Below are 57671 nucleotides of genomic sequence, written 5' to 3' on the forward strand. Positions count from 1 at the left end.
CCCGAACTCCGCCAACGTACCGACCACCAGCTCGGCACACACCGGCTCGGGGTCCCCGCAGCCTGCCCGCACGACGTCGACGGAGGACGACCACACGCAGACCCTGACGGGGTCGGGGTCGGGGTCCGGGTCGGACACCGGGGCCCAGTCCGAGGCGGGGTCGGGGTCCGGGTCGGACACCGGGGCCCAGTCCGAGGCGGGGTCGGGGTCGGGGTCGGGTGCCAACTCCGGGACTGCGTCCGGGTCCGGAGCCTCGTCCGCAGCCGGCGCCGGCGCCGCCTCCGGGGCCAACTCCGGGAGCGCGGCCGGGTCCGATGCCGGCTCCGGCTCCGGCTCCGGCTCCGGCTCCGGCTCCGGGGCCAGCTCGATCCCCGCGCCGGCGGCCAACTCCGGATCCGACGCGGAAACCGTCGTGAACCCGGTCGCGGGCGCCCCGCTGCCGACCGGCATCGCCCCTGCCTCCGCCCCCGCCCCCGGCGCTTCCCCTGCCGCCGCCTCGCAGCAGTCCCCCTCGGCAACATCCGCGCCGCAGCCGTCACAGCGCGGTGCTGCCCCGGCGGAGTCGGGCGCCGACGCCGGTACGTCCGGTTTCGACGTACGTCGGCTCACCTCCGACGGCGATCCGGTCACCGAGCTGACCGTCGAGGTGGAGTTCACCGGCACCGGCATCGACGCCGTGCCCGAGGCCGAGCGACAGGCTGCCTGGGACCGGATGGCCGTCGGCGCGGAGGGCATCTTCAACACCCCGGGCCACCGGCTCGCCAACGGCGACCGCGTCAATGTCACCGTCGTGCCCGTGCCTCCCGGCGGACGCGCGTCCCTGAAGGCGGATTCGGAGCTGGACCTCGTCCAGCGGATCGGCGACCGGCTGGGCCTGCGCGACAGACTCCCCGAGTCCACCGACAACCGGGACCAGGAGAACGCACCCCTACCGGACTCCGTCCGTACGGTCGGCACATCGCCCGGCGGCATCGACGACGTAGGCGATACCGGTGACATCGACGCGCCGTCGCGCATCGCCACGGAGTCCCGTCCGACCACCACCTCCGGGGCGACCGCGGATACGGCTTCCCAGGGTTCCCGGTCCTCCCAGGGCGCCGACCCGCCGGCCCCAGTCCGGGTCACGGCGACGTCGCAGGCGTCGTCCGAGGTGTCAGCGGGCGGCTCTCCGACCGTGCCGGCGCCGGAGACGGACGATGCCGACGCAGACGCAGACGCAGACGCAGACGCAGACGCCGTACAGACGTCCGCCGTGGACAAGGGGAAGGGCCGGGCGGTTCCGGCCGAGCCTGCGGACGACCAGGCTTCGGCGGAGTCACCGGCGCGGTCGCCGGACGCCTACCGGCGGCAGTTGGCGGGGTACGACGCCGACCAGGTGCTGGCCGACTACGGTTCGGCGTTGACCGCGCTGGGGCGGGCGCAGGCGGACTTCGAGGCGGTCGAGTCGGCACGGGCCTCGGGTGAGGGTACTTCGCACGGCCGTGAGTGGGCCGAGGCGCAGGGGCGGATGCACGACGCGGAGTCCCGGGTCACCGACGTGATCAACCATATGACGGTGCTGGAGGTCGACGCGCCGTCGTCGGAGGTCGACGAGGCGGACCTGATCCGGCGGCCACGACTGCGTGGCGGGGTCCTCGGCTTCGGCCGGTCCCGGCCCCCACAGGACCTGCTGGCCAGCCCTGGCGGGCCCTCCCTCGTCTATCCGCCCCGGCGGAACGTCGTGCACAAGGCATTCCGCTGGATGAAGCCCAACAGGGCGGAGACCGACCGGTTGGCCCGGGTCGCCGTCGCGATCAACACGGGTGGGCCGGTGCCCGGAATCCGTATGAACGAGGCCGGCACCACGTTCAAGGCCGACTGGGACCCGGTGACCTTCGGCAATCTGGACACCTTGACCCGGATGACGCTAAGGAACGAGATCCGGGACCCCATCAACGAGGCGCACCCCGAGATGCAGATGCTCGACAGCGCCGCCTGGTGGAAGGCTGTGGGACAGCTCGACCACCGTACAGCCGGTTTCTGGCGCGGCCAGGAGGCTCGGACGCGGGCGCTGGAAGCCGAGATCACACGGCAGTTGGACAACCGGACGCCCTCGCTGACCCCGACCGAACTCGCCGCGGTGGACACCGCCCTGCAGGCCGCGCCGGACGCCCTCACCGGCGCCACCACTCTGCTGAACACACACCCGGGTCTGATCCTCGGGGAGACGCACGGCGCGTCCACCAGCTGGCCCTTCCTGATCAACAACATGGCCGCGCTGCAGGCCCAGGGCGTGGGAACGATCTACGTGGAGGCGCTGCGCGGCGACAGCTTCCAGCCCTCGCTGAACGCCTATTTCCAGGCCCCGGTCAACACGCCCATGCCCGTCGAACTGCGCCGGATGGCCACGCTGTACGACTCCTCGCACAATTCGCAGGCCGGTCTCGGGCTGCTGGCGACCCTGGAGGCCGCCCGTGCGAACGGAGTGCGGGTCGTCGCCATGGACGGCCTTCCCGCCGCCTCCACGATGACATCGGGCTGGGGAAGCTACGAGCGGGCGGTGAAGTTCAACGCCTACGCGGCCCTCACGGTGCAGCGCGACCGGGTCGGCCGCAATGACGGCTACATCGCGGTGATCGGCAAGGCGCACTCCGACTGGCATCTTCCGCCCACGACCCCCCACCCGGCGGACGGCCCTGTCCTCCCGGCCCACTATCCGGGCCTCTCCCAGCTGCTGCACCTTCCGTCGGTCCAGCTGGACGCCCAGTCGACAGCCCTGGACCGTATCCTGCCGACCGCCGTACTCCCGCCCGGCGTCTACGACCCGACCATCGACGACGACACCCTTCCGACGTCGACGCCGACACCGATGTCTACGTCCGGCTCTGCGTCTACATCTGCCTCCGTCACTGCCTCTGCCTCTGCCTCTGCCTCTGCGGGTTGGGATGCGGCGCGTGCCGAGGCCGTCCCGGTGGAGCGCTCGCACACCTGGGTCGACCCGGTGTCCAGGGCCAGGGCGGCCGATGGTTCGCCCACGCAGTACGTCGTACGGTCCGGGTTCGACGTACGCCGCTTCACGCACGACGGCGACCCGGTCACGGACCTGACGGTCGAGGTGGAGTTCACCAACGCCGACGCCGTACCCGAGGCGGACCGACAGGCGGTCTGGGACCGGATGGCAGCCGGCGTCGAACGGGTCTTCAACGCCCCCGGACACCGCCTCCCCAACGGCGACCGCGTCCATGTCACCGTCGTACCGGTGTCCCCGGGCGGGCAGGCGCATCTGAAGGTGGAGCTGGCCGCGCCGACCGACGGTCGCGCCATGTCCCACCACGTGTGGCGCACGGACGGCTCGGACCAGGACTTCGTCCATGAGATCGGCCACCAGCTGGGGCTGCGCGACGAGTACCGCGACGCCAGCTCGCCCCAACGCCCGCGGGTCGAGGGCAGCCTGATGGGCGACTACGGGCTTCCGGTACCGGCCTCCGTCCGTACCGAGGCCGCCTCGACCGACTCCGAGCAGCACTACACCCACGGCGGCCTGCGCCCACGCCACCTGGCCCTCATCAACGCCCTGATCGGCGACGCCTCCCCCGCGCCCCGCGCCGAGTCCGCTGCCGGCCCCGCTCACGGGGCCGAGCCCCTGGCGCCCGCGAGGACGTCGATGTCGATGTCGATGTCGACGAGCGTCCCGGAACACACGTTGTGGGACCAACTCCTCGATGCCACCGCCGACCAACAGCCCGCGCTGCTCAACGCGATCGGCGACAGCCGCGGCGGCGCCGCACCGTCCGACGACGAGGTGGCCCTCCGCGGGCGGGTACGGGACGGGCTCAGGAACCTGCCCGGGGTGACCGTGGCCGTCGAGGACGCGGCGAACTTCGGCCATCAGGCGGCCGCCACGATGATGATCGAGTCGCTCGCCGAGCTGGGCTACGAGGGCCGGATCACCGTGATCGCGCCGGACAACGTACGGCAGCGGCTTGTGAGCCTGCTCTCCCCCACGGCGAGTGCCCGTGTCGACTGGGTGCCGGACACCTTCACCACGACCGGCACCTACGACGCCGGCAGCCGTGACCGCAACGGCCATCTGGTCCTGGTCGCGGCCAATGACGCGCTGGTCGACGACGCCGAACTCGCCGCCAGCTTCCTTGACTTCACCGGCTCGGACCAGGCGGTCGTGCTTCGGCCGTACGCGTGGACCGGCGGCCACCGTTACCTCTACACCCGTGCCGACGCCGACGCGGACGCCACGGTCACGGACCTCGAAGAAGGCGAAGGCGGCATCTCGCCGAGCGCCCTGTACCGCTTCGAGGTCGCACCGGTGACGGGTGCGGCACTCGACGAACTGATCGGGGCCGCGCACCTCCCCCCGCAGCGGGAGGCGGGTCTGACGGCCGTGGCGCACGCGGTCGACGGCGAGACGATGGAACTGATGCCGGCGTACGGCCTGCACAACCTGCATCCCTCGCAACGGGCTTCCACACTGGCCGCTCTGGCGGAGGGCGTGCACGCGGCGGAGCTCGGCAGACCGGCCGTCGTACTGGCGCTGGGCAACGCGACGGTCGACTTCGCGCCCCGCCATCAGGCCCCCTGGCTCACGCAGGTGCGGCTGGACGATCCCACGCTCCCCGAGCTGATCGCGGCGGCCGGTCCCGGCGAGGTGATCGTCGTCGAGGCGGGGAATCTCTCCCAGGACCTGTTCCGGCAGGTGTACGGGATGGGCACGCTGCCCGCCGTCGTGGAGGGCGCCAACACCACCAACACGCTTCAGGTGCAGGGGCGTCCGTACTTCTCGGTGCGCACCAACAACACCCCGTACGACCTGCTCGGCCACCGTGCGGAGACCGCGCCCCCGCACATCGGCGAGGCCGTGGAAACGCTGGAGGGCGTCACCGCGGCGCTCACCGCCGAGAGCGACTGGGGGGCGCGGCTGGGCGACACTCCCGCCTGGCTGGCGGCGGGCCGGGCGGAGACCGCGTTCCAGGTGCTGCGGGGGCTGCACTCGGAGGCGGACGACAGTGGCGAGGTGAAGCTGTGGCTGGGGATCGACGAAATGGAGCGCCTCCAGGAGGCCTTCGGCCTGGAGGTCGACACCATCGTCGCGGATGCCCTGGGGCCGGACCGCCCCGACCAGGGAACGATCGACGCGCTGCTCGCTCCCCCGTTGCTGGGTGAGCAGCAGTTCGAAAAGATTCTCAGACTTCAGGACGAGTGGCTCGCCCTCAGCCCGGACGACCGGGACGCGTTGCTGGCGGCGGCGGAGGATCTGCACCGGCGGCGTCTGGAAGCTCTGCGGGAACAGTCGGCGCAGTACTCGGTGGCTCCCACGCCCGAGCACGTCACGGCCATCGCGTCGGCGATCACCGAGGCAGCTCAGGCCGACACCCAACTAGGCTCATATTTCGCCCAGTTGACCCAGCAGGCGCGCCATCCGGCCAACGACCAGGTCCTCCAGGCGCTGGGCCGGGTCTTCCCGGCGACGGAGAGGGCGTCCTCCGTACCGCCCGTACCGCCCGTACCGCCCGCCGTCAGTACGTCGTCCGTGAACGCGGCCCCGGCGCCCCCCGGCGTCGCCCCGGCCTCGGTCAGCGCTGCCGTACAGGCGCGGGAGGGCCGTCTCTCCGGGTCGCGCGACGCCGGCCGGAACGCCCGGCAGGCCCCCGTCGCCACCGCCGCACCCCCTGTTCCTCCTGATGTCGGCGCCGACCCCCTCGCTCCGGCGGGCGGGGCCGAGTCGGCTCTGCGGCTGCGGGTGCGGGACGGTCTCGCGGACCTGCCCGGGGTGACCGTGGTCGTGGACATCGCGGCGAACTTCGGTCATCAGGCGGCGGCCACGATGATGATCGACTCTCTCACCGAGCTGGGGTACGAGGGCCGGGTCACGGTCATCGCGCCGGACAACGTGCGGGAGCGGCTGGATGTGCTGCTCTCCGCGCCGATGCGCGCCCGCATCGACTGGGTGACGGACACCTTCGACCCGACCCGCCCCTACGACGCCAACACTCGCCCGCGCGACGGCCACCTGGTCCTCGTCGCCGCCAACGACGCACTCGTGGACGACGCCGAACTCGCCGCCAACTTCCTGCACTTCACCGGCGGCGACCAAGCAGTCGTCCTTCGGCCCTACGCCTGGAACGGCGGCCACCGCTACCTCTACACCCGCACCGGCCCGGACGCCGACACCCAAGTCACCGATCTGCAAGGCACGGACGGCATACCGGACAGCGCCCTCTACCGGTTCCCGGTACCGCACGTGACCGGGGCCGCCCTCGACGAGATGATCGACGCACAGGCTTCCACTCCCGCCCGGGCGGCGGGTCTGCGGGCCGTCGCCCACGCGGTCGACGTCGAGCGCGTGAACCTGATGCCGGCGTACGGCATGCACAACCTGCACCCGTCGGAGCGCGCATCGGCCCTGGGCGCCCTGGCGGAGGGCATACACGGCGCCCGACTCGACCGGGGTGCGGTCCTGCTGGCGCTGGGCAACGCGACGGTCGACATCGCGCCCCGCCATCAGGCGCCTTGGCTCACCCAGTTGACGCTCGACGATCCCGATCTGCCCGGCCGTATCGCGGCGGCCGGGCCCGGTGAGGTGATCGTCGTCGAGGCCGGGAACCTCACCCAGGACCTGTTCCGGCAGGTGTACCAGATGGGCACGCTGCCCGCCGTCGTGGAGGGCGCCAACACCAGCAACATGCTCCAGGTGCAGGGACGTGCGTACTTCTCGGTGCGCACCAACAACACCCCGTACGACCCCCTGGACGGCACTTCCGACGACGCGGCGGCCGTGGACGCGCTGCAGCAGGTAACCGGGGCGATCGTCGCCAGGAGCGAGTGGGGGGAGGAGTTCGAGAACCTTCCCGCGGGGCTGATGGCGGGCCGGGCGGAGACCGCTCGCAGTGTGCTGGGGGCGCTGCCCTCGGAGACCACCGACGGCGAGGTGACGCTGTATCTGGGATACAACGAACTGGTCCGCCTCAGGGCCGTTTTCGGTGACGAGACACGTGCAATCGTCGTCGGGGTCCTGGGCGAAGATCACGGCGCCATGGCCACGATCGACACCATGCTCGCTCCGGCCCCGACGGGCATGCCCGACTACAAGTGGTCGATGCAGTTGCAGGAGCAGTGGGCCGAGCTCACCCCCGCCGACCGGGACGGCCTGCTCGCGGTGGTGACGGGGATCCATGAGCGCCAACTGGCGGACCTGAGGGCTGAGTCGGCCGCACTGTCCGTGGCCCCTCCCCCGCAGCAGGTGGCCGTCATCGCGCAGGCCATCACCGACGCAGCGCGGCCCGAGTCTCAACTCGGCCGGTATTTCCGCAGGTTGACCGATCAGGCGCTCCGTCCGGACAACGACCAGGTCCTCCAGGCACTGGGCAGGGTCTTCGCGACAGACACCGCCCACGGCGCCGATCCGCTCGCGCCGACGGCCGGCCCGGAGCACGCCGAGACCCCGGTCCCGGTGCCGCCGACACCTCCGGGCTGGGATGCGGCGCGTGCCGCCGCCTCCCCCGAGAAGCGCTCGCACACCTGGGTCGACCCGGTTTCCAGGCCCAGGGGCGCGGACGGCAGGCTCACGCAGTACGTCGTACGGTCCGGATTCGACGTACGCCGTTTCACGCACGACGGCGAGCCCGTCACCGACCTCACCGTCCACGTGCAGTTCACCAACGCCGACTCCGTACCCGAAGCGGACCGCCAGGCCGTCTGGGACCGGATGGCTGCGGGTGTGGAGCGCGTCTTCAACGCCCCCGGTCACCGACTCCCCAACGGCGACCGCGTCCACGTCACCGTCACCCCCGTGCCCCCCGGCGGACACGCCCACCTCAAGGTGCGACTGGCCACCTCGGACTCCGGCGCCCGAACGTCCCACCACACCTGGCGACTTGACGGAACAAGCCAGGACCTCGTCCACGAGCTCGGCCACCAACTGGGCCTGCGCGACGAGTCCCCGGACGCCACCGCCCCCCAACGCCCGCGTGTCGAGGGGAGTTTGATGGGCGACTACGCACTCCCCGTACCGAAGTCCGTCAGCACCGAAGCCGTCTCGGCCGACGCCGGGCAGCACTACGCCCACGGTGGCCTGCGCCCCCGTCACCTGGCCCTGATCAACGCGCTGATCGGCGACCCCGACCCCGGACCTGTCGCGGCTTCGGGTCCGCGTCCCGGTCCCGTCCTGGGCGCGGACCCCCTCGCTCCCGCGCCGCCCTCGCCCTTCGTGCGCGACTACGGGAGCCGGCACGACGGCAACGTGGGTCTCGTACAGGTCGAGCCGCTGCCCGCGCGCGTGGTGGACGGCGTTCACCAACAGGTCCTGCGCGCCCTGGGGTTCGGTGCCCCGGTGGCCGAGGGCCACCCTGTGCTCGCCCAGTTGCGGGACCGGCTCGGTGCCGAGCAGCTGGTACTCGCGTTGCCCTATCTGCGCAGCAGCATGGGCCATCGGGTGACTGTCACCGTCGACGGCCGTGAACGGACTGTGGACGTACGACTTGGGTTGCGCGACCCGGCGCCGTCGCCCCGCTACGGCGTCCACGACGTCACCGACCCCGATGTGCGCGTGGAACGCCGTGGGTTCGGCGCGCAGGAGTCCGGCGACTCGGAGTCGTCGGGCAACTTCCGTACGGTGCCCGTCCCCTGGTCGGTGTCCGTGCCGGTCGCCGCGGCCGGGGCGCTGCGGGCCTGGGAGATCAGCCCCTCCCTCTCCCTGACGCACAACCAGCTGTCGCTGTCCACCACGGTCACTCAGCTCGTGCAGACCACCACCGCCCAGCGCAGCAACGAGCTTTCGCAGGCGTACGAGTTCACCTCGGACTGGGAGGTACGGATCGACTCGCCCCGGATGGCGCCCCCGGTCACCTGGAGTCCGCCGCGGGCCCACGGGCCCGTCACCGTCTGGTTCCCGCAGCATCTGGCCGTGACCGACACGTCCGGCACCCCGCTGCCGCCGGCGGCCGGGCTGGACGATCTGCCCGTGTGGGGGGTCGACAGCGTCGCGGATCCGCAGCAGCTGCTGGAGTCCGTACTGAGCGCCTTCCACGACGAACTGGCCGCCCTGAGCCCCTCCTCCGCCCAGGAGTTGGAGGCGTTCCTGGCCGAGCCGGTGCTGCGCGGGACGCTGCCCATGCAGCGGTCGGGCGGCATCTTCTCGCCGCTGCTCCTGGACTCGCGGGGCCGGGCGATCGGCATGTTCAAGGTCACCACGGAGATCACCACGGGAACGCCCACGCACCGGAGTCTGGACACCAAGATCAACCTGGAGAGCCATCTCGTCCAGTCGGTGAAGGTCGACGGCCAGGCCAGGATCACCAACGCCGTCGGGGTCGACATCGGGGTCGGCCCGGCGTTCACCGGAGACCACGCGAAGAAGCACCCGGACGCGTCGAAAAAGGTCGCGGGCAGCCTCGTCGGCAAGGGCGGTGTGCGCTGGCAGACCAGCGACACCCTCGGCAACGGCGGCACCGCCACTGTCCAGCACGGACTGCGCACCAACCGGAGCCATCTCCTCACCCCCGCCACCGTGCGGCACACGGTCACCCTCGTCCGGCCCGGCGGCGGTGCGACCCCGCGCGTCTTCGGGCCCTGGGACGACGGCATGCGACTGCGGCTGCTCACCCGTGAATCCGCCGAAGGACACCGGCCGACCCCCGAGGAGCGGCGCGCGCTCCCCGCCGAACTGGAGAACCTCGAAAGCATCGGCATCACCGCCGCCCCGCTGACCGTCGAGGGCCCCCAGGACCTCTTCGGGCATGCCGAGATCTGGCTGCGCGCCAACGGATTCCTGCCGCCGGAGACAAACGCCCGCAACCTTGTGCTGCCCGACGAGTCTCTGGTGCAGGCCCAGTTGAACAATCTGCGGCGCTTCGAGCAGGCTCGCTCCGACCTGGGGCTGCGGGCCGCGACCGACGCCATGGTCGACGGCGGCCACCCCCTGTGGCTGGAACGGCCCACCACCACGGGCACCCACCGCATCAAGCTGAACCTCACCGCCGTCCGCGACCCGGGCACCAACCCCCTGCCGAGCGTCCACACCCGTACCCTCCCCGACATCCAGCACGTCTCGCTGGCCTCTTTCGGCATGGCCGGTACGGAGCAGCAGGCGTCCGGCTACGGCTGGTCGTTGGGGGTCGGCGGCGGACCGTCCGGTCCCGTGGGTCCGTACACCGAGGGCCCGCGCGGCCTCACGGTGCCGTACACCAAGGGCTCGGGCACCCTCGGCGGGGCCGCCGACTACTCGTACAGCAGGCAGACCGGCCACACGGCGACGGTCGGCGCGGGTCTGGCACACGACCAGTTGTTCATCGGTTCCGGGCAGGGCAGCGAGGTCTTCGAGATACCGGCGCGGTTCGCGCTCGACCTGTACGACGGTCCGGGCGCCGAGCCCGCCGTGCGGTTCGCCGAGCAAACCGTCCCGACAACGTCCGCACCGCCCGGTCTCCCGGCGCCTGGGACGGCCCTCGGTGATCTGGAACTGCACCTTCTGGAGGAGGGCAGGCCGTCCGGACCGCCACCCCGGACGGTGAGCGGCACCATCACCCTCGCGGTGCCCCACCACCGCACGCTGGAACCGGCGTCCGAGGCCGCCTCCCCGGCCCCCGCGCCCACCGTGTCCCGACCCGTGGACGCCGATCACTCGCGGCTCGCCATGACCGCTCCCGACGGCAGCCCGCTACCGGGAATCGTCAAGCTGCCGGACGACGCGATCGTGGACGTGTTCCGCGGTTCGGGAGTGCTCCAGGAGACGCTGCGGCAGATCATCGAGGGCACCCATCCGGGGCACCCTGAAGCCGGGCGGCTGGGGTCCATGGCCACCGCCGTCGGTGCGGCGAGCCCTCAACTGCTCGCACGGGCGGCCCGTTCGGTGGCTGTCGGCCTGGCCGGGCAGAGCGCAGGCGATCCGACCACCGTCGCCGCCGAGGTGCGGCAGGCCTCGCTGTCCCCGGGCAATCTCGTCGCCCGCGCGCACCAGATATTCAAGGGCGGGTACGTCGTCGAGGGCATCACCCTGCCCGGGCTCGGCGCCGACCAGGAGTACGCGCTGGAGATCCGCGGTGTGCTGCACACCGCGCGGCATCTGCACAGCGCCAAGCAGTACCTGGAGACCGGCGTCGCCGCCATCGACTCCGCCGCCCAGCAGAAGTCGGTCAGCGGCACCCACCAGACCGGCCTCGCCGTCACCGGGACGAGGACCCCGGCAACGGCGCCCGCCGCTCCTGCCGCTTCCGCGCCCTCCGGGACCGGGACAGCCTCGACACCGGCCCCGCCCACAGTCTTCGGTCCCTCGGGGAAGTACGCGTACACCAGCCGTACGGAGGACTCGGGCACGGTGTCCTCCGGCACCTCCGTCAACCGGACGGCCACCGAGAGCGGCATGGAACACCGGGTCGGCGCCGACGCGACGATCCTGATCACCGTCCGGCGCGGCACCCGCAACGTGGTCGGCAACACCTTCGGTTACGGCAGTGAGTCCGACGTCACCCTCGCTGTTGACCTGCCGGAGGCCGTGCAGTTCCTGATGACGGACGGCCAACTCAGCCGCCACGAGAAGTGGTTCACCGGCATCGAGGGACTCACTCCCCCGCCGCCCGCCCCGGCCGAACTGCCTCTCCCTCAGCGCTTCACCCGCACCGGGGAACCGGGTATGGCCGCCGTGCTGTCCGTCACCCAGTTCGACGAGGTGGGGCCGGTGCCCGCCGCCGAGCCGGACGGGGCCGGCTCCGATACCGGCGGTCCGACCACCGGTGCCACCGGTGCCACCGGTGCGGGCCCGGCCGATGAGGCACCCGAGGCCGCCGAGGAAGCGCCCCTCGCCGCCACCGCACAGCCCACCCTCGCCGAACGCCGGGACCGACTGCGGGCCGAACTGACCGCGCTGGTCGAGGCCGAGGCGCCGGGCGTCACCCAGCCCGGTCACTCCTCCTATCTGCCCGGCGTGGCCTCCCGGATCGCCGACTACACGTCCACCGCCGGTCTGCGCGCTCTCCCCGGACGTGGTCCGCGTGGCGTCCAGCGCTTTCACTTCCGTCACCTCGCGCTCGGCGGCGCCCGTCTGGTCGAGGTCACCCTGGCTGCCCGGCCACGCGCCGACGCGAACGAACTGCGCGCGGTGCGCGGCCGAAACGCCGGACCGGGTACGGGACTTGAGCAGTACCACGGGCACACCCCGGCCGGTGTCAGCACCGGCACGACCAGCACCACGCAGCACGGCCTCACCCTCAACCCCACCACGCGATACCCGCGTCCGGGGCAGGACACCCGCACCGACCGGAGCGGCCCCGGGCTGAGCGTCGGCAGCACGAAGAGCCAGGGCACGAAGGCCGCGACAACAGCCGAGGACCGGTTCTGGCTGCGCACGGACAGCGCCGCCGACTTCGACCTCGACTACGAGTTCAGGGCATCCGTACGTTCCGAACTCGTCGCGGACTGGCCGCCCAACCTGGTCGGCGGCGCCCTCCAGGGCGGTGTTCTCGCCTGGTACGACACGGACGAGGCCGCCGCGACCGAGAGCTGGATCAGCCGCGCCCTGAGCGCCCGCCCGTACCGTACGGCGACCGTGCCGGCCTCCGTCACCCTGCGCTTCACCGGCGGCGAGGCGGCCCCTGCCGAGGTGGTGGCGGCGCCACTGACGCCGACGGTCGGCACGACGGCCCCGGAACCACGGGGCGCCCGGTTCGTGCCGATGGGTCCCGCGCCGGTGTTCGAGTTCAACGCCTGGTCGGAGCTGACCACCGCGCTGGACGCCGTCGCCCCGGGTCAGGACCGTGGCTGGCGGTCGCCGTCCACGTCGACGTCCGCCGAGAGCACCGCGGTCCGGATCGGCGAGCTCATCCAGGCCGGCGACATCGCCCTGGACCACCCGCGCACCGCCACGGGCCTCACCGACACCTTGCCCGGCACCTTCCCCTTCGAGTCGGCCCCCGGCAGCCCGCCCAGCCTGTCCGTCACGCTGCACAACCCGCGCCGGGTCACCCTGAGCGCGGACGTCGCCCTCGACCGGGTCCGGATCGCGTCCAACACCGGCGGCTCGTCCCAGAGCGGCGGCACCACCGGCGGTCTCAACTTCCAGGGTGTCTACAGCACCGACGACCCCGACCGGGTCCTCGGCGGCTTCAGCATGCCCGTACTCGCCCGGCAGCCGCAGGTGGTGGGCAGCAGCGGGGGCACCACCGGCGGGGTCCGCGAATGGCTCAAGACGGGCAGCACGAGCGCCCCCGCCGACGGTACGCACGGCACCCGGACGTACGAGGCGCTGGTCGACACGTATCTCACCGTGCGGGGCCCGGCGGGCGTCCGGCATGTCTCCGGCACCGCCACCGTGCGCATCGGGGAGCGGGACGCCCTGGGACACGGGATCACTCCCCCGCGTACCCAGCCGCAGGTGTACGACCTGCCCGCGATGGTACGGGCGGCGGCGGACGCCGAGGCCGCCGCGACGCCGGACCCGGACACGCAGGGCGGTGCGAGGGCCGTCGCGGCGCCCGACCTGCGGGACTGGACGCGGCATCAGCTGCGTACCCTGCCCGGAATCGTGGCCTCGCAGATCGACGCCGCCGACCCGGCGGCCCAACTGTGGCTCGCCATCGGCGACATCGGCACCGCCGCCGGGCAACAGCAGCTCGGCCGGGCCCTGTTCGCCGTGTCCCGCGCCGCCGCGAGCGTCCACAAGCCCGTGGAACTCGTCCTGCGCGCCGACGACAGCACCCTCACCTTCTGGCACTTCGACTCCGACGGCGTCCTCTCGGGACTCGGCGAGGCCGGTACAACCGCTTGGAGACAGTTCGAGGACGGGGCCACTGCGCTGACCCGCGCGGCGGCGGCCGAACAGGAGGCGCGCCAGGAGGAGTCCCGCCTTCAGGGGGCCAACTCCGAGCACCAGGGCGAGCTGAGGCGGGCCGCGGAGGAGGTGGTCCACGCGGGCGAGGCGCTGACAGCCGCGCGTTCCATTGCCGAGACCGCCGAACAGGCCGTCACGGCGGCCCGGGCGGCACGGGAGCAGGCCGAGCGGAACAGTGCCCGACTGCAGCACGAGGTGGAGGAACAAGGCCGGCTCGTCGGGGATCAGTCGAAGCTCGTCGCCGCACTCGGCACAAAGATCAGCGCTGCGGAACTCCTGGTGCAGAAGGCGAACTCGCTCGTCACCAGCAGCGACAGCAACCGGACCGCAGACGACGGCAACGAGCGCCCGGACGAGACCCAGGCCCCCGAGGCACACCCGAAGCTCGACAGGTTGCAGGCGGACTGGGACGCGCAGCAGGCCGCCCTGACCCGCATTGAGGGCGAGTTGCGGACAGCGCAGAAGACCGCCGAAGAGTTGGCGACGCGCGTTCTGCCCGGTTTGCGAGCCGCCGAGAAGAGTGCCGAGCTTGCCGCCGGGCCGCTCCGCGCCGCCCTCACCGAGGCGACCGATCATCTCCGTAGCGCCGAGCTGGCACGCGCCACAGCCCTCCAGCACGCGGATCATCTCGCGGGCCTGATCCAGGCTGCCATGGATCACCAGAGGACCCAGGCCAAAATCCAGGCGGCCCAGGAGAACGCTCTCCCCGCCTTCGCGACCCAGGTCGCCGCCCGCGCGGCACCGCCCGTCGACGTACCGACGGGCTCCCTGGCCTCAACTCCGTCCCGGTGGCCGGACCTCACCGCCCACGCCGTTCCGGCCCCGGGTCTTCCCCCGGCCGAGGCGGCTCCGCACGAGGCGGAACACGCGGCCCCCGGGGTTACACCCACGACTCCACGCCTTACCCGGCCGGCACCACCGGCCGCTGCGACCCGTGACGCGTCCGGCACCGACGACGTCGCGCCGACCGACGACGGCTCGGGCCGGGCACCGTCGGACGGTTCGTTCGGCGCCGCGCTGCTGGCCGCCGTGCCCGTGCACGTACTCCCGGGCACCGGCGGGCCGCAGCCGTTGGCCGGCGTCGACAGTACCGGCGCTCTGCACGACTGGGCGCGCGGGCGGCTGATGGAGCCGGGCCCCCTCGGACTCCCGCCGGGTGTCCGGCTGCCGGCCGACGACGACACCCTGACGGAGGCGGAGATCCGCTCTCTGGGCGTCGAAGTGACGGCGGGCATGACGGCCGAGGCCATCATGCTCGGCCGTCCGCTGACCGTCGCCGCCGTTTCGCTCGACCCCGGACAACAGCTCCAACTCATCCTGAACCGACCGGAGTCGGGAGATTACGTTGCCACGGTGGCCGCGCTGGCAGCCCAGGCGCTCGGCCGGGATATCGTGATCGTCGGCCCGGGTCCCGTCGAACACCGGTACGGCTCCGTCCCCGGTGAGCCGATCCGGATCACGTTCGACGGCACGGGGTACTCCACGCCCGCTCACCACCAGCCGGAGAGCTGAGGCATGGCCCGTACAGCTCCGCGGCAACTCCCGTACCCAGTACCCCTGTACGCACCGCCCCCCGGTACTCGGTGACCCGGCACCCGGGGACCCGGTACCGCCCGATGACCCAGTACCCGGTGGGCCCCGCCCCCCACTGCCGCTCCGCCAGGAGGACGTCATGACCGCCGCACAGAACGCCCCCCAAGGGCGGTCCGCAGCCGCCGAGCCGGACTCCGGTGCCGCCGCCTCGGCGCCGGACCCGACCGCAACCGCGCCCGCCCCCACGGCCGTTGCCCCGCCGGTGGCCGAACCGACAGCCACAGCCGCGCCCTCCCCGGACCCGAATCCGCAGCCGCAGCCGCAGCCGGAGTCGCAGCCGGACCCCGAGGCCGAACCGGACCCCGAGTCGCAGCCGGAGGGCGAGGCTCGACAGCCCGAGCCCGAGCCGGAGGCTGCGGCGCGGGCCCAGTCGGAGGGCGGGAGCCCGGCCGGTGACGGTGCCGCCGCTGCCGCGACCGTGCCCGATGTGGTCACCCTGGGCGACGACTCCGACGGAGGTGCCACCGCCGCCGCGCAGGACGGCCACCCCGGCCGCCCGTCCCGGGCCATCCTGGCCGCCGCGGCCATCGCGGGCGCGCTCCTGGTGTCGGTGCCGTTCCTGATCAGCGCCCGCAACGACGACACCCCGACCCGTACCGCCGCCGGGGGCAGCACGGCGGACACCGTACTGAGCGACTCGCTGGACGGTGCGGCTCCCGGTGCCTTCGAGTCGGCCGACCCGAAGCCGGACGCGGGCAGGGCGACGCCCTCCAAGTCGCCGTCGAAGGCGCCCGCGAAGGCCCCCGCCGGCACCGGGGGCAAGGGCTCCGCGGGCGGCGCGGCCCCGGGCGCCGGCGCCGGCGCTGCCGCGAACTCGGGCGGCAAGAGCCAGGGCGCGGGCTCCAACACGTCCCAGAACTCCTCCGGTTCGAAGAGCGGCAGTTCGGGATCCGGCACGAAGAGCACGACCAGCGGCGGCGGTTCGAGCAACAGCGGCGGCAGCAGCGACACCAAGCCCGCCCCGGCTCCTGTCGTCGTCCCCGGCGCGATCATCTTCAGCCACGCGTCCAACAAGTGCATCGACGTCGTCGGCGACAAGGGCAAGGACGGCGCCCCGCTGGAGATCTGGACGTGCAACGGCAAGGCCCAGCAGAAGTGGGTGTTCAAGTCGGACGGCACCGTGCGTGCCATGGGCCTGTGCATGGACGTCGCCTGGGGCTCGAGCGCGGACGGCGCGGTCATCCAACTGGCCAAGTGCAGCGGCAACCCGGCCCAGAAGTTCATCCTCGCCGGGCCCAACGACCTGGTGAATCCACAGGCCAACAAGTGCGTCGACGTCAAGGACCAGAAGACGGGCAACGGCACCCGGCTCCAGCTGTGGACGTGCAACGGCCAGCCCAACCAGAAATGGACCGCACGCTGACCGATTCGCTGTTTTTTCGCTGTGTGTGGGCGATATCTCGTCCGGCCGGGTGACCGACGAAGATCACCAGGTCAGGACGTCGGACCCGGCGTCGGAGCCGCCGCCGTGTCCCCCGTACAGCGCTCCCACCAGGCAGGCGCACTGGCGCGAGCCTAGTCTCGTACTAAAATTTCCGGCTTGTTACGGAACGGAGCTGGAGCCGGACAACCCCAGGCAGACCTGCGGGCCCTCGCCAGCGCCCCGGAGGTCTCCGGGAACGAGACGCGAGGACCCTGATGGCAGCCCTGCACGAGAGCAGTGCTCTCGGTCTGCTCGAGGACGAGATCCGCGAGCGGTTCGGCGACACAGCACGTTTCTCCGCGGGGCCCGCCGCCTCGCCGCGCACCCTCGTCGACGTGTTCGACGCCACCGTACGTTCGTACCCGAACGAGCCCGCCCTCGACGACGGCACCACCGCGCTCACCTACCGGGCGCTGGCCGTCGAGGTCGAGGCCGTACGGCGCCGGCTGAGCGCCGCCGGAGTCGGTCTCGGGGACCGTGTCGGGGTCCGGGTGCCGTCCGGCACCAACGAGCTGTACGTCGCCGTCCTGGCCGTGCTCGCCGCCGGTGCCGCCTACGTTCCGGTGGACGCCGAGGACCCGGACGAGCGGGCCGAGCTGGTGTTCGGCGAGGCCGACGTACGGGCCGTTGTCGGCGCCCGGTACGAGATCACCGTTCCCGGCGCCCGCAGTGAGCTGCCCGCGCGGCGGCCCGGGGTCGAGAACGACGCCTGGATCATCTTCACCTCCGGCTCCACCGGGAAGCCCAAGGGCGTCGCCGTCAGCCATCGCAGCGCCGCCGCCTTCGTGGACGCCGAGGCCGCGCTGTTCCTCACCGACGACCCCGTGGGGCCCGGCGACCGGGTCATGGCGGGCCTCTCCGTGGCCTTCGACGCCTCCTGCGAGGAGATGTGGCTGGCCTGGCGCTACGGGGCCTGTCTGGTGCCCGTACCGCGCTCCCAGGTCCGTAGCGGCGCCGATCTGGGGCCCTGGCTGGTCGAGCAGGAGATCTCCGTCGTCTCCACCGTGCCCACGCTGGCCGCGCTGTGGGAGCCCGAGACCCTCAACGACGTACGGCTGCTGATCTTCGGCGGGGAGGCCTGCCCGCCCGAGCTGGTGCAGCGGCTGGTGACGGAGGGGCGCGAGGTGTGGAACACCTACGGGCCCACCGAGGCCACCGTCGTCGCCTGCGCCTCCCTGATGACCGGCGAGGAGCCGATCCGGATCGGGCTGCCCCTGAACGGCTGGGAGCTGGCCGTCGTCGACGAGGCCGGGGAGCCCGTCGCCATGGGCGGCAGCGGCCAGCTGGTCATCGGTGGTGTCGGACTCGCGCGGTATCTCGACGCCGAGAAGGACGCCGAGAAGTACGCGCCGCTCGAATCCCTCGGCTGGGAGCGCGCCTACCGCAGTGGTGACCTCGTCAAGGCCGAACCCGAGGGGCTGATCTTCCTCGGGCGGGCCGACGAGCAGATCAAGCTGGGCGGGCGCCGGATCGAGCTGGGCGAGGTCGACTCGGCGCTCCAGGCACTGCCCGGTGTCGCCGGTGCCGCGGCCGCCGTACGGACCGCCCGCAGCGGCAACCAGCTGCTCGTCGGCTATGTCGTGACGCAGGACGGCTGGGACCAGGCGGCGGCCGTGGAGCGGCTGCGGGCCGAGCTGCCCGCCGCCCTGGTGCCGCTGCTCGCGCCGGTCGCCGACCTGCCGACGCGCACCTCCGGCAAGGTCGACCGCAACGCCCTGCCCTGGCCGCTGGAGGGTATGGAGACCGGCCCCGCCGCCCAGCTGTACGGCACCGAGGCCTGGGTCGCCGAGCAGTGGAGCGAGGTCCTCGGCATCCCCGTGGGCAGCGCGGACGACGACTTCTTCGCGATCGGCGGCAGCAGTCTCGGCGCCGCCCAGCTGACCACACGCCTGCGGACGCGCTACCCGAGCGCGGCCGTCCTCGACATCTACCAGCAGCCCGTGCTGCGCAAGCTCGCCCGGCACCTGGAGGAGTCCGCGCAGGACGACACCAGCGGACGGGTCATCGCGCCGGTCCCCCTGCGCGCCAAGGCCGTACAGCTGCTGCTCCTCGTCCCGCTGTTCACGCTGATGGGGCTCCGGTGGGCGGTCGCGCTGGCCGCCGCCGGGAACGTCCTGCACTGGTTCGGGGCGTATCCGTGGGCGCCGGCGACCTCGTGGTGGGCGGTGGCCGTCGGCGCCGCCGTGCTGTTCTCCCCGCCCGGGCGGCTCGCGCTGGCGGCCGGTGGGGCGCGGCTGCTGCTGCGCGGTGTGAAGCCCGGGCGGTATCCGCGCGGTGGCAGTGTGCATCTGCGGCTGTGGACCGCCGAGCGACTCGCCGAGTTCAGCGGGGCGACCTCGCTGACCGGTGCGTGGCTGGAGCGGTACGCGCGGGCGCTGGGCGGCAAGGTCGGCGCCGACGTCGATCTCCACTCGCTGCCTCCGGTCACCGGCATGCTCAAGCTGGGGCGCGGTGCGGCCGTCGAGTCCGAGGTCGACCTGTCGGGGCACTGGCTCGACGGGGACCGGCTGGAGATCGGGCAGGTCAAGGTGGGTGCCGGCGCTGTCGTCGGGACGCGCAGCCTGCTCTTCCCTGGGGCGCGGGTCGGCAAGCGGGCCGAGGTGGCGCCGGGTTCGGCGGTCGTCGGGACGGTGCCGACCGGGCAGCGCTGGGCCGGGGCGCCGGCCGTCAAGCTCGGCAAGGCCAAGCGGAACTGGCCCAAGGAGCGTCCGCAGCGCGGGCGCGCCTGGCGGGCCATGTACGGCATCACCGGGTTCGCGCTCACCGCGCTGCCGGTACTGGCGGGCGCGGTCGCGCTGCTGGTCACGGGCCTGTTCGTCGACCCGGACGCCGGGCTCAGGACCGCTCTGCGGGGCATCGCGCTCGCGCTGGTGCCGGCCACACTGGCGTTCGGTCTCGCGTACGCGCTGATGCTGCTGATCGCCGTACGGCTGCTGAGTCTGGGTCTGCGCGAGGGTACGCATCCCACGCACAGCCGGATCGGCTGGCAGGCCTGGACGGTCACCCAGCTCATGGACCGCTCCCGCGAGACGCTGTTCCCGCTGTACGCCGGGCTGATCACGCCGGTGTGGCTGCGGCTGCTGGGGATGCGGATCGGGCGTGGCGCCGAGGTGTCGACCGTGCTGGCGCTGCCGAGCCTGACGACCGTCGGCGAGGGCGCCTTCCTGGCCGACGACACACTGACCGCGCCGTACGAGCTCGGCGGTGGCTGGCTGCGGATCGGGCGGGCCGAGATCGGGCGGCGGGCCTTCCTGGGCAACTCCGGGATGACCGCGCCGGGCCGGTCGGTGCCCGACGGTGGCCTGGTCGGGGTCCTCTCGGCCACCCCGAAGAAGGCCAAGAAGGGCAGCTCCTACCTGGGCCTGCCGCCCATGAAGCTGCCCCGGTCGGCGAGCGGCGGCGACCAGAGCCGTACGTACGATCCCCCGGCGCGTCTGCTGTGGGCGCGGGCGCTGGTGGAGCTGTTCCGGATCGTGCCGGTGTTCTGCTCGGCGGGGCTCGCGGTGCTGACGGTGGCCGCGTTCAGTGTGCTGGGGGGATGGTTCTGGCTGGTGGGCGGGCTGGTCCTGCTCGCTGTCGGGGCGCTCGCGTGCCTCCTGTCCATCGTCGCCAAGTGGGTGCTCGTGGGGCGCCACCGCGCCGGTGAGCATCCGCTGTGGAGCGGGTTCGTGTGGCGCAACGAGCTGGCGGACACCTTCGTCGAGGTCGTCGCCGTGCCGTGGCTGGCGGGTTCCGTGCCTGGTACGCCCGTGCTGTCGGCGTGGCTGCGGGGGCTCGGCGCGCACATCGGAAAGGGGGTCTGGGTGGAGAGCTACTGGCTGCCCGAGACCGACCTGGTGACCCTGGAGGACGCGGCCACCGTGAACCGCGGATGCGTGCTCCAGACACACCTCTTCCACGACCGGATCTTGCGGACGGATACTGTGGTCCTCCGTGAGGGCGCGACGCTGGGTCCTGGCGGGATCGTCCTGCCCGGCTCAACGGTCGGGGCCCGGTCCACTCTGGGTCCCGCGTCGCTGGTCATGGCGGCGGAGTCCGTTCCCGACGACACCCGCTGGCTGGGCAACCCGATCGAGTCATGGCGTTCCTGAAAGCGGTGGGCGCGGCTCGTCCGGGTACCCGGAGCGGGGGTGGGTTCATCTCCGGCACCACGTTCGAGCACATCGCAGGGAGCAGACTCAGCAGTGAGCGTTCAGCAGACAGTGGGTTCGGACCCGTACTTTCCGGCGAACGGTGACGCCCGTTACCGGGTGCACCGGTACGAACTCGCGCTGGACTACCGCCCCGGCCCCAACCGGCTCGCGGGCACGGCCCGTATCAACGCCATAGCGGGCCGGTCACCGCTCGCCGAATTCCAGCTGAACCTGGGCGACTTCAAGATCGGCCGGGTACGGGTGGACGGCAAGGCCGCCCACTACACGCACCGGGGCGGCCGGCTGCGCATCCGCCCCGCGAAGCCGCTGCGGACCGGGGCCGCGTTCACCGTCGAGGTGCACTGGGCGGGCAATCCCAAGCCGGTGAACAGCCCCTGGGGCGAGATCGGCTGGGAGGAGCTGGAGGACGGGGCGCTGGTGGCGAGCCAGCCGGTGGGGGCTCCCTCCTGGTACCCGTGCAACGACCGGCCCGCCGACAAGGCGTCCTACCAGATCTCGATCACCACACCCTCGGCGTACTCGGTGGTGGCGGGCGGACGGCTGCTGACCCGGACGACCAGGGCATCCACCACTACCTGGGTGTACGAGCAGTCCGCGCCGACCTCGAGCTATCTCGTCGGGCTGTCCATCGGGAAGTACCAGACCGTGCTGCTAGGTGACCCGGGGCTGGGCGGTGTGCCCCAACACGGGCATATTCCGGCCGAGTTGCTTCCCGAGTTCTCCCGGGACTTCGCGCGCCAGCCCGCCATGATGGAGCTGTTCCAGGAGCTGTTCGGGCCGTATCCGTTCGGCGAGTACGCGGTCGTGGTGACCGAGGAGGAACTCGATGTGCCCGTCGAGGCACAGGGGTTGTCGCTGTTCGGCGCCAACCATGTGGACGGGGCCCGGAGTTCGGAACGGCTCGTCGCACACGAGCTGGCCCACCAGTGGTTCGGCAACAGTGTGTCCATCGCGGACTGGCGGCACATCTGGCTGAACGAGGGGTTCGCCAAGTACGCGGAGTGGTTGTGGTCGGAGCGGTCGGGTGGGCGCAGCGCGCAGCAACTCGCCGCGGTGGCCCACCGGTTGCTGGCCGGGCGGCCACAGGATCTGCGGCTCGCGGATCCCGGGCGGAAGTTGATGTTCGACGACCGGTTGTATCAGCGGGGTGGGCTCACCGTGCATGCGGTGCGGTGTGCTTTGGGGGACGAGGCGTTCTTCCGGATGTTGCGGGGGTGGGCGGGGCTGCATCGGGGTGGGTCGGTGAGTACGGCTACGTTCACGGCGTATGTGGCTCGGTTCGCTGCGGAGCCGTTGGACGAGTTGTTTGCCGCGTGGCTTCATGAAGGTGCGTTGCCCGCGTTGCCCTCGCAGGGGGCGTCGGCGGCGGGGGGAGGGCCGCGGGTGCCAGCGCGGCCCTCTTATCCGCCGTCTTCCAGTGCGTAGGGGGGTCCGTGCGGGTGCGTTGTGGCTGGTCGCGCACACGCGGCGGAGCCGCACAACGTCACAGCCCCGCGCCCCTATCGGGCGCGACACCTCACCGTGTCTGAAAATCAGCTGGCCGGCACCTTTAGTTTGTCCCAGCTTGTTTTGCCTGGGATTCCGTCGGCGTCCTTGCCCTTGTAGTTGAGTTTGTGTTGCCAGGCCGTGTAGGACTTGCGGTCGGCCTCGGTCCATTCTGGGCCGGGGCCCTTCTCGTAGCGGCCGCAGCCCTCGGCCACCAGGCGCAGGCCCATCGCGGTGATCAGCGGGGACTTCTGGCCGGCGTGGAAGAAGCCGGCTCCGGGGAACGGCACGTAGGACGGCCTGGGCGGGGTCGGGGTGGGGTCGGGGTCCTTGCCGCCGCCTGCCAGGCGTTCGCGGATACGGGCCCGCATGCTGTCCATGGTGAAGCCGCGCGGGTCCACCTTGCCGGGCTGCCACTCCTTGTGGCCGATGACCGAACGCTCGCTCCAGCCGTGGTGGCGGCAGATCGCGGCGGACACCTTCTCGATGGCCTCCTTCTGCGCCTCGGGCCAGGGGTCCGTGCCGTTGCCGAGGTTGATGCACTCGAAGCCGTAGAAGTGGCGGTTGCCGTCCGTGTCGGCCTCGTTGTCGACGGGCAGCCTCGACTCGTTGATCACGGCTCTCAGGACGTCGTTGTCGCCGAGCCCCGCGTGGTTGGCGCGGCCGTTGCCGACGAGGTGGATGTGGCCCTGTTTGTCGATGACACCGTGGCAGAGGGGGCCGGGCAGGTTGGTGTAGCCGTCGTAGCAGAGGTCGACGGAGGAGTCCGTGCCGGAGGTGACGGTGTGGTGGATCATCACGCCGTTGACCGGGCCCCAGGGGCCTTTCGCGTTGCGGTTGTGGGTGCGCCAGCTGCGGACCTCGTGGACCGTCAGGCCCTCCGCGCGCAGGATCTCCAGCAGCTTGGACGCGCCGATCGGGTTCGCCATTACTTGTCTCCGTCCACGGCTGCCTCCGCTTTCGCGGTCGTCTGGGACCTCCCGTGGGAGGGATCGGCGTCTGCCGCCTGTTCTTCCCGGCTGGCCTGTGCCTCCGCCGCGAGGGCCGCCTCGTCGGCCGCCGGGACACTGCTCGCCGCCCGCCCGAAGGCGCGGCGGAGGTCCACCGTGCTGCCCTCGCCCCTGACCAGGGCCAGCGGGGCGTAGGAGCGGACGATGCCCGCGGGTGCCTGGAGGAGGGAGCGGCGGGCCCGGTCCACCGGCCATTCGACGCTGCCGGTGGCGGTGCGGGCGGCGATGAGCCAGTGGTCGCCGGTCGCGTAGGTGGCGCCCTTGGCGAAGTAGACCTCGACACCGTCCTCCAGGGGCAGCCACTCCCCCTCCGTTACCGGTACGGCTCCATTACGGAGGGCTGTCGTACGGCCCTTGCGCTTCGTGCCCTCGTGGTGGTCCCAACGGCGCAGGAACGGGTTCAGCTCCGGCAGGCGGCCCACGCCGGGCTCCGGCTCGGCGGAGAGACGGACCCGGCGGCCGGGAAGGTCCAGTTCCTCGACCCGGAGCAAGGGCAGGGCTTCGAGGCGGGAGGAGTACGCGCTGTCGGTGAACTCGACGCGGTCGCCGACGTCCAGGTCGAGCTTGTCGTCGTACCCGAGGGACGCCAACCGCACCCACGTACCGTCGAGTTCGTCGACCGGGAAGACGACTGAGCCGTTCTCGCGGGACCACTTGAAGCCGGCGTCCTTGGCCTCGCCCCCGTCGTGGATCTCGACGCGGTAGAGCTGGTTCTCGGGGCCCCGGTAGCGGGCGTCGGGCCTGACGAGGCAGGGGTCCTCGTCGGCGTGGTCGGGGCGTTCGCTGCGGGCGGCGAGACGGGCCGTCGGTGTGGACTGCTTCAGCGCCCAGCGGTCGAATGCGTCGCTGACCGCCTCCTTCGACGGCTCGGACTCCTCGATGTCCAGCGCGGCCAGCGAGAGCGGCAGCACCTGCCAGACGACCTTGACGCGGGCGGCCGTGTCGGGCAGGGCGGTGCCGAGGGCGACCTCCCGCAGCGCCGGGTCCTCGGCGGCCGTCACCGACCGCTCCCACACCTTCAGGTAGACGAGGAACGGCGACTGGGCGGGCGAGGGCAGCCGGTCGCCGGGGATCTCGGGGTCGCGGAAGCCGTCGGGCTGGTCCCAGTAGGTCCAGTACGCGGGCGGCCGGGTGCTGTCGGGCGCCTGGTCCGGGGTGTCCTGGGTGTCCTCGTCGTCCAGCGGTACGGGGATGCCGGGGGCCGCGCGGTCGGCGTCGAGGAGGATGCCGTTGACGTAGTACCGGCCGCCGTGGATGTACAGGGTGTCGATGTCGTGCCTGCCGCCGACGTACTCGATGCGGAAGCCGGCCGAGTCGCGCGGTCCGCCGTGCGGTCCGATCAGGTCGGCGGCGAGTGTACGGGCCTGGTGGAGCTGGATCGCCGCCTGCTCGTTGGCGTCGGCGTCGAGTTGGACGCGGCCCTGCTGGGCGATGACCGACGAGTAGTGGCGCTCTGGGCGGAAGGTGAGTCGGGAGAGGTCGGCGTGCATGGAAGGGGTCCCCCAGGTTCGGAAGTGAGAAGTAGGCGGATTCGAGGGGTCGTTGACGGGTGCGGGGCCGAGGCGGCCCGGGGCGTCGCTCAGGTCACGAAGAAAATCCCCGCGTCCGTTCCGGCAGGCGTGTACTCCGCGAGCCGGGCACGCAGACCGTCCTCGCGCTGCGGGCGGTACAGGTCGTGGAAGGCGCCCAGTTCGGCGCCGTCGTCAGCGCCTCGCCGGATCTCCTGGGCGGACCGGTCGGCCAACTGGCCGTACCAGGGCGTCCCGTAGCGCTGGGACACGAACAACGGCCGCACGCGGGCCGCCTGTTCGGGTCCGACCAGGTCCGGCTGGCAACGGTGGCGCCGCGGGGTACGGGATCCGGTGGGGACGTACGAGTAGCGCAGCCCCCCGATGCCGCGCCGGGCGACGTGCAGCCGGCCGGTGAAGACCGAGTTCTCGGCGACACGTACGGCGTGGGTGTGGATCTCGCCGATGACGGTGGTGCGGTGGAGGTGCAGGACGGCGTGCGCGTGGCGGCAGTCGGGGGCGGACAGGGCCTCGCGGTCGTCGTCGGTGGCGTCCAGAATGCTGTCGCGGAGGTGGATGTCGAGGGGGTCCTCGCTGACCTCGTCGCCGATGACCTCGATGGTGCCGAGGACGCTGTGCTCGATCTGCAGGCAGGCGGTGGTGCGTTCGAGGACGATGCTCGGTTCGTCCGGCGAGTGCGGGTCGCACTCCGGTTCGAGCGACCAGCCGGGGACGAGCGTGCAGTGCCGTAGGACGACCGCGCCCATCGGGCCGGTGACGTTGATGCCACGGCCCGCGACAAGGAGCCCGTCGAGGGTGATCCCTGGGCGTTCGTGCGGGGCGCAGTCGTCCGCGACGGCACGGATGTTGAGGGCGTCGGGCCGGTTGCTGTACCAGTCGAGGAGGCGGATCACCGGGCGGGTGCCTTCGGCGGCGCGCAGTTCGAGGCGGTCGCCGGGGTCGAGGTCGAAGTCCAGCTGCTCCTGGTAGGCGCCGCTGTGGGTGATCTCGATGATGCCCTCGGGCCCGCTGCGGTCGGCCCGGCGGTCGTGCTGCCAGGCACGGTAGGCGTCCATGATCTGGCGGTACGGCTGTCCGGGGCCCACCCGGTAGAAGTCGGCGTCGGGGCGGGCCTCGCGGTCGGCCCGCTCGTACTCGCCGCCTCCCATGTCGGCGCCGGACGCGTAGTGGTGGTCGACCCAGACGCCCTGCCGGGGTGCGGAGCGGGCGCCGAACGCGATCCGGCCCAGCTCGGGGTCCACGGCGACCTGGCCGCGCTTGGGCCGGTAGCGCCAGTCGGACAGGTCGGTGACCACGAGGTCGGACGGGGGTACGGGTTTGTCCTCGCCGTCGCGCCGGATGACGAAGCTCTTGCCGGGGCCGTAGTAGTCGGTGAGGCGGTCGTGGAGCAGACGGCGGGTGATGAAGGCGGGCACGTTGTCGACGGCGGCCAGGTGTGTGGGGGACGGTTCGGGGACCGGCTTGGTGACCAGGGGGCTGTCGTTGCCGAGGATCGAGAAGGTGTAGAGGTTGCGGGCCCGGTCCACGCAGTACGCCGGGGAGCGGGTCAGTGCGTACGCCTTCAGCCGCCAGACGAAGAGAGCGACTCCGGCGGGGGTCCAACCCCCTTGCCTGCGGCGCGAGTTGGCGCCGCGTACGTCGACCGTACGGGCCGCCGTGCCGAACGGGCCGCCGGCGAGGGCGAGCGCGGAACTGTTCCTGAGGTCCAGGAGCCGGCCTCTTCCGGTGTCCCGGTGGAGCTTGACCGACTGGTTGTGGGCGACCAGGCGCGACAGCTCGACAGCTCGCGCGGGCCAGTCGGCGACCTGTTCGGCGATCTCCTCCAGGAGGTGCAGGGTGCCTTTGCGGCGGCGGTTGGCGACGGTGGCCGCCACGTCGGCGCGCGGGGCTATCGCCTCGGCGAGCGCGGCCCGGCCCCCGTCGTGCAGGCCCGTGGTGAGGACGCGTTCGTAGCCGGGGAGGGTGCGGTAACCGACCAGGTCACCGAGGTACGGCAGCACCCAGGGGGCCGCCGTCTCGACGAACAGATCCTCGTAGCCCTGCTCCACGCCGTCGCGCACCCGGTCGAGTTGCTCGGCGATCACCGCGAGCAGCGCGCGCAGCGGTTCGCCCTCCTCGGCGTCGCGCAGGAGGTGCCAGCGGGGCAGAAGGGCGGCGAGGCCGTCGGGCTCCCGGGCGGCTCCCTGGGCCGCGGTCTCGAACTGGACGTCCATCGGGTTCGCGGCCATCACTTGACCTCCGTGAGTATCAGGGTGTCCGCGGCGCGCGGGGACAGCAGGGCGAGCTGGGCGGGGCGGATGCCGCGGAAGACGTACACCGTCCGGCCCTTGGCGAGGCGCCGGGTGTCGGTGATGTCGGGGTTGAGGCGCAGGAGTTCGGCGAGCGGGACGCCGTGCCGGGCGCAGACCGACGACAGGGTCTCGCCGTCCACGTTCCGTACCGTGTGGGTCCTCTCGTCGTACCTCGCCGGGTGGGCCGGCACCGAGGGCCTCGGCGTGCCCGGGTGGGCGAGCAGCTCGGTGAGCTGGTCGGGGGTGGCGGAGGCGGGGACTCCGGTGAAGACGTCGACGTCGATGTAGTCGACGCCGGGCACGGTGTGGGCCGTGGCGAGGACCTCGGACAGCCGCGCCGGGCGGGCCAACTCCCGCCCCTCATAGCCGAGTCGGCGCAACAGTGCCTGACGCAGGCGTGGCTCGACGAGTTCCCAGGAGTGGTCGGGGGCGACCTTGACCCTGGCCGCGACGAGGAGGAGGACGAGTTCACGGACGTCGACGCGGACGGCGAGGCCCGAGTCGCCGTACTCGGTGAGCGCGCCACGCAGGGCACGCAGAATCTCCGCGTCGTCGGCGATCGGGATGTCGTCCGTGCCCGCGACCGTGACGTGCAGGAGTCTCCGCCGTCCGTCGAAGAGTTCGCGTGCGGTGGCCCGTCCGACGCCGGCACGGGAGCGGGCGAAGTCCTCGTAGTCGGTCGCGGAGACCAGCCGGTCCAGGGCGGACACGGCGAGCGGGATGGTACGGCGGGTCAGGCCTGGCCCGTCCGCGTCCGAACCGCCGGTCGCGGGGCGGGGGTTGGTGACCTGACTGACACCCAGCGGGCGGGTGAGGGGCTGGGTGATCCGGTGGGCGGCGGTGTTGGCGGCCTTGCCGGTGCCGAAGCGGTAGCGGGCGCGGACGTTCTCGTGGCCGGTGGGCAGCCGCGCGCCGTTGACTCCGTCGCCGAAGGTCACCGTCGTACGGCCGTCTGAGGTGGTGCCGGTGATGTGGACGCGTTCGCGCGGTCCGCGTCCGGCGAGGCTGTCGACCTCGTGCCAGCGCAGACCGTCGACGCGGATCTCCAGCACGGGCGTCGCGCCCAGGGGGTTGTCGTCGGCGAGCCAGGTGAGCGGCGACTGCCAGAGCGCGAAGGTCTGGTTGACGCGGTCCGAGTCGCCGCTGCCGATGGCCTCGTCGCGCCCTTCTCCGTGCGTCGCCTCGACGACGTTGCCGAGGATGCTGACACTCTCCCGGCGGTAGCGGTGGGTGAGGTCGGCGGTCAGGGTGAGCCGGGTGTGGACGTGGTCGCCGGGGAGCCGGGGGTCGACGGCCGGGTCGGCGGCGGCGAGGGTGACGACCTCGGTGGCCCGGACGCCGGTCGCGCCGGGAATGTCGGTGCGCTCGCCGGTGACGATCAGGGTGCGGCCCGCGCGCAACCCGTCGTAGAGCTGGGCGAGTTCGATCTCGTTGCCGTGCACGTCCTCGCCGAGCGGCTCGTCGGCCAGGTGCAGGGCTTCCCCGGCCGCGTGGACGGTGGTGTCCCGGATGTGCGAGAGCAGGACGTCGAACTCGTCCAACCAGGGGTCGGCGAGGGTCAGTTCGGTTCCTCGGCCGGTGATGCCGTAGTTGGTGTAGGCGGCCGTGCGGGTGGCGACGACCTGTGTGGTGACGAAGGCGAGTTTCGGGTCGCCGGGGACTCCGCCCTGAACTCCCTTGGCGGGGCGCTGGATCGCGACCCAGCTGCCGACGGTGATGCCGGTGTGCACGGTGTCGAGCTGGAGGAGACGGTGGTTGACGGGCTGTGGCTTGCTCGCGATGACCACTTCTACGTTGGGCTCGGTGGAGCCCAGCGTGTAGCGCAGGCTCACCTCGTACTCCCCGTGGGTGAACTGCTCGCTGACGCCCGGCCGGAGGGAGATCTCCTGGCTGGTGCCGTTGTGGATGGAGACTTTCACCAGTCCCTCGTCGTCGGCCCGCGACACGAACACCGTGCGCTCCGGCAGTCCCGAGTGCAGCCGGGCGGTGACGCCGGGCTCCTGGGCGTCCTGGCCCGCGCGGACGGAGAGGTCGACCTGTCCGGTGCCCAGCGGGAAGGTGACGAACTGCGGCACGGGGAGGTTCTCGGCCCGCTGGTCGGAACTGCTGCCCTCGACGTACTGGAACTCGGCCCTGACCGGGACCTTGCCCGCCGTGTCGTAGACGACGCGCGTGCTCGTGAGCGCGGCGCCCGTGAGCGGCCAGTCGGCGGTACGGATGACGCGGCCCCGGTCGTCCTGGACGGGCTTGAGCGGGGCGGTGGCACCGAAGGGGGCCGTGGTGACACGCAGCGCGAGCAGTTCCCGCAGAAGCTGCGGCGCACCGGGGACGGCGGCCGCCGCCGTGCGCCACGCCGGATAGAGACTCCCGAGTCCGGGATGAAGAGCGGAAAGCAGCCGAGCGGCGTCCCCACCGACCCGCTGAACACGAGCACCACCGACGGCAGCGGGCGCCGCCCCCCGGAGACCGGGCAGAACAGCGGCCAGAGCCTCAAAAGCAGCGGCACGCGGATCACCCTCCAGGGGCGCGGGGAACTGCGCGCCCAGCCCCAACGGCGCAGCACCCGCCAAACCACCTACACCGGCACCCCCTTCCGCGCTCTGCACCGGCGCCAACCCAACCGCACGCGAACCGCCCTCCAGGGGCGCGGGGAACTGCGCGCCCAGCCCCAACGGCGCAGCACCCGCCAAACCACCTACACCGGCACCCCCTTCCGCGCTCTGCACCGGCGCCAACTCAAGTGCACGCGAACCGAGTTCACCCAGCACCGCCTCCAACTGCTCGAACCACGCCGCCACGTCCCCCCACGGAGTGGCCAGCACCTGCGCCTCACCAAGGCGGTCGACGGGCTCGGCAAGCCGCGCAGCGAGCTGCTCCGGGGTCTTCATGCCCCCCAGGTCGGTACGGAGCGGGGCGAGAACCTGGTCGTCGAAGTCCTCGATCAGCCGGCTCACCGGGCGCGGGTTGGGCACCTCCGGCGTCGGCGGTTCCTCGCCGGGCTCGCCGGGGCTCGCGGGCTCCGCGATCCAGCGGCGGACCTCGTCGACGAGCTCCTTCAACGTGGCCGGCGCCGACGAGGGCAGGGAGATCGCCGTGATGTCGTCGTCGCGGTCGACGCGTGTCTTCGCGACGGGCAGCAACAGGCGTGCGCCGTCCGCCTGTTCACCGAAGACGAAGAGCAACTGCTCACCCGTGCGCAGGGAGTTCGCGGTGCCTTCGACGAAGATCTCGGAGCGGGACTCCAGGTCCTGCGGAGTGAGCAGGGAAGGCCGCCGACGGCGGACCTTCAGCTCGTTCCAGTCCCAGCGGGCCGTCAGGTCACGGCTCGTCTCGAAGGTCTGCGACTGCTCGTCGGCGGAGGCGGGCACGCTGTTGCTGCGCGCCCCGCGAGGTATCAGCACGGGCAACGACTCGGCGCGCGGGTCGCGTTCGAGGGTGTACGCGAGATGGGTGGAGGCGGCGACGCCTGGGCGCGGCCGGTGACCGACCAGCCGACCGAGGAGGACGAGTGAGCGGTGCTCGTCGGCCGTACGCACGTAGGCCTCGTCGGCGATCCGCTCGGAGTGGAAGGTGAGGAGGTCACCGAGGACGGCGGTGGCGTCGAGCAGGCCGATCGCCGGGTCGTCCGGGGTGCGGACGGTGAGGCCGCCGAGGGCCCGGTACGCGGGCGAGGCGAGCCGGTCGAGAAGGGCGGCCAGGAAGCCGCCGTACTCGTCGACGCGGTAGTCGAGGGCGGTGCGGCCGGGCGGATTGTGGAGCGGGGCCGGGGCGAGGCGCTCGTCGTGGCCGGCGCGGCAGGCGCCGCCGCAGGTGCAGTCGTCGGCGAAGTCGGCGGCCGGGTGGGTCGTGTCGGTGGTCATCGGGCACCTCCAAGAGGCGTCAGGGATATCGCCAGGAGGCCGTTCTCCGGCCGGTCCGGGTCGTTGTCACAGGTGGCGATCTCCAGCGGGCCGAGTCGGAGCACGCCGTCCTCCCTCTCTCCTCGGTCCTGCTCGAACAGCCGCCGCAGCCTGGTGACCTGGACGCCTTCCACGCCGGGTACGGCGGCGGCGACGGCGACCAGCCTGCTGAGCCGGACCGGCTCGCCGAAGGTCAGGGCGTCAGGGTGGAAGAACCCGAGCCGTCCGTCGGGCAGTCGGCCGGTGCCCAGGACGCGGTACAACTCGGCGAGGATCTGCCCGTGCTGGTGACCCGGCGCTGCGCACACGGTCAGGGCGAGGTCCAGCGGTACGTGCCGGGCGGGGCCGACGACGAGGTCGTGTCCGATGCGCCGGTACGCCTCCAGCGCCTGGGCGACCGACGCGAGCAGTTCGGGCGGGGGTGCGCCGGTCCCGTACGCGTCGATCGCCAGGTGGGCTTCCTGGGTACTGCCGGTCCAGCGGATCTCGGCGGCGGCGCGCTGGACACCGGGGAGGGCGGTGGCGAGGTCCGCGTAGTCGTCGGCGGTGACCGCGCGGAGTCGGGTGCGGCGCAGGTCGAGGGGGGCCAACTGGCGTACCAGCTCGACGGATTCGGCCTCGGTGCCACCGACAGCGGGCAGCGGGTTGCGGACGACGGCGACAGGCGGCGGGCACTCCCCCGGCGCGTCCTGTTGGTTGACGGCCTGTTGGTTGACGGCCTGACGATTGACTGCCTGTCGGTTGACGCCCTGGTGGCTGACGACCAGATGGTTGATGGCCTCGGCTCCCACGTTGCCCGCGCTGCCGCCACCGAGGCGGTAGCGGGCGGCAAGCCGGGTTCCCGGGACGGGCCGGGCGCCGTGCCTGCCGTCGCCGAAGCGGAGCGCGAGCCGTCCGTCGTCCTCCAGTTCGCCGACGAAGTGCCGGTCGCGGGGACCGCTGCCCAGCAGGTCCCGGCGCGGCCACCAGCTGTTGTCGCCGTCCTCCAGACGTACGGCGGGCAGGGCGCGGCGCGGGTCCTGGGTGAGGGCGGCGGTCGCGGAGCCGCGCAGTACGGGTTCGTCGGGGTGGAGTCCGGCCGCGTACTCCGGGCCCCAACTGTGCGCGATCTCCCAGGCGATGTGCCCGTCGAGGACGGCCCCGGCGCGGGCCCGCGCTGTGAGGATCTCGACGCGGCGCAGCTTGCCGTCGAGCAACTCGTCGTTCCGGTGAAGGAGTTCCCGCAGGGCGCGCACGGGATGGAGGCGGAGTTCGAAACGCTCCAGCACCTTCAGGCCGTACACGACGGCGAGTTCGGCGATCTCCTCGTCCGCGAGCCCGTCGCGGTCACGGGCGCTGCGCCACAGTTCGACGAGGCGCTGCCGTACCCGTCCGGGGATGGCGGCGATCCGCTCGGCCTGTCCGGCGGAGACGGTCATCGGGTCGGGGAACGGCACCGCCTGGGCGATCGGGGCCCGTCCGAGGACCGGCCGGAAGCGGGGTGCGATGCCGGGGTAGGCGGACTGGGCGAGCAGGGTGCGCAGGGCGGTGGCCTGGGCGTACGCGGTGCCGGGCACGACACGCTCGTGGCGCTGTCCGGCACGTTCGAGGCCGAGTCCTGCGCGGGTGGTGGCGGCTTCGCCGAGTACGTCGAACAGCTCGCGGATGTCGTCGGCCGTAAGCGCCTGCCCGCTTTCCGCCCTGTCCGCGAGGGAGTTGACGAGTCGTGCGGGCGGGTTGCCTTCGGTGCGGTCGGAGCAGCCGAAGGCTGGAGGGTCGCAGGGGGCGACGACGGCGGGTACGGGCGGCGCGGTGAACGTCTCGGGCAGTCCGTCTCCGGGCAGGGAGCGGCCGTGGTCGACGAGGACCACGTTTCCCCGGGCCAGGGTCACGTCCTCGACGGGCAGGCAGTCGCGTCCGGCGCGGGCGGTCAGGAAGAGCGGGAAGCGGAGGGCGTCCTCGGCCGCCCAGGTGACCTCCAGGACCGGTTGGTCCTCGATCCGGTCGAGGGCGGGGGTGACGGAGGTGAGGCGAACGGCCTGCCGGTGGGCGGGGTCGGCGTCGCCACGGGTGCCGGTGCGCGGGCCCTTGACCTCCTCCAGAATCAGCAAGTCACCTGGCCTGAGGTCGAGTTGACGGTCGCGGCAGGTCTCGGGGTCCAGCCACTCGTCCCGCAGGGTGGCGGCGGTGGCGCCCTTCGGGAGGACGCACACCTCGCCGGCCCAGGTCCACAGCCGGATCGCGTTGTGGGCGACCCGCAGCTCCAACGGGTCGGCGACGAGGACCGGTTCGAAGACCTCCACCGAGCCGCGCTCGTCAAGGTCGGCGAGGTCGCGGTCGTCGACGACGGTGCCGGGCTCGGGCCTGTCGTGCGGGTCGAGGCTGCGGACGTCCACGGAGGCGAAGCGGAAGGTGCCCGGGGCGAGTGTGTGGTCACCGGCGGTCTCGACGGTGACGTACGCCCGGGCCGTGCAGCCGTCGTGCATCGCGTAGTCGATGAGCCGGACGTGCCGGCGTACGGAGACGCGGCGGCGGGCGGTGTCGAGGTAGGCCTCGGTGGCGACCGCGTCCTGCTGGTGGCTGATCTGGTCGCCGGTGTACGCGAGGAGTTCGACGAGGGCCACGCCCAGGTCGGCGGGGTTGCGTTCGGCCCGGTCGGGGGTGGTGAGCGCGAGCCGGTCGAGGAGGAGCTTGCGGATGGTGTCGTAGTCGCGGGCGGTGTAGTCGACGACGGGTGCGGCCGGAAAGGCGTGCTCCGCACCCCTGTACGGCTCGTCTTCCATGCTGTCGAAGGGCGTTGGGCGGTCGGGCCGGAAGGAGAAGAGAGCACTGTGATAGCGCTGGTCGAAGCCCCGGTAGGGCTGGGTCCCCGGGCGGTCGTACGGGTCGGTCTCGACGACGGAGAGGCGGTAGCGGGAGGTGTCGCCGGCCTTGTCGAGGGTGACGTACAGCCGGTCGTCGAGTTCCGGGTCCTCCTCCCGCTCGACGCTCACGTCGACGGCGGTGATGCCGGTGACCCGTCGGCCGCCGTCGACGCGGATGTTCTCGGGGCACAGCCCGTGGGGCGCCTTGCCGAGGAAGGTGACGGTGAGCAGCAGCCCGTCGTCATCGACCTCCACGGCGTCGACTCCGTTGAGTTGGGCGGCCCTCACCTTGGTGCGCCGGGGAACGGCGACGCTGTGACTTCGGTCCGTGCTCATACGGCCCGCCCTTCGAAGACGTCGTCGCGTCGGGTGCCGGTGGCGCGGACGACGTACGAGAGATGCACGCGTACGACGTTGTCCTCGCCGAACACGTCGAGGGCCAGCACGTCGATGAGGTCGCCGAGCCAGCGCTGCAGCGCGGCCTGCACGGAGAGTTCGAGCGTGCTGATCAGTTCCGGGCTGCTCGGCGCGAAGACGAGTTCGAGGAGTCCGCAGCCGAAGTCGGGGCGCATCACGCGCTCGCCGGGGCTGGTGAAGAGGAGTTGCTCGACCAGGTCGTGGACGTGCTCGGCGTGACGGGCGTGCGCGGTGCGGCCACGCCGGTCGGCGCGGAACGGGAACGCGATGTCGCTGCGCGGGCTTGTCGACATGCTGGTGGCGCCGGGGCGGGTCGGGCGGCTCATCGGACGGTGACCTTTCGCTGCGCGGCCTGGACGACGGGCGGTCCCTGTGGGACGAGGCCCGACGTGAAGCACTGGGCCGCGGAGGTGTCGAGCAGCGCGGGTGCGCCGTCGACCAGAACGCCGGTGTCGGCGGCGGTCCATCGGACCGAGACACAGGGCGTGGGCACACCGTCGACGGTGTGCGGGCAGCCGGTGACGACGGTGTGGGCGTGCGCGGCCGTGACGGCGACGGCGCCCGCGACCCGTACGCCGCCGGTGGGTGTGGAGGCGGCGCTGACACGACCGCCGTGCGGGCAGCCGATCACGGCGCTCGCATCGAGCAGACTCCCGGACACTTCTTCGTCCCCCGTCTTCTATCGCTTCGAGAGCACGGTCAACTGGCCCTCGTTGATGGTCACTTGGTCACCACTCAGCAGGACCTCGGCGCCCGCGCCGTTGGCGATGACGATGGCTCCCTGGGTGATGCGGATGTAGGCGCCGCCCTGGGCCTGGAGGAGGATCCCCTGCTCGACGCCGGGCGTGTCGTTCATGACGAGCTTGTGCGCGAGGGGCGTCTGCACGACGACCGGCTTGTTGGCCGCGTTGGCCTCCAGCTCGCGGCGCGCGTCGGGCGGCAGTTCGTCGGCGGTGCCCCACCAACAGCCGGTCCAGATCGGGAAACTGGGGTCCCCCTGCTCGAACTCGACCCACACCCCCGCCCCCTCCTTCGGCACCACGAAGTGGCCGGACTCGGGCCCGGTGAACGGCAGACAGGGCAGCGCCCACGTCGACGGCTCGTCACCGAGGACGTCCGGAACCTCGACGGTGAGTCGTCCGATGCGCAGCGGGTCGTTGTTGTCGACGACCCGGCCGCGGAACTTGCCGAGGTAGCGATTGCTGGGTGCCGCCATGCTGAACTGCTCCTGGTCTGTGGTCTGTGGTCTGTTACGGGCGGGCGGCCGGGTCAGGGCCGGACGTAGTCGCTCTGCGCCTCCAGTCCCTCCCTGGAGAGGGTGAAGTTCTGCTGGTACGAGCCCGGGCGCAGGTTGTGGGTGACGGACTTGACGAAGTAGTCGCCGTCGTACGCCCGTCCCGAGCCGCGTACGCCGACGAGCTGGCGGGGCTGCAGGATGTAGCCGTGCCGGTTGACGTCGAGCGAGCCCGAGCCGGAGACGACGTCGGCGGAGACAGCGGCGCGGGCCAGCAACTCGGCCTCCGCCTCCGCCCGTTGCTGTTTGGCGGTGCCGGTCAGGGTGCGGCGCTTGAGGGCCGGGGTGGGACGTTTGCCCAGCGGCGGGCGCAGGGGGCTGATCGGCGGCTGGGGCAGCAGCGTCGACAGCCTGGTCCCCGGGTCCTGCCAGCGGGCCTGCGGCTCCTCGCGCGCCGTCCCGTCGTAGGCGAAGGTCAGCTGGTCCACGGTGGAGTTGGAGTCCATGTTGACGTTGAGGGCGTGCTGCCGGATGCCAAGGCGCACCTCGGGCCCCCAACGGGCGGACGACTGACCGGGGTTGGGCCCGGGCTCCAGATAGAAGGTGTAGCCGTTGGCGCGGGCGAGTTCGGTGACGTACTGGAGGTCGGTGCCGGTCTGGTAGTGGACGCGAAGGTCCTGGTGCGGTGGCTGGGCGATCTTCTCCGTGTACACGTCGGGCCGGATGCCGTAGTCGGAGTACTGGCGCAGGATGGCGAGGACGCGCTCGGAGGGCGCGAGGTTGGGGTAGCGGGCGGTGCGTTCCTCCAGGTCGAGGAGGAGGGTCAGGTCTTCGCCGGTGAGGGTGAGGGTGGAGTGGCCGGGCTGGTTGCTGGCGCCGACCTCGTGCCGGACGATCAGTCCGTCGAACAGCACATCGGGGGTGCCTCTGACGGCGACGGTCACGATGAGGCGGGTCTTGGGGTCGAAGAATCCCTCGGGCAGGAGCCGCCGGCTGATGATGCCGTTCTTGGTGAGGTCGAAGGCAAGCTGGAATCCGCTGCGTTCACCGGCGGTCGCGGTGATCTGGGCGGACAGCAGGGCCTGGGTGACCTCGGCGGGCACGGGCTGGACGAGCTTGGGCCCCATGAGAAGCGTGATGTGAACGGGGCCCTGCCCCACGGGCAGATCAAACACGCCGGTCACCTCGCGGGAGCCCGCCGAGGGTGGGTATGCCGATGACGCGACCGGCTTCTTCGGTCAACTCCCGTGGGTCGAGTACGGGGTTGGCGTCGGCGATCTGCCACCACTGGGCGGGGTCGCCGAAGTAACGCTGGGCGAGAAGGTCTGGGCGCTCGCCGGCGCCGACGGTGTGGGGGTGTGTGTCGTCGTGGAGAGGAGGCAGCAACCGCCGCTTGGCGTAACGGACTTCGGTCCCGTCGGCCTGACGGTGCACCCCGATCTCGGCGTCGTGGTACCGACTGGTGCGCGGATAGGGGTGAGCGCCCGGAATGGCGTCCAGGGCGTTCTCGTACGGTTCGATGTCGGCCATGGTGGTCTCCCTCAGCCCCTTCCACTGAACGCGCCGACGCCGACGCCGATGCCGCCGAGCCCGAGCGCCCCGAGGCTTCCGCCCCGGGCGGCAGCGGCGAGCTGTTCCTTCTGCGCGAGGTGTGCCATGTACAGGTCGGCACCTCTGTGCCCGGCGGGCAGATCGCTGACGGTGAGGATCTTCATGCCGATACCGAGGGAGGCCCGGATCGGATTGAGGTTCACGTCGAACGCGGATTCGTTGACGGACAACTCGGTCAGCCGAACGGGCATGACACGCTTGCTCCCCCAGGTGAACAGGGTCAACGGCATCTCGATCGGACTGATCTCGATGGTCCCGCTCTGCGCGAGCCGGGCCGCCGCGCGAAGTTGGGCGGTGGTGGGCTGCACGAGCATTTCGAGGGTGGCGAGTTGGGGGTGGATACCGTCGGGCGCGGCGATCTCGAACTGGTCGGTGGCATCGATCTCGGCGGTGAACTTCCAGGTCTCCTGCGCGGGCCCCTTGAGCCGCAGAGCCTCGTTCTTGTCCCCACCCCCGGCCCCACCACCACCTCCGGAGTCGGCGCTGTCGCCGGCGGTCTGGGGGGCGAGGCTGCGCTCCAGGGTGTCCGGGTTGAACTGGAGGACGATGATGCGCTGGGGGGTGCCGGTGTCGGGGTTGACGACGACTATTCCGGAGCGGATGGGTTTGGGGATGTCTGGGTAGCGGGTCACTGCCGTTTCTCCGATCGAATACTGGCTGCGGACGTCAAATCCCTTCCACCCTTTGCGAGTCGAAGCCCGCGAGAACTGCGGCCGCGTCGCCACGCAGCTTCTCCTCCGAGTCGTTCTGCTTAGTGACTTCGAGCAGGGGGCGGTACTGCGGCCAAGGTGAATACGCTGTGGCCCACACCGCGGCTTCCCGAACCCATTTGTCGGGGCTTGCGAATGCGTCCCTGATCCGGGTGAAGAAGTCCTCGTCGTAACGGTCGGGGGCACCGAGACCAGCCCGGATCACCGCCCTGGCACGATTCAGTGAGTCTCGGGCCTCATCAATAGACGTCAAGAGCGCCCTGCGCTCCACAGGCATGAGCTCGTAGTGAATGACACTCAAAACCTGCTTGAACATCTCCCGATTTTCGCTCACCAGTACGATGTACGCGTTGGACGAGACGGGGTCCTCGGTGTAAGTGAGGGAGGTTCCGGGCCCGATGGCCCAAAGGATCTGACGAACACCGTCCTCGGTGACCTCCTCGACGCGCAGCCATTCCTGCTCCTCGGCAAGTTCCTCCACCGCCTCGTCCTGTGGCGAGCTGCCCAGGACCAGACGGTCCGACTGATGCTGAGTCGAATTCACGGTCTTACCCCTTGCGGTTGCTGCCCCTGGCATGAAGATGATCGACTGAGACACTATGACATCCCATAGACCCTCCGTATCCGCGCCCTTATCTGCTCGAAGATCTGCTGCTCTATCTTCTGAGCGTCCTGCTCCGTGTCCACAGTCAGGTTGCCGGTGTACCTGATCCATTGCTGGATGGCCCGGATTTCACGATCCATCATCTCTCTGCCAAACCTTCCGCCGGGACCCTGCTCGGTTCCCCTTCCCTGCCCCGCACGCCCGAGATACCGGTTCAGTTGGTTGGCAGCGGGGACAGCACCACCCCTGTACGCCGTATTACCGCGCCTGTTCGTGTACTCCTCCCGAGTCAGCGCCATAGGCATGCCTGTCAGCGCATCCGCGAAGTTCTGTCCGGCTTGGGCCGACTGGAACGTCATGGCGGCGGTGGCCACGGCAGACGGGTTCCGGTGACCTTCCTGTACAACCGTCAGCACGGCCAGGAAGGAGGCGATTTCACTGTTCTCACGACTCGCGCGTTTACCCCGGAGATACTTGATGACATCGCGCGCGACGGACTCTCCTTGACCGCTGGCTTCGACCACCTTGCCGATCGTTTCATAGTCGAGCTGATCCCTCACTTCCTTGCCGCCCCGCAACATCTTCACAATTTTATTGGTGAGCGATTTCCCGAACGCACCCTGCTGCCGGGCCACACCAGCGCGTTCGAACTCCACGCCGGTCACCGAACCGTTCACTTCGAGGGGAGCAGGCTGGTCCGCGAAAGCCAGAATTTCTTTCTTGCCGGGACCCGCGAAACTCATCTTGCGAGCAAAGGAGAGGACTGCGGGCATCCTGACTCGCGTAGGGATGGAATAGGTGGGAATTTCCCGAGTGTTCCCCTGCTCATCTCGTGAACCGGCTGTCGGCTCCATCTCTCTGATGCGACCAGAGGTTCCTCTCGTCGAGTTCTCCTCCACGATCTCCTCAGAGATGCGACGCAGTTCGATCAGCAGGCGATCCCGATCCACCTCGACACCGTCCTGGACCTGAACCTGAGGATTCAGCCTGGCGTCGATCGTGAAGCGGCCAGCGCCCGACCGGGCCAAGCCGGTGAGCCGATACCAGACGCGCATAGCTGCGAGGGCAGCCCGCAGAGGAGCGTCAGGGACTCCCCGCTTGAGCAAGGCAGTCACACGAGGCCGGAGACGCGCGACGATCTTCGCAAGCCGTGCCTCCTTCGACTCCTTGGACTTCTCCTCCTTCTTCCGCCGGTCCTGGGCCCGCCTCTTCTGCTCCTGCTGGCGCCTCTTGTCGTCGCGCAGCCGGTCCTTCTTCTTTCTGAAGGCGTCCCGCAGCTTCGACGCGCCGCTCTTCAGCGCCTTGCCGACCTTGGTCTTCTTCAGCTTGTTGCCGAGGGTCTTGGCCGCGTTGCCGACCTTCTTCAGGGCGGACTTGACCGCCCCCTTGGCCTTCGCGAGGGCCTTGCCCGCCGGAGACTTGGGCTTCCTCGGCTTGGTCGGCTTGGGGCCCTCGATCTCCTTCTTCTTCTTGGCGGCGGGATCGGGGGACTTGTCCTTCGACGGAGACTGATCCTTCTCCCTGGCCGGGCTCTGGTCCCTGTCAGGCGTCCTGTCCTTCGACGGATCCTGGTCCGGAGCCCTGTCCTTGGCCGGCCCCGCCGTCCCGTCCTTCGGCTTCGCCGCCGCAGGCTCCTGCTTCGCAGGCCCCTTGGGCGTAGCCATGTCCTTCGGCTTCACCGGGGACTTCGGACCCGGTGAAGGCGCCCCCTTCGGCCTCGGCGCGACCGCCGGTTCACGCACCTTCTGCGTAGCGTTCCGCAGCGCCCCCCGCGCCTTGTTGACCGCCGAACCCGCCGCCGACCGTGCTCCCTTGCCGGTCCTCTTCAGGCCGTCCATGATCTTCTGGGACATGGCCTTGAGCCGCTTGCCCACTCCCTTCGTCGCCGAAGAGAGCCTGATCATCAGGAAGTTGGCGATGAAGTCGAGCAGGGCCACCACCCCCGCCGCGACCGCCTCCGCGAACAGGCACGCCGCCGGGCCCGCCTTCACCGCCTTCAGGTAGGCCCAGAACTTCGAGAAGGCCGACAGGATCGAGCTGATGCTCTGCCAGGCCGCCATCAGGCCCTGGACGATCGTGAGGATCGCACCCGCCGCCGGGACGATCATCGAGACGACCTTCTCGATCACCAGCGACGCGATCATCATCGGCAGGGACGCGATGATCGCGTCCCACGCCATCCTGCCGATCTGCTTGAGTGAGACACAGCCCTTGACCAGGACGTCGACGACCGCCTTGCCTAGGCCCAGGATGCCCTCGACCTTGGTGTCGAACCACCGTTTGACGCCCACCTTGATGGCGCCCCACAGATGGTCCGAGATGCCGGTCTTGGCCGAGCTGCCCGCCTTCGAGATCCAGCCGCCCGGGTCGGGGGCGATGTCCGCCACCAGGGCCGCGAACTTGCCCAGCGCCTCGATCGCCGCCTGGGCGAACTTGATCGCGCCCTCGATGATGGACTGGAAGGCCTTGATGGCCGCCTTGACCCCGGCTTCCAGTACGTCCAGCAGCGCGTTCAACCCTGCTGCCAGCGCGTCGAGCAGCGCGTTGACGGCCTTCTTCAGGCCGTCCGCCAACTCGTTGACCTTCGCGATGGCGGCGTCCCGCATGCCTTCGATCGCATCGCGGAACCTGTCGCGCAGTTCCGGGAACGCCGCGAGCAGCACATCGCCGATCGCGATCAGGACGTCGGCGAGCGCGTTGATCGCCGCGACGGCCAGATCGCGGACGAAGTCGATCGCCGCGTTGGCCCACTCCTTGAACTTGTCGATGATGCCGTTGACGAGGGCGCGAGCGGCCTCGAAGACCTTCGTGACCGCTTCGAGCAGGCCCTTGAAGAAGTCGCCCACCTTGTCGGCGACCCAGCCGAGGAAGCCGCCGGACGGCTTCTTCTCCGCCTTCTTCTTCTCGGCCTCCTTCTCGGCGTTCTCGCGCTCGGTGTCGATCTGCGCGTTGTCCCTGTCCTTGCGCTCGCCGACCTCCTTGTCCTTGTCGTCGCGCGCCTTGACGATCTCCTTGTTCTTGGTGCCGTGCTCCTCCTCGGACTTCTGGTCCGCGTCCTCGATCTTCTTGTCCTGCTCGGCCCGCCAGTCCTCGCGCTGAGCCTGTGTCTCCCGGGCGACCCTGCCTCGTTCGCCGGTCTGCTTCTCGGTGTTCCGGTCGACCTCGCGGTCGATCTCGGCCTGTTTCTCCTGCTTGGCCTGCTGCTCGCCCTGCTTCTGCGCCTGCTCCGTGGCCGCGAGGTCACCCTGGGCCTGACCGGCGGCGCCCTGGATCTCGGAACCCTTCTCCTGCTTGGCGACGGCGCCTACGCCGGCCTTGGGCGCGGAGAGTGCCTTGAGACCGCCGCCCTTGCCGCGCCCGCCACCGGAGGCCTTGCCGGTGAGTTGCTCCTTGGGCGCATCGGGGAAGATCTGGTCCTCGCCCAGGGACTTCGCCGCGTCGTCGCGGCCGGTCCGCTGGATGTCGGACTGCTTCTCTTTCAGGGCTTTCTGCTGGTCGTCCGTACGGGTCGGGTCGCTGGCGCCCTCAAGGCGGATCTTCGGCGCGGGGCCGACCGTCTTGTTCTCCAGTGCGGGGTCGTGCGTCGGTACGGCATCGGCCGCCGCCTCCACGCTCTGCGCCTCGGCGCCGCTGAGCCCTTCGGCGGGCACGGCGGGGGCCGGCGGCGGCGGAGCGGTCGGCTTGGCGCCCGCTGCCTTCTCGCTGCCCTTGGCCTTCTGCTTCTCGCCCTGGTCTTCCGGGCCGAGCCTTTCCACCTTGCCGGTGACGGGGGCTGCCGCTGGGGCGGCCTCGGGCGGTGCCGAACGTGTCTCGGGCGCGCCCGAAGGCCGTTCCCGGGTGGGCGCGTTGGCGTCGAGCCGCCGCTGTTCCTCGCCGACCTTCCGGTCCGCGGCCTTGTCGACGCCGGGCATGGCGGCGGCCGCCTGGTCGGGCGCCAGCTTGCTCACGGTCTGTACGGCAGACTTCGGGTCCTGCCCCGAGACGTCCGGCGGCTCCTGCTCCTTCTCCTCGGGGGCCGCCTCCCCACCGCCCCCGCAACTCCCCTTGCCGCCGTCATCCTTCTCCGCCGCGGGTTCGGGCGGCGCGCAGCCGCCGCCGTCCTTCTCCAGGGACGCCTCGGGCTGCGGGGTTCCGCCCTCCGCGTTCTGGCCGGGTGCCCCGGTTTGCTCGGCGGCCGGGCTCACCGCCGCCTGCGCGGCGGACGGCGCGGCGCCGGGTCCGGCGGCGGTCGTCGGCCCGCTCCGTTCGGCACCGCCCACCGGTCCGCGCGGCACCGCGCCGGGCCCGGTCTCCTTGGGGATGCGGCTCTTGGCCGGGGGCGCCTCACGCTCGGACCTGGGCGGTTCGGCTCCGCGCCGGGCGGCGGGCGAGGGGTCGAGGTCCTCGACAGCGGTCCTGGGTGTCTGCGCGCCGGCGGGCCGGGACACGGCGGCCGAGAGGGTACTCGTGGTGGCCGCCGCCGGGCTCGCCGTGGCCGGTGACGGGCCCCCGGTCGCCGCCGCCGAGCCGGATGCCGACCGCGCCTCCGCCTTCGTACGCTCCTGCTGGTCGTTCTTCTCGTCCTGCGCGTCCCTGGCGTCGGGCCGCTCGTCGGCGCCGTCCGCCCCGGCCTCCCCCGAGTCGTCGGAGTCGCCGGGGGCCTTGGTCTGTTCGTTCTCCTGCTGCTGTCCGGGGTCGGGCTTCTCGGCCTCGGGCTCGGGCCGCTCCCTGTCCTCGGTGGCAGGGTCCGGGCCGACCTCCTGGTCGAGGGGCTTCTCGGTCTCCTGGAGGTCCTGGGTGCCGCGGTCCTGAGCCTGGGCGGCGGGTCCGTTCTCGGGCTGCGGCGCCTCACCCTCGACGGGACCCTCGTCCTGGCCGGGGGCCTTCGGTTCGGGGCCGGCGCCGGCCTCGTCGTCCCGCTCCTGTTCCTGCTTCTCCCGCTCCTGCTCGATCTTCTCCGCCTTCGTCGGCGGCGGCGTCGGGAAGGAGGGCGGCGACGGTTCGGCGGCCCCCGGCCGGAGCTGGTCCGCGGTCGGTACGGCGGACAGGTCGAGGTCGGTCTCGGGCAGATGGTCCTCGGGCCTGATCGCGGGGCCGCCCAGGGCGCCGGGCGCGTGCGGGCCCTCGTCCTCGCCGCCGGCGATGTCCCGGTCGGCGCCCGCTTCGAGGCCGAGCGGCTGCTCCTCCTCGCGCGGATCGACCTCGGCGTCCCCGTGCTCGTCCTGCTCGTTCAAGCCGTGTTCGGACAGGGCGGAGTCGGGCTGCTCGGCCCGCTCGTCCACCTTCTCCGGGCGTACGGGTCCGGGGCGGCCCTGCTGCTTCGGGTCGAGCTCCGCGCGCCTGGCGCCGGCGGCCGGCTGGGTCTGCCGGTCCTTGCGCCCGCGCTTGTCGGCGCCGGGGGCGTTGGCCTGCTCGGGGTCGGCCTCCTCACGCTCGCGCTGTTCCCTGCGTTCCTCCTTGGCCTCCTCCACGCCCTGCCGCTGCCCCTGGGCGCGCTGGTCGGCGGCCTCGTCGGTGCGCTCGCGGCCTGCGGCGGCCTTCTCGTCCTCCTGCCGTTGCTCCCGCGCGGCCTGCTGCCGGGAGGCGTTGCGCTCGTCCTCCTGCTCCGCACGGCGGGCGGCCTCCTGGTCCTCGGAGGCGGCGTCCGAGCGCGCCCGGCTGCGGTCGCTGCCGTTCTTCTCGTCACGGGCCCTGGCGTCGTGCTGTTCCTCGCGTGAGTCGGCTGCCCGCTTGTCCCGGGAGCCACGGCCGGACTCCTGCTTGTGCTGCCACTGGACGCGTTCGACCCCGAGTTCGTCGAAGAGGTCGATCTCGGGCAGCGGTACCTCGGCGGGCTGAAGTTCCAACAAACCGGGGCCGTCGGCCTGTTCGGCGATGTCGAGGAGACGCTCGTACTCGGGGGTGAGCAGCCGATCTTCCAGCCGCTCGATGACGGCGTCTTCCAACTGCTCGGACATACGGCCCAGTTGGAGCCGTACCCGGCCGGAGGCGTCGGCGGGGTCGCCGCGCAGCGAGCGCAGTACGCCGCCCGCGAGCCGGTCCACGAGTGTGGCGGGGTCGACAGCCTCGGCTCGCATCCGGTCGGCGTCCACGGTGGCGTACCGCAGCCAGCCCGGGGTGGCCTGCCCCTCCTGGACCGTGGAGGCCGCAGAGGTCTCAGCTGCCTCGGGGGCGGAGTCCTTCGAGTCCACCAGCTCCCGTGCCGCCGACTCCGCCTCCCGTTCGATCGCCTGCTGCGGCAGGCTCACCGCGCCCAGCTCGCGCCCGGCCCGCAGGGTGCCCAGGCCGTGCGGGTTCTGCACGGTGTGCAGGAGTTCGTGGGCGAGCAGGCGCTGTCCGTCCGCCGTGCCGGGGCGGTAGGCGCCCTCGCGGAAGAGGATGTCCTGGCCGATGGCGACGGCGTCCGCCCCGAGCAGCTCCGTCAGCTGCCCGGCGTCACGGTCCGTGTGCAGCCGTACGCGGCTCAGGTCGTGGCCGAGCTGTTCCTCCAACTCCCTTCGCACGCCGGGGTCGAGGGGCTGTCCGGCGCCGCTGACGATGCTTCTCGGCTCGGGCGTACGGGACTTGGCGCCCCGTTCCTTGCGCCTGCGTCGGCGCTGTTCCGCGGCCGACTGCTCCGAACGGGCGTCCTGGGACTGTGCGTTGCCGTTCACCGGGTCACCTCCCCCTGCCCGCTGAGCCCCTGGTGCACGGCGCGTGCCAGTTCCTGCCCGAGGCGGCGCGCGGACAGGCCGGCGGGCAGCGGCGGCAGCCCGGTCAGCGCGTCGACGCCCACCGCGCCGTCGGCCGCGAGTGGCACGCCGTACTCCCGTACCAGGCGGGTGAGTTCATGCTCGAAGGCCGCCGAGACCCGCTCGGCATCCGCCCGGAACCCGTCGAGCACGAGTTCCCCGATGTCCAGCCGTATCGCCGAGGGCTCCCTGTTCACACCCATCCGCGGACCTCCGTCGGCGTCAGGGAGCGCTCCAGCTTGAGGTACTCGGTGCGGGCCGCCGCGAGCATGTGCCGCATCTGGAGGCGGTCGCCCTCCTCGGCCGCGAGGAACGCGCCGGACAGGGCGATGTTGCGGATCGAGCCGCCCGCGACGGTGAGTTGGGCGAGGAGGGCCGAGTCGATGTCCTTCACCGGGGCCTGCGGGGGCAGGACCCGGCGCCAGATCTCGGCGCGTTCGTGTTCCGCCGGGAAGGGGAAGTCGACGACGAAGCGGATGCGCCGCAGGAAGGCGGTGTCCAGGGCCTTCTTCATGTTGGTGGTGAGGATGGCGAGGCCCCGGTAGGCCTCCATGCGCATCAGCAGATAGCTGACTTCGAGGTTGGCGTACCGGTCGTGGCTGTCCTTGACCTCGCTGCGCTTGCCGAAGAGGGCGTCGGCCTCGTCGAACAGGAGGAGTGCGCCGCCGCGTTCGGCGGCGTCGAAGACCCGGCGCAGGTTCTTCTCGGTCTCCCCGATGTACTTGCTGACGACCTGGGAGAGGTCGACGACGAACAGGTCGAGGCCCAGTTCCTTCGCCATGACCTCGGCGGCCAGCGTCTTGCCGGTGCCGGAGCCGCCCGCGAAGAGGGCTGTGACGCCGAGCCCCCGGCGCAGCGTCGCGGCGAATCCCCATTCCTGGTGGACGGTCGGCCGCCGGCGCACATGCGCGACGATCTCGCGCAGCACACTCGTCTGCCGTTCGTGCAGCACGAGGTCGCCCCAGGCCGCCTCGGGTTCGATCCGCCGCCCCAGCTCGTCCATGCCGACCCGGGCCTCGTCCAGCCCGGCCCGCCAGGCGAGTTCGGCCGCGTCCAGGTCGTCCTCGCCGGGCAGATCACGCCGTACGGCCGATGCCGCCGCCCGCACCACATGCGGGGGCAGCTGGAACTGTGCCACCAGGGACCGGAGTTCACCTTCGGCCAGGTCGGCGACGTCGTCGAACGCGTCTGCCCAGAGGGCGAGTTGCTCCTCCTCGTCGAGCCGGGGGACAGTCACCCGGGTGCCGTGCGGGCGGTCCGTGCGCAGCGGGTCCTCGCTCGACACCACGACGGGTACGGCGGCCCCGGCGAGGAACGCCTCCGTCGCCGTCCGCTGGTCGCGGTCCAGCTCGCCCACATCGACGAGGAGCGCGGCGGGCAGCAGGATCGCCTCGCGCTGCCAGAGCCGGGCGAAGCGGTCCCGTTCGGCGGGGTCGCCGGGGATGTCCTCGGCGCTCAGCGAGTACAGCCCGAGCCCGGCGCGGGCCGCCGCGGCGGCGCCGATGTCGGCGCGGCTGCGCAGATCACCGCCGGTCACCTCGACGAGCAGTGGCGCGTCGGGGCTCGCCCCGGTCGCCCAGCCGGCCGCGACCCGGCTCGCGGCCAGGTCGTACGAGGGCGGCAGCCGGTCCGGCACGCTCGCTCGGCGCAGCTGGCCGTGCAGCCGGGCGTCGAGGTAGGGCGAGCCCAGCAGGAAGTGCAGGATGCGTTCGTCGAGGCGGAGCCTGGAGGTCGTCAGCCTGGACTCGTCGTCCAGCTCGGTGATCCGCCAGCGGCGCAGCGGCGCCACCGGGGTGAGCGCGCTCCAGTGCGGCTCGGCGAGCGCGGCGAGGGCGAGCGAGAAGGTCGGGTACGTCCGCTCCCGGTCACCGCAGGCGGCGGCGCAGCGGGCGGCGGCGGTCGGCTCCAACTCCTGGGCGGCGGTGAGGAGTACGAGGTCCCGCTCGAAGGGGGTGAGACCGAAGCAGGTGACGAGGGCGTCGAGGGGCGCGGTGACGGGACCGGCGGCCACGGGCGTGCTGTCGGGGCGCGGGACCTCGACGGGCCCTGTCCCCTCTCCGGCGTGCGCCGCGTGTGCGTCGACACGGGCGAGCACACGCCGGATCTCCGCCGTCAGCGTCGCCGGACCCGTGGCGTTCACGCCCGTCCCCTCTGGTTTCCCCATGTCGTCAGCTGCCCCCGCTCGTTGTCCGCACCCGGCCGTCAGCTCTCGGTGTTCGCAGGCTTGTCGGGATTGTCGGGCTTGTCTGCCCTGTCCGGAGCGGCGGTCGCGCGCTTGCCCGCGCCGCCGCGCGAGCCCGGCTCCGCCGCCTTCGCCGGCCGGGCTGCCTTGCGCGTGCGGGCCGGCGTCACCTTCGCCGGTACCTTCACCACGGCTTTCCTGGCAGGCGCCTTCGCCGCGGCCTTTCCGGGCCCGGACGACGGTTGCGATTCCGGCCCCGGCTCTGGTTCCGCGTCCGAACTACCGCCGTGGGCACTCTCGTTCACGGGTAGCGCCCGTCCGCCCGGCGCGGGTGCTCCCGGCGCCCCGAAGGGCAGCACGCGCACATCGGACCGCTGGACCGGCTTCGCCGCGACCGGCGATTCGCGTCCCTCGATGAGGACGAGGGCGGCCTGGTAGACGACCGACAGCGAGTAGGGCGTCTGGTAGAGCATTCCCCAGAGCTTCGACGTCTCGTCGACGTCCATCACCGTCGGTGTGAAGCGGACGCGCTGCGCCGATTCCAGGAGGTCGCTGCCCGCCAGGTACGGCTTCTCACCGGCCTGTTCGATGACGTCCTTGGGCAGGATCGGTATCTCGTGCAGGGTGCGGACGACCATGCCGATCAGTCGCTGCCCGACCAGTTCGTTCTCCTCGCCGTACGCGCTGATCAGGTAGTGCAGGTCCAGCGCGGCGGCGGGCCTCTTGACCAGCGTGCCGTCGGCGGCGCGGGTCGGCAGGTCGTTGTTGCGCTGCGAGGTGTTGGGCGTGACCTGGTACAGGAAGACATGGATGGTCGGTTCGCCGGACGGCTCGGTCGGCGGCTTGCGTGTCTCGACCGTGACGGCCGCGTCGAACTCCGGCCCCAGGTTGTTCTCGATCAGGGCGGCGAGGGCCTGGGTGACGTGGGCGATGGCAAGTGCGTTGCTCATGACGTCTGTTCCTCGGTCCCTGCTGCTCGTCCGACTGCTTCTTCCGCCGGCCGCGTCGCGCGGTTCACTCGCGCCCCCGGGCCAGGTAGTCCGCGAGGCTCACGGTCGCTCCGGGTCGCTCGGCAGCCGTCGTACGCCGACGGGTACCTCCCGTGGGCGCCGCCGCCGTCACTTCGAGCCGCCCGATCCGTACCTCGACCACCTGCTCGGGCGTCCGTCCGGGCCGTCGTGCGGTGGCCTGCCGTACGGCTTCGCGTGCCGCGGTCGTGTCCGCGGCGCTGGGTCGCGGGACCCCGGACATGGCGGCGCGGGAAGCGGTGTCCAGGGCCGAGGTGCTGGACGTGGGCACCGCGCTCCGGGTGGAGTCGTCCTCGGGGCGCCGACCGCCCGCCGTGCGGCGCGGGGGTCCGGTGGCCGGTCGGGGGCCGGGGAGCAGTGGCGTGACCGGCCGCAGCAGGGGCCCTTCGGGGTCGGCGGTGCGCGGCGCGGGTTCGGTGGGCCGGCCGTCGTGCACCCGTTCCGTGTGTACGACGGTCCGCTCCCGTTCCGGGACCGGGCGGGCCCCGGACGCCACCGGGTGCGGACGGTCCGGGCGGGATACGCCGACGACCGGGGCCGCGGCGGGCCACAACGGGCCCTGGCCGTCCGGTTCGGGGGCCGTGGCCCGTACCGCCTCGACCCGTTCGAACGGCCCGGGCAGCCGGGGCCGCACCCGGGACGCGCCCGAGACGGCTCCGGCGGTGTGCCGGGCGATGAGGCGGTCGAGGAAGTCGGGCTCGGGCAGGCTTGATCGCCCGCTTCCCGCAGGGGAGTCAGACATCCGCACACAGCTCCAGGTAGTAGCGGCGGCGCAGCGGGCTGAGCGCCAGGATCTCCGGCTCGCTCCAGCCGTACGCGGTGGCGAGCAGATGGACGTCGAGGAGCACGTCCCGTGCCCAGGCGTCCAGTTCGGTCCACAGGTAGGAGGCGATGTCGAGTTCGGCCCGGGTCGCCGCCCCGCACTCCGGGCAGGCAACGTTCAGCGCCAGGTCGGCGCCCGGGTCGGCCGCCTCGACGGCTTCGGCGATCCGGCGCTGCACAGCGACGGGCAGGTCCGTCGCGGACACGACGTCACCGTCGTGCGCCGCCGACACGAGGCACCGCGCGAGCAGCGCCCCACGCGGATCCGCCGCCCGGCCCGCCTCAGCGAGATCGGCAACCCCGGGCACCCGGAACACGACGTCCCAGCCACCCTCCCGAACCCGCACAACAGAACGCCCCAGCCCGGCCGAAGCCACCCCTCCGCTCCCGGTCGGCGGCCCGTCCGCTGAGCCCGTCGGCCCCTCCCGCCCGCCCAGCGACCGCGCCAACTCCCCCGCGTCCAGCTCGAACTCCATGTCCTCGCCGCACGCAGAGCACGCGAGCCGTACCTGCATGCGCTCGCCGAACAGCGAGCGGCGCAGCGCGAACAGGTCCGCCTCGCGCTCGCCCACCGGAAGCTGTGGCAGCCTCCCGGTGTCGACGTCCGGACGTGCCGTGCGGTGCAGCAGCAGCGCACGCCCGACCGGCGCCTCGGCGAGGCCCGCCTCCCAGGCGGCCAGCAGTCCGGCCGCCGAGGTGATCGCCATACCGTCCCCCCGATTCGATCAGCTCTCGATCAACTACCGTCGATTCAGGCCGGGTTCAGGAACGACGGTTCCTGCGGCTCGGGCACCTCGTAGTCCCGCTCCCAGCCCTCGCACTCCAACTTGAGCGACTGGATGGCCACCGCGTTGGCGTTGGCGTCGAGTTCGCCGAGGACCTGGTACTCGCTGGGCCAGGTCCGGTAGAGCTTGTGCGAGACGGCGACCTGACCGGCCTCGTTGAGGACCTGGATGACGATGTCCTTGCGGAAGTCCGCGAGGGACACCTCGGAGCCGAGGCCCGCCCCGATCTGCCAGACCTTGTTGGCCCAGCGGTCGAACTCGGGGTCGTGGGTGACCCCGCGCTCCAGGGTGATGCCCTCGAACTCGGAGCGTCCCGGCGACTTGCGCGGGGAGGAGGGGTCGCCGCCGTGGCGGTGCTTGACGACCTCCGTGGTCCGCTTGAGCGGACTGATCTTGCTGATGCCGGCGACCGTACGACCGTCCCACAGGACCAGGAACTTGAAGTTCTTGTACGGGTCGAAGCGCTGGGCGTTGACCGTGAACTCAGCCATCGGATTCCTTCAACTCTCCACGATGCTCGGGGCCTTCGGTGGCCTTCGGTGGCCGTCGGGGGCCTTCTCTGCCCTAGAGGGCGAACTGTCCGGACGTCTGCTGGATCCTGACGATCACGAACTCCGCGGGACGCACCGGCGCGATGCCCACCAGGACGTTCACGACGCCGTTCGCGACGTCCTCGTCGGTCGTCGTCTCGTGGTCGCACTTGACGAAGTACGCCTCGCGCGGCGTGCTGCCCTTGAAGGCGCCCTGCCGGAACAGGGTGTGCAGGTACGAGGCGGCGCCCAGCCGGATCTGCTGCCAGAGACTCTCGTCGTTGGGCTCGAACACGACCCACTGCAGGCCCCGTTGGAGGCTCTCCTCGACATGCAGCGCGAGCCGCCGCACGGGTACGTACTTCCACTCGCTGTCGAGGGCGTCGGAGCCCGCCAGCGTGCGCGCCCCCCACACCAGCGGCCCCGTCATGGGGAACGTCCGCAGACAGTTGACGCCGAGCGGGTTGAGCAGCCCGGTCTCGCGGTCGGTCAGGTCGACGGTGAGCGAGTGGACGCCCGCGAGACGCGCCTCCGTCCCGGCCGGCGCCTTCCACACCCCACGCTCCGCGTCGGTCCGCGCGACGACCCCGGCGACGGCGCCCGACGGCGGGAAGGCGCGCAGCCGTCCGGTGAGCGGGTCGGTGAGCTGGATGTGCGGGAAGTACAGACCGGCGTGGCTGCCCCGGACCGCGTCGAAGGCGGCGAGCCCGGCACGGGCCGTGTCGACGCTCACCCAGGTGCTGGGCGCGTCGACGAGCAGGAAGATCCGCCGCTCCTCGCACAGCCGCTGCGCCGACGAGACGACGGTGAGCATGTCCTCGGTCTTCTCGTACGCCGCGAGCTCGGGCAGGGCCAGCAGGTTGACGTCGGCGACGCCACGCAGGGCCTGGATTCCGGTCTTGGCGGCCTCGGAGCCGATGAGGTCGCGCGGGCCGGGGGCCTTGCCGTCCTCGCCGCCCTCCAGGGGGAAGACGGGCGGGTTGACGGAGGCTTCGAGGCCCAGGTCGTTGGCGCACTGGCCGAGGAAGCGGACGACGTCCTCGGGGTCGGTGGACCCGGCCACGACCTGCAACCGCCGCCCGAACGCGGTGACTTCGACACCCGCGTAGGCGTGCCGGCCCGGCGCGTCGGGCAGCGCCCGCAGCTTGCGCTCCAGCAGCAGCGCCAACTCGGCGACGGAGCACGGGGCTTCGCCGTCGCACTCGGGGTCGTGGAGCGTGAACTCCCGCTCCACGTCCCCGATCTTGACGGTCACGTCGACAGCCAGGTCCGGCAGTTCGTTGCCGAAGGGCTTGGACACGGTCCCGGACGGATCGGGCCGCCCCTCCCCGACCGCCTCGACACGGATGAGCCGCGACCCGGCGTTGACGACGGTCGGCGCGTACCGCCCGTTTCCCTCGTCCATCGACAGCCCGGTGAAGGACTCGCGGGCGTCGCCCTTCGCGTCGTACACGCGCAGGTTGAAGGTCTCGTCGCAGTTCGGGGTGTCGTAGTCGACGGCGACGCGCAGGCCGTTGCCCCACACGCCGGGTTCCCTGGCGTGCACTTCGAGGACGTGGGCCTCGCTGTGACCCTCGGTGGACTCCAGGGCGACACAAGCGGCCTTGCCGCTGCCGGACTTCGCGACGCGCACGATCACGGCTACGGAGCCGCCGTTGCCGAAGAACTGGTGCACGGCGTAGGCGACGGCGCTCTGCGAGGCGAGGCCGCCGAACCGCCGCTCGAACTCGGTGAATCCGGTGACACGTACGGGTTCGTTCAGCGGTCCGCGCCGGGTGTGCCCCACGAACGCGGTCACCGACGTGGTCACGGCGGAGACGGTACGACTGCTGCTGGGAAGCTCTTCGACGTAGACGCCGGGGTATGTCGGCCTGGCCGCACCCACTGCTGTCGTCGGCATTCCCCCTCCAATCTCTGTCCGGGCACCGGATGAGGGCACCAAGAGGAGGCGGAGGGAGAGTCGTCCGGTCGGGTGCGCACGGAACTGTCCGGAGCGCGAGAACGCGCCGGCCCATGACACCTCATCAGCTTTCCCCCGTCAGAGCCCCGGACGGACGGCCGCCCGGGCCAAGCAACACGCTTGCGACTCCTGATGCTCAAGTGCGTAATCCACCTTTGGGGGTGGGGAGTTGAGCCAGCAAGACGTCTTCACGCCACCCGTGGGGAAGGTTCGATGAAGGTCACCGCGCACGACTCGCACGCGATGTGCGCGTGTCGGGTCAGCCACTTCACAGAATGCGCACAGCCGATGATGCAGGCAGTACAGCAGAATGGCGGGCATGTCCCGACGTACTACGCATGTCCGGCGCCAACGCCCCTCCACCCCTGTTCAGAGCTCCACATGTCCGTGCGGTCTTGCGGAGACGTACGAAAGGTGCTGTGGCCGATTCCACCGGGGTGAGGCGGCGGCGCCGACCGCCGAGACCCTGATGCGCTCCCGCTACAGCGCTTTCGTGAAGCGCGACGAGCCCTACCTCCTGCGCACCTGGCACCCGCGTACCCGCCCGGCGGGGATCTCATTCGACCCCGGGATGCGGTGGACGGGCCTGGAGATCATCGGAACGGGCGACGGTACGGCGTTCCACACCGCCGGAACCGTGACGTTCCGGGCCTCCTACCGGGGCGGCTCGCTGCGGGAGCGGAGCCGCTTCGAGCGGGTCGACGGGGCGTGGGTGTACGTCGACGGGGACATCGACGAGGGCGACCGGAGCTAAGAGGGCGCTCAGGGCACCCACGGCCTGCCCCACCAGCTCCCACAGCCCCTACGGCGCGAGGATGTCCAGTTCCTGAAGGGCCCCGACCGCGATCTCCCGGGTGAGCCGCTCCGCGCGCTCCCCGTCGCCCTCGCGGACCGCCTCGGCGACCTGCACGTGCAGGGTGACGGCGGTCGGGTCGGGGTCCTCGAACATGACCTCGTGATGGGTGCGGCCGGCCAGGACCTCCGCGACGACGTCGCCCAGGCGGGCGAACATCTCGTTGCCGGATGCCTCCAGGATCACCCGGTGGAAGGCCATGTCGTGGACCAGATAGCCCTCCAGCTGATGGCCGCGCGAGTTGGCGACCATGCCCAGCGCGCATTCCGTGAGCCGTGCGCACTGCTCGGCGGTGGCGAACTTGGCGGCCAGGCCGGCGGCCACCGGCTCGATGGCGGAGCGCAGCACAGTGAGGGAGCGCAGCTGCTGCGGGCGGTCGGCGCCCGCCAGACGCCAGCGGATGACCTGGGGGTCGTACACGTTCCACTCGACCTTGGGCCGGACCGTGACACCGACCCGGCGGCGGGACTCCACGAGGTGCATCGACTCCAGGACCCGGACCGCCTCCCGCATCACGGAACGTGACACGTCGAAGCGCTGGGCCAGTTCGTCGGTGCGCAGAACGCTTCCCGGCGGGTACTCGCCCGCGGTGATCGCCGGCCCGAGGGTTTCCAGTACATGGCCGTGCAGCCCTCGACCCGGTGTGCTCATGCACTCAGAGTACGGGGCACGTCACACTCTCAAAAAGTCAGACTTAATCATTCCCAGGTCTTGAATTTGTCGGACCTAATGCGTTTCATTGCGTCCATGCAGCAGATGCGTACCCCCCACGTCGTCGTGGTCATGGGCGTCGCGGGCACCGGGAAGACCACGATCGGTCCCCTGCTCGCGGCCCGGCTCGGCGTTCCGTACGCCGAGGGCGACGACTTCCACCCCCCGGCCAACATCCGCAAGATGACGGCCGGGACCCCGCTGACCGACGACGACCGCTGGCCGTGGCTCGACGCCATCGGCGAGTGGGCGCACGGCAGGGCCGGACTCGGCGGGGTGGTGAGCAGTTCGGCGCTGAAGCGGTCGTACCGCGACCGGCTGCGTGCCGCCGCGCCCGGGGTGGTCTTCGTGCACCTCACCGGTGACCGGGCGCTCATCGAGGACCGGATGGCGCACCGGCAGGGTCACTTCATGCCGACGGCCCTGCTCGACTCCCAGTTCGCCACCCTCCAGCCGCTCGAAGCGGACGAGGCGGGCGTCGCGGTGAACGTCTCCGGCACGCCGGAGGAGATCACCGCCCGCGCTGTGGCGGCGCTCGGCGACCTCGACGCCCCCGAGGCACTCCGTAACCGGTAACCCATGGCTCGTAGCCCGTAGTTCGTAGCCCGTAGCCCTGGAAAAGTCCCTCTCCAGGCTCCAGAGACCCCTGAAGTACTCCAGAAGACAAGGGAACCACCGTGACCAGACTCAGCGTCGAGATGCTGGCAGCGGACACCGTCGAGCCGATCACCTCGGCCGGCCATGCCCAGCTGGGCATCGCCGTGCTGGCGGGCATCGCGCTCATCGTCCTGCTGATCACCAAGTTCAAGCTGCACGCCTTCCTCGCCCTGACCATCGGCTCGCTCGCGCTGGGCGCCTTCGCGGGCGCGCCGCTCGACAAGACCATCGCCAGTTTCACCACCGGGCTCGGCTCGACGGTGGCCGGTGTGGGCGTCCTGATCGCCCTGGGCGCGATCCTCGGCAAGCTGCTCGCCGACTCCGGCGGCGCGGACCAGATCGTCGACACGATCCTGGCGAAGGCCTCGGGCCGGACCATGCCGTGGGCGATGGTGCTGATCGCCTCGGTGATCGGCCTGCCCCTGTTCTTCGAGGTCGGCGTCGTCCTGCTGATCCCGGTCGTCCTGATGGTCGCCAAGCGCGGCAACTACTCCCTGATGCGCATCGGCATCCCGGCACTCGCGGGCCTGTCCGTGATGCACGGCCTGGTTCCGCCGCACCCCGGCCCGCTGATCGCGATCGACGCGGTCGGCGCCAACCTCGGTGTGACGCTGGCGCTCGGTGTCCTGGTCGCCATACCGACGGTGATCATCGCCGGCCCGCTGTTCTCGAAGGTCGCCGCCCGCTGGGTGGATGTACCCGCCCCCGACCGCATGATCCCCCAACGCCCTTCCGAGGACCTGGAGAAGCGCCCCGGCTTCGGCGCCACCCTCGCGACGATCCTCCTCCCCGTCGTCCTGATGCTGTCCAAGGCGCTGGTCGACATCATCATCGACGACCCCACGCACATGGTGCAGCGCGTCTTCGACGTCGCCGGCTCCCCGCTGATCGCCCTGCTCGCCGCCGTCCTCGTGGGCATCTTCACGCTGGGCCGCCCGGCCGACTTCTCCAAGGAACGCATCTCGCGGATCGTAGAGACGGGCCTCGCGCCCATCGCGGGCATCCTGCTGATCGTCGGTGCCGGTGGCGGTTTCAAGCAGACGCTGATCGACTCCGGGGTCGGCAAGATGGTCCTGGACATATCCGAGGACTGGTCGATCCCGGCCCTGCTGCTGGCCTGGCTGATCGCGGTGGCGATCCGGCTGGCCACGGGTTCGGCGACGGTGGCGACGGTCTCGGCGGCCGGCCTCGTGGCTCCGCTCGCGGCCGACATGTCGACGGCCCACGCGGCCCTCCTCGTCCTGGCCATCGGCGCCGGCTCCCTCTTCTTCAGCCATGTCAACGACGCCGGATTCTGGCTGGTCAAGGAGTACTTCGGCCTGAGCGTCGGCCAGACCCTCAAGACCTGGTCGGTCATGGAGACGATCATCTCCGTGGTCGCGGGCGGCCTGGTCCTACTGCTGTCACTCGTGATCTAGGGGTACGGGAATGAGTCACCCTCTGTTCGACATCAGCGGCCGTACGGCCCTGGTCACCGGGTCCAGCCGGGGCATCGGCCTCGCCCTGGCCCGGGGACTGGCCCAGGCGGGCTGCACGGTCGTCCTCAACGGGCGCGACGGCGACCGGTTGACGAAGGCCGCCGCCGAACTGGCCTCGGAGACCGGGGACATCCACACCGCCGCGTTCGACGTCACCGACGGCCCCTCGGTCGCCGCCGGTATCGCGGACATCGAGGAGCGGGTCGGCCCGCTCGACATCCTGGTCAACAACGCCGGCATGCAACTGCGGGCCCCACTCCTGGAGTTCAGCGACTCCGACTGGCACCGCATCCTCGACACCAACCTCACCAGCGCGTTCCTGGTGGGCCGGGAGTCGGCCCGCCGGATGACGGAACGCGGCCACGGCAAGATCATCAACATCTGCTCGGTACAGAGCGAGGTGGCCCGCCCGGGCATCGCGCCCTACACGGCCACCAAGGGCGCGCTCAAGATGCTCACCAAGGGTATGTGCGCGGACTGGGGCCCGCACGGAGTCCAGGTCAACGCGCTCGGCCCGGGCTACATCGAGACGGAGCTGACCCAACCCCTCGTCGACGACCCGGAGTTCAGCGCGTGGGTGCGCAAGCGCACGCCGGCCGGGCGGTGGGGGCGTACGGAGGACCTGGTGGGCGGGGTGCTGTTCCTCGCCTCCCCGGCGGCGGACTTCGTCGGCGGCCAGGTGCTGTACGTCGACGGCGGCATGACCAGCGTCCTGTGACCGGACGAACGCGGACACGAAGGCCGCGCACACGACAGCGGACACGAAAGGGGTTCTCCCGATGCTCGGTTGCGTGATCCACGGTGAGGGCGACCTGCGGGTCGACGAGCTGCCGGTACCGTCCCCCGGACCCGGCGAGGCGCTGGTGGCGGTCCGGTACGGCGGGGTCTGCGGCTCGGACCTGCACTACTGGCGGCACGGCGGGGTCGGCGACTTCCGCCTCAAGGAGCCCATGGTGCTGGGCCACGAGGTGGTGGGCACGGTCGTCTCCTACGGTGACGGTACGTCAGGTCCCGATGTGGGTACGCCGGTTGCCGTGCACCCGGCGACCCCGTGCGGGGTGTGTCCGGAGTGCGCGTCCGGTCGGCGCAACGTCTGCCGGGACACGCGGTACCTCGGCAGCGCCGCCCGCACCCCCCACGTCCAGGGCGGCTTCGCGGCTCGACTGGTCGTCCCCGCCGAGCAGTTGAGGCCCGTACCGGCGGGCCTGCCGCTGCACCTGGCGGCCCTGGCGGAACCCTTCTCCGTCGCCCTGCACGCCGTACGCCGGGCCGGGGACCTGTCCGGCAGGCACGTCCTGGTCACCGGCGCCGGGCCCATCGGGTGCCTGGTCGTCGCGGC

General features: G+C 71.6%; 30 protein-coding genes and 1 pseudogene (1 of these 31 running past the window's edge). 9 read left to right on the forward strand and 22 right to left on the reverse strand.

The window, feature by feature from the left end:
* Positions 1 to 450: pseudogene (locus STRTUCAR8_RS48275) on the reverse strand (hypothetical protein); the annotation flags it as partial.
* On the opposite strand from STRTUCAR8_RS48275, the gene STRTUCAR8_RS16660 reads away from it, so the two are divergent.
* The 4 genes from STRTUCAR8_RS16660 (at position 413) to STRTUCAR8_RS16675 (ending at position 22408) form a co-directional block, all read left to right on the forward strand.
* Positions 413 to 15325, forward strand: coding sequence for a hypothetical protein (locus STRTUCAR8_RS16660; protein ID WP_044472324.1), 14913 nt, complete (start codon positions 413 to 415; stop codon positions 15323 to 15325). The pseudogene STRTUCAR8_RS48275 and the gene STRTUCAR8_RS16660 overlap by 38 nt on opposite strands.
* Before the next feature lie 160 nt (positions 15326 to 15485).
* On the forward strand, positions 15486 to 16769 hold the full coding sequence (locus STRTUCAR8_RS48740; protein WP_006376982.1) for an RICIN domain-containing protein: 1284 nt from the start codon (positions 15486 to 15488) through the stop codon (positions 16767 to 16769).
* Between the two features lie 275 nt (positions 16770 to 17044).
* The gene (locus tag STRTUCAR8_RS16670; RefSeq protein ID WP_006377000.1) at positions 17045 to 20920 is read left to right on the forward strand and encodes a Pls/PosA family non-ribosomal peptide synthetase; all 3876 of its coding nucleotides are present in this window, start codon (positions 17045 to 17047) and stop codon (positions 20918 to 20920) included.
* A 93-nt stretch (positions 20921 to 21013) separates the two neighbouring features.
* Positions 21014 to 22408 carry a M1 family metallopeptidase gene (locus STRTUCAR8_RS16675; RefSeq protein WP_006376970.1) on the forward strand — a complete coding sequence of 465 codons (1395 nt, stop codon included), beginning with the start codon at positions 21014 to 21016 and terminating at the stop codon, positions 22406 to 22408.
* A gap of 107 nt (positions 22409 to 22515) precedes the next feature.
* Here the strand turns inward: STRTUCAR8_RS16675 and STRTUCAR8_RS16680 are convergent, their stop codons facing one another.
* From STRTUCAR8_RS16680 to STRTUCAR8_RS16775, 20 genes are all read right to left on the reverse strand, one after another.
* Positions 22516 to 23397, reverse strand: a complete 882-nt coding sequence (locus STRTUCAR8_RS16680; RefSeq protein ID WP_006377002.1) for a peptidoglycan-binding protein — start codon at positions 23395 to 23397, stop codon at positions 22516 to 22518.
* On the reverse strand, positions 23397 to 24968 hold the full coding sequence (locus STRTUCAR8_RS16685) for a DUF6519 domain-containing protein (protein ID WP_006376976.1): 1572 nt from the start codon (positions 24966 to 24968) through the stop codon (positions 23397 to 23399). Before STRTUCAR8_RS16685 ends, STRTUCAR8_RS16680 begins: the two co-directional genes overlap by 1 nt.
* An 89-nt stretch (positions 24969 to 25057) precedes the next feature.
* The gene (locus tag STRTUCAR8_RS16690) at positions 25058 to 27235 is read right to left on the reverse strand and encodes a hypothetical protein (protein WP_044472325.1); all 2178 of its coding nucleotides are present in this window, start codon (positions 27233 to 27235) and stop codon (positions 25058 to 25060) included.
* Positions 27235 to 31158, reverse strand: a complete 3924-nt coding sequence (locus STRTUCAR8_RS16695) for a putative baseplate assembly protein (protein ID WP_006376999.1) — start codon at positions 31156 to 31158, stop codon at positions 27235 to 27237. The genes STRTUCAR8_RS16690 and STRTUCAR8_RS16695 overlap by 1 nt, the downstream gene beginning before the upstream one ends.
* Positions 31155 to 34376, reverse strand: coding sequence for a putative baseplate assembly protein (locus STRTUCAR8_RS16700; RefSeq protein ID WP_044472326.1), 3222 nt, complete (start codon positions 34374 to 34376; stop codon positions 31155 to 31157). The genes STRTUCAR8_RS16695 and STRTUCAR8_RS16700 overlap by 4 nt, the downstream gene beginning before the upstream one ends.
* A complete protein-coding gene (locus STRTUCAR8_RS16705) occupies positions 34373 to 34783 on the reverse strand; it encodes a GPW/gp25 family protein (RefSeq protein ID WP_006376989.1) in 411 nt (136 codons plus the stop codon). The genes STRTUCAR8_RS16700 and STRTUCAR8_RS16705 overlap by 4 nt, the downstream gene beginning before the upstream one ends.
* Positions 34780 to 35118, reverse strand: coding sequence for a hypothetical protein (locus STRTUCAR8_RS16710; RefSeq protein ID WP_006377008.1), 339 nt, complete (start codon positions 35116 to 35118; stop codon positions 34780 to 34782). The genes STRTUCAR8_RS16705 and STRTUCAR8_RS16710 overlap by 4 nt, the downstream gene beginning before the upstream one ends.
* Positions 35119 to 35136: 18 nt before the next feature.
* Positions 35137 to 35673: a phage baseplate assembly protein V gene (locus STRTUCAR8_RS16715; RefSeq protein ID WP_006376994.1), complete on the reverse strand. Its 537-nt coding sequence runs from the start codon at positions 35671 to 35673 to the stop codon at positions 35137 to 35139.
* A gap of 53 nt (positions 35674 to 35726) precedes the next feature.
* The gene (locus STRTUCAR8_RS16720) at positions 35727 to 36866 is read right to left on the reverse strand and encodes a hypothetical protein (RefSeq protein ID WP_006376986.1); all 1140 of its coding nucleotides are present in this window, start codon (positions 36864 to 36866) and stop codon (positions 35727 to 35729) included.
* Positions 36859 to 37221 (reverse strand): LysM peptidoglycan-binding domain-containing protein, encoded by a 363-nt coding sequence (locus tag STRTUCAR8_RS16725; RefSeq protein WP_006376979.1) that lies wholly within the window; start codon positions 37219 to 37221, stop codon positions 36859 to 36861. Before STRTUCAR8_RS16725 ends, STRTUCAR8_RS16720 begins: the two co-directional genes overlap by 8 nt.
* 11 nt (positions 37222 to 37232) lie before the next feature.
* Positions 37233 to 37934 (reverse strand): hypothetical protein, encoded by a 702-nt coding sequence (locus STRTUCAR8_RS16730; protein ID WP_006377005.1) that lies wholly within the window; start codon positions 37932 to 37934, stop codon positions 37233 to 37235.
* Positions 37935 to 37968: 34 nt separating this feature from the next.
* Positions 37969 to 38556 carry a hypothetical protein gene (locus STRTUCAR8_RS16735; RefSeq protein WP_006377007.1) on the reverse strand — a complete coding sequence of 196 codons (588 nt, stop codon included), beginning with the start codon at positions 38554 to 38556 and terminating at the stop codon, positions 37969 to 37971.
* 53 nt (positions 38557 to 38609) lie between these two features.
* Positions 38610 to 45248, reverse strand: coding sequence for an eCIS core domain-containing protein (locus STRTUCAR8_RS16740; RefSeq protein ID WP_006376981.1), 6639 nt, complete (start codon positions 45246 to 45248; stop codon positions 38610 to 38612).
* On the reverse strand, positions 45245 to 45529 hold the full coding sequence (locus STRTUCAR8_RS16745; RefSeq protein ID WP_006376969.1) for a hypothetical protein: 285 nt from the start codon (positions 45527 to 45529) through the stop codon (positions 45245 to 45247). Before STRTUCAR8_RS16745 ends, STRTUCAR8_RS16740 begins: the two co-directional genes overlap by 4 nt.
* The gene (locus tag STRTUCAR8_RS16750) at positions 45520 to 47466 is read right to left on the reverse strand and encodes an ATP-binding protein (RefSeq protein ID WP_006376978.1); all 1947 of its coding nucleotides are present in this window, start codon (positions 47464 to 47466) and stop codon (positions 45520 to 45522) included. The genes STRTUCAR8_RS16745 and STRTUCAR8_RS16750 overlap by 10 nt, the downstream gene beginning before the upstream one ends.
* A gap of 62 nt (positions 47467 to 47528) precedes the next feature.
* On the reverse strand, positions 47529 to 48458 hold the full coding sequence (locus STRTUCAR8_RS16755) for a Pvc16 family protein (RefSeq protein ID WP_006376977.1): 930 nt from the start codon (positions 48456 to 48458) through the stop codon (positions 47529 to 47531).
* Positions 48459 to 48522: 64 nt separating this feature from the next.
* Entirely contained in the window at positions 48523 to 49278 is a 756-nt protein-coding gene (locus STRTUCAR8_RS16760; RefSeq protein ID WP_006376975.1) for a hypothetical protein, read from the reverse strand.
* On the reverse strand, positions 49271 to 50065 hold the full coding sequence (locus tag STRTUCAR8_RS16765; RefSeq protein ID WP_006376968.1) for a T4 family baseplate hub assembly chaperone: 795 nt from the start codon (positions 50063 to 50065) through the stop codon (positions 49271 to 49273). The genes STRTUCAR8_RS16760 and STRTUCAR8_RS16765 overlap by 8 nt, the downstream gene beginning before the upstream one ends.
* 44 nt (positions 50066 to 50109) lie before the next feature.
* Positions 50110 to 50634 carry a phage tail protein gene (locus tag STRTUCAR8_RS16770; RefSeq protein WP_006376990.1) on the reverse strand — a complete coding sequence of 175 codons (525 nt, stop codon included), beginning with the start codon at positions 50632 to 50634 and terminating at the stop codon, positions 50110 to 50112.
* A 73-nt stretch (positions 50635 to 50707) separates the two neighbouring features.
* Positions 50708 to 52573, reverse strand: a complete 1866-nt coding sequence (locus STRTUCAR8_RS16775) for a phage tail sheath subtilisin-like domain-containing protein (RefSeq protein WP_044472329.1) — start codon at positions 52571 to 52573, stop codon at positions 50708 to 50710.
* A gap of 379 nt (positions 52574 to 52952) precedes the next feature.
* Between STRTUCAR8_RS16775 and STRTUCAR8_RS49780 the strand changes: the two genes are divergently transcribed.
* The gene (locus STRTUCAR8_RS49780; protein WP_100247571.1) at positions 52953 to 53387 is read left to right on the forward strand and encodes a YchJ family protein; all 435 of its coding nucleotides are present in this window, start codon (positions 52953 to 52955) and stop codon (positions 53385 to 53387) included.
* Positions 53388 to 53435: 48 nt separating this feature from the next.
* Here STRTUCAR8_RS49780 and STRTUCAR8_RS16785 read toward each other — a convergent pair whose 3' ends face one another.
* Positions 53436 to 54137 carry a FadR/GntR family transcriptional regulator gene (locus STRTUCAR8_RS16785; protein ID WP_006377001.1) on the reverse strand — a complete coding sequence of 234 codons (702 nt, stop codon included), beginning with the start codon at positions 54135 to 54137 and terminating at the stop codon, positions 53436 to 53438.
* Positions 54138 to 54242: 105 nt separating this feature from the next.
* Between STRTUCAR8_RS16785 and STRTUCAR8_RS16790 the strand changes: the two genes are divergently transcribed.
* The 4 genes from STRTUCAR8_RS16790 to STRTUCAR8_RS16805 all read left to right on the forward strand — a co-directional run.
* The gene (locus STRTUCAR8_RS16790) at positions 54243 to 54773 is read left to right on the forward strand and encodes a gluconokinase (RefSeq protein WP_044472334.1); all 531 of its coding nucleotides are present in this window, start codon (positions 54243 to 54245) and stop codon (positions 54771 to 54773) included.
* Between the two features lie 101 nt (positions 54774 to 54874).
* A complete protein-coding gene (locus tag STRTUCAR8_RS16795; RefSeq protein WP_006377004.1) occupies positions 54875 to 56272 on the forward strand; it encodes a GntT/GntP/DsdX family permease in 1398 nt (465 codons plus the stop codon).
* 10 nt (positions 56273 to 56282) lie between these two features.
* Positions 56283 to 57050 (forward strand): glucose 1-dehydrogenase, encoded by a 768-nt coding sequence (locus STRTUCAR8_RS16800; protein WP_006376967.1) that lies wholly within the window; start codon positions 56283 to 56285, stop codon positions 57048 to 57050.
* A gap of 61 nt (positions 57051 to 57111) precedes the next feature.
* Positions 57112 to 57671 carry the 5' portion of an L-idonate 5-dehydrogenase gene (locus tag STRTUCAR8_RS16805; RefSeq protein ID WP_006376983.1) on the forward strand. The gene runs 469 nt beyond the window's last position, so the window shows 560 of its 1029 coding nt (coding positions 1-560); the start codon lies at positions 57112 to 57114; its stop codon lies beyond the right edge, outside the window.

This window comes from Streptomyces turgidiscabies Car8, from assembly GCF_000331005.1.
GTDB classification, from domain to species: domain Bacteria; phylum Actinomycetota; class Actinomycetes; order Streptomycetales; family Streptomycetaceae; genus Streptomyces; species Streptomyces turgidiscabies.

What these genes read in the sequence shown, in the direction of transcription:
- STRTUCAR8_RS48740 (WP_006376982.1), top strand. Translation starts at nt 15,486, where the DNA reads ATGACCGCCGCACAGAACGCCCCCCAAGGGCGGTCCGCAGCCGCCGAG.
- STRTUCAR8_RS16670 (WP_006377000.1), top strand. Translation starts at nt 17,045, where the DNA reads ATGGCAGCCCTGCACGAGAGCAGTGCTCTCGGTCTGCTCGAGGACGAG.
- STRTUCAR8_RS16680 (WP_006377002.1), bottom strand. Translation starts at nt 23,397, where the DNA reads ATGGCGAACCCGATCGGCGCGTCCAAGCTGCTGGAGATCCTGCGCGCG.
- STRTUCAR8_RS16685 (WP_006376976.1), bottom strand. Translation starts at nt 24,968, where the DNA reads ATGCACGCCGACCTCTCCCGACTCACCTTCCGCCCAGAGCGCCACTAC.
- STRTUCAR8_RS16690 (WP_044472325.1), bottom strand. Translation starts at nt 27,235, where the DNA reads ATGGCCGCGAACCCGATGGACGTCCAGTTCGAGACCGCGGCCCAGGGA.
- STRTUCAR8_RS16695 (WP_006376999.1), bottom strand. Translation starts at nt 31,158, where the DNA reads ATGACCACCGACACGACCCACCCGGCCGCCGACTTCGCCGACGACTGC.
- STRTUCAR8_RS16700 (WP_044472326.1), bottom strand. Translation starts at nt 34,376, where the DNA reads ATGAGCACGGACCGAAGTCACAGCGTCGCCGTTCCCCGGCGCACCAAG.
- STRTUCAR8_RS16705 (WP_006376989.1), bottom strand. Translation starts at nt 34,783, where the DNA reads ATGAGCCGCCCGACCCGCCCCGGCGCCACCAGCATGTCGACAAGCCCG.
- STRTUCAR8_RS16715 (WP_006376994.1), bottom strand. Translation starts at nt 35,673, where the DNA reads ATGGCGGCACCCAGCAATCGCTACCTCGGCAAGTTCCGCGGCCGGGTC.
- STRTUCAR8_RS16725 (WP_006376979.1), bottom strand. Translation starts at nt 37,221, where the DNA reads ATGGCCGACATCGAACCGTACGAGAACGCCCTGGACGCCATTCCGGGC.
- STRTUCAR8_RS16745 (WP_006376969.1), bottom strand. Translation starts at nt 45,529, where the DNA reads ATGGGTGTGAACAGGGAGCCCTCGGCGATACGGCTGGACATCGGGGAA.
- STRTUCAR8_RS16755 (WP_006376977.1), bottom strand. Translation starts at nt 48,458, where the DNA reads ATGAGCAACGCACTTGCCATCGCCCACGTCACCCAGGCCCTCGCCGCC.
- STRTUCAR8_RS16760 (WP_006376975.1), bottom strand. Translation starts at nt 49,278, where the DNA reads ATGTCTGACTCCCCTGCGGGAAGCGGGCGATCAAGCCTGCCCGAGCCC.
- STRTUCAR8_RS16765 (WP_006376968.1), bottom strand. Translation starts at nt 50,065, where the DNA reads ATGGCGATCACCTCGGCGGCCGGACTGCTGGCCGCCTGGGAGGCGGGC.
- STRTUCAR8_RS16770 (WP_006376990.1), bottom strand. Translation starts at nt 50,634, where the DNA reads ATGGCTGAGTTCACGGTCAACGCCCAGCGCTTCGACCCGTACAAGAAC.
- STRTUCAR8_RS16775 (WP_044472329.1), bottom strand. Translation starts at nt 52,573, where the DNA reads ATGCCGACGACAGCAGTGGGTGCGGCCAGGCCGACATACCCCGGCGTC.
- STRTUCAR8_RS49780 (WP_100247571.1), top strand. Translation starts at nt 52,953, where the DNA reads ATGTCCCGACGTACTACGCATGTCCGGCGCCAACGCCCCTCCACCCCT.
- STRTUCAR8_RS16785 (WP_006377001.1), bottom strand. Translation starts at nt 54,137, where the DNA reads ATGAGCACACCGGGTCGAGGGCTGCACGGCCATGTACTGGAAACCCTC.
- STRTUCAR8_RS16790 (WP_044472334.1), top strand. Translation starts at nt 54,243, where the DNA reads ATGCGTACCCCCCACGTCGTCGTGGTCATGGGCGTCGCGGGCACCGGG.
- STRTUCAR8_RS16800 (WP_006376967.1), top strand. Translation starts at nt 56,283, where the DNA reads ATGAGTCACCCTCTGTTCGACATCAGCGGCCGTACGGCCCTGGTCACC.